At 72.1% G+C, this 54,640-nt stretch carries 58 protein-coding genes (2 of these 58 running past the window's edge); 26 read left to right on the forward strand and 32 right to left on the reverse strand.

The annotated features are described in order from the left end of the window. Nucleotides 1–27: the 5' end (the start) of a hypothetical protein gene (locus ACZ7OH_RS40915; RefSeq protein WP_470285809.1), read on the reverse strand. It extends 441 nt beyond the left edge of the window; only the first 27 of its 468 coding nucleotides appear in the window; it begins with the start codon at nucleotides 25–27; its stop codon lies beyond the left edge, outside the window. A 141-nt stretch (nucleotides 28–168) separates the two neighbouring features. Between ACZ7OH_RS40915 and manB the strand changes: the two genes are divergently transcribed. Continuing rightward, nucleotides 169–1,248: a mannose-1-phosphate guanylyltransferase gene (manB, locus tag ACZ7OH_RS40920; RefSeq protein WP_470285810.1), complete on the forward strand. Its 1,080-nt coding sequence runs from the start codon at nucleotides 169–171 to the stop codon at nucleotides 1,246–1,248. A 2-nt stretch (nucleotides 1,249–1,250) separates the two neighbouring features. Further along, complete coding sequence (locus ACZ7OH_RS40925) at nucleotides 1,251–2,147, forward strand: DNA-3-methyladenine glycosylase family protein (protein WP_470285811.1); 897 nt, start codon at nucleotides 1,251–1,253, stop codon at nucleotides 2,145–2,147. A 321-nt stretch (nucleotides 2,148–2,468) separates the two neighbouring features. Here the strand turns inward: ACZ7OH_RS40925 and ACZ7OH_RS40930 are convergent, their stop codons facing one another. Genes ACZ7OH_RS40930 through ACZ7OH_RS40955 form a run of 6 tightly spaced genes read right to left on the reverse strand, consistent with a single transcriptional unit; the run spans nucleotide 2,469 to nucleotide 6,882 of the window. Further along, the gene (locus tag ACZ7OH_RS40930; protein WP_470285812.1) at nucleotides 2,469–2,834 is read right to left on the reverse strand and encodes a GntR family transcriptional regulator; all 366 of its coding nucleotides are present in this window, start codon (nucleotides 2,832–2,834) and stop codon (nucleotides 2,469–2,471) included. Further along, nucleotides 2,831–3,244, reverse strand: a complete 414-nt coding sequence (locus ACZ7OH_RS40935; protein WP_470285813.1) for a hypothetical protein — start codon at nucleotides 3,242–3,244, stop codon at nucleotides 2,831–2,833. The genes ACZ7OH_RS40930 and ACZ7OH_RS40935 overlap by 4 nt, the downstream gene beginning before the upstream one ends. Nucleotides 3,245–3,271: 27 nt before the next feature. Further along, a complete protein-coding gene (locus ACZ7OH_RS40940) occupies nucleotides 3,272–3,817 on the reverse strand; it encodes an NUDIX hydrolase (RefSeq protein ID WP_470285814.1) in 546 nt (181 codons plus the stop codon). Beyond that, nucleotides 3,814–5,208: a coenzyme F420-0:L-glutamate ligase gene (locus tag ACZ7OH_RS40945; RefSeq protein WP_470285815.1), complete on the reverse strand. Its 1,395-nt coding sequence runs from the start codon at nucleotides 5,206–5,208 to the stop codon at nucleotides 3,814–3,816. Before ACZ7OH_RS40945 ends, ACZ7OH_RS40940 begins: the two co-directional genes overlap by 4 nt. Then, nucleotides 5,144–6,133: a 2-phospho-L-lactate transferase gene (cofD, locus tag ACZ7OH_RS40950; RefSeq protein ID WP_470285816.1), complete on the reverse strand. Its 990-nt coding sequence runs from the start codon at nucleotides 6,131–6,133 to the stop codon at nucleotides 5,144–5,146. The genes ACZ7OH_RS40945 and cofD overlap by 65 nt, the downstream gene beginning before the upstream one ends. Beyond that, nucleotides 6,130–6,882, reverse strand: a complete 753-nt coding sequence (locus ACZ7OH_RS40955; RefSeq protein WP_470285817.1) for a GNAT family N-acetyltransferase — start codon at nucleotides 6,880–6,882, stop codon at nucleotides 6,130–6,132. The genes cofD and ACZ7OH_RS40955 overlap by 4 nt, the downstream gene beginning before the upstream one ends. Nucleotides 6,883–6,944: 62 nt before the next feature. On the opposite strand from ACZ7OH_RS40955, the gene ACZ7OH_RS40960 reads away from it, so the two are divergent. The 3 genes from ACZ7OH_RS40960 (at nucleotide 6,945) to dapC (ending at nucleotide 8,636) form a co-directional block, all read left to right on the forward strand. After that, nucleotides 6,945–7,118, forward strand: a complete 174-nt coding sequence (locus ACZ7OH_RS40960) for a hypothetical protein (protein ID WP_400900158.1) — start codon at nucleotides 6,945–6,947, stop codon at nucleotides 7,116–7,118. A gap of 109 nt (nucleotides 7,119–7,227) precedes the next feature. Then, nucleotides 7,228–7,548, forward strand: a complete 321-nt coding sequence (fdxA, locus tag ACZ7OH_RS40965; protein WP_003083029.1) for a ferredoxin — start codon at nucleotides 7,228–7,230, stop codon at nucleotides 7,546–7,548. After that, the gene (gene dapC, locus ACZ7OH_RS40970) at nucleotides 7,545–8,636 is read left to right on the forward strand and encodes a succinyldiaminopimelate transaminase (protein WP_470285818.1); all 1,092 of its coding nucleotides are present in this window, start codon (nucleotides 7,545–7,547) and stop codon (nucleotides 8,634–8,636) included. The genes fdxA and dapC overlap by 4 nt, the downstream gene beginning before the upstream one ends. 4 nt (nucleotides 8,637–8,640) lie before the next feature. Here dapC and ACZ7OH_RS40975 read toward each other — a convergent pair whose 3' ends face one another. Both ACZ7OH_RS40975 and ACZ7OH_RS40980 read right to left on the reverse strand, forming a co-directional pair. Continuing rightward, nucleotides 8,641–9,807 carry an LLM class flavin-dependent oxidoreductase gene (locus tag ACZ7OH_RS40975; RefSeq protein WP_470285819.1) on the reverse strand — a complete coding sequence of 389 codons (1,167 nt, stop codon included), beginning with the start codon at nucleotides 9,805–9,807 and terminating at the stop codon, nucleotides 8,641–8,643. Nucleotides 9,808–9,899: 92 nt separating this feature from the next. Then, nucleotides 9,900–10,547 carry a TetR/AcrR family transcriptional regulator gene (locus ACZ7OH_RS40980; RefSeq protein WP_470285820.1) on the reverse strand — a complete coding sequence of 216 codons (648 nt, stop codon included), beginning with the start codon at nucleotides 10,545–10,547 and terminating at the stop codon, nucleotides 9,900–9,902. Between the two features lie 44 nt (nucleotides 10,548–10,591). On the opposite strand from ACZ7OH_RS40980, the gene ACZ7OH_RS40985 reads away from it, so the two are divergent. Next, complete coding sequence (locus tag ACZ7OH_RS40985; RefSeq protein WP_470285821.1) at nucleotides 10,592–12,001, forward strand: FAD-dependent monooxygenase; 1,410 nt, start codon at nucleotides 10,592–10,594, stop codon at nucleotides 11,999–12,001. Nucleotides 12,002–12,114: 113 nt separating this feature from the next. Here ACZ7OH_RS40985 and ACZ7OH_RS40990 read toward each other — a convergent pair whose 3' ends face one another. From ACZ7OH_RS40990 to ACZ7OH_RS41000, 3 genes are read right to left on the reverse strand one after another with little or no spacing between them, the layout of a single operon-like run. After that, nucleotides 12,115–13,044, reverse strand: a complete 930-nt coding sequence (locus ACZ7OH_RS40990; protein ID WP_470285822.1) for a CHAD domain-containing protein — start codon at nucleotides 13,042–13,044, stop codon at nucleotides 12,115–12,117. 28 nt (nucleotides 13,045–13,072) lie between these two features. Further along, entirely contained in the window at nucleotides 13,073–14,056 is a 984-nt protein-coding gene (gene dapD, locus ACZ7OH_RS40995; RefSeq protein WP_470285823.1) for a 2,3,4,5-tetrahydropyridine-2,6-dicarboxylate N-succinyltransferase, read from the reverse strand. Between the two features lie 28 nt (nucleotides 14,057–14,084). After that, nucleotides 14,085–14,492, reverse strand: a complete 408-nt coding sequence (locus ACZ7OH_RS41000; RefSeq protein WP_470285929.1) for a hypothetical protein — start codon at nucleotides 14,490–14,492, stop codon at nucleotides 14,085–14,087. 44 nt (nucleotides 14,493–14,536) lie between these two features. Here ACZ7OH_RS41000 and dapE point away from each other — a divergent pair, with 44 nt between their 5' ends. From dapE to ACZ7OH_RS41015, 3 genes are all read left to right on the forward strand, one after another. Further along, nucleotides 14,537–15,607, forward strand: a complete 1,071-nt coding sequence (dapE, locus tag ACZ7OH_RS41005) for a succinyl-diaminopimelate desuccinylase (protein ID WP_470285824.1) — start codon at nucleotides 14,537–14,539, stop codon at nucleotides 15,605–15,607. A gap of 125 nt (nucleotides 15,608–15,732) precedes the next feature. Then, nucleotides 15,733–16,530 (forward strand): DUF3152 domain-containing protein, encoded by a 798-nt coding sequence (locus ACZ7OH_RS41010; RefSeq protein ID WP_470285825.1) that lies wholly within the window; start codon nucleotides 15,733–15,735, stop codon nucleotides 16,528–16,530. A gap of 9 nt (nucleotides 16,531–16,539) precedes the next feature. Continuing rightward, nucleotides 16,540–17,643 (forward strand): NADAR family protein, encoded by a 1,104-nt coding sequence (locus ACZ7OH_RS41015; RefSeq protein ID WP_470285826.1) that lies wholly within the window; start codon nucleotides 16,540–16,542, stop codon nucleotides 17,641–17,643. 51 nt (nucleotides 17,644–17,694) lie between these two features. Here ACZ7OH_RS41015 and ACZ7OH_RS41020 read toward each other — a convergent pair whose 3' ends face one another. The 6 genes from ACZ7OH_RS41020 to ACZ7OH_RS41045 all read right to left on the reverse strand — a co-directional run bounded on the left by ACZ7OH_RS41020 (nucleotide 17,695) and on the right by ACZ7OH_RS41045 (nucleotide 28,035). After that, nucleotides 17,695–18,747 carry a chitinase gene (locus ACZ7OH_RS41020; RefSeq protein ID WP_470285827.1) on the reverse strand — a complete coding sequence of 351 codons (1,053 nt, stop codon included), beginning with the start codon at nucleotides 18,745–18,747 and terminating at the stop codon, nucleotides 17,695–17,697. 134 nt (nucleotides 18,748–18,881) lie between these two features. Then, nucleotides 18,882–20,486, reverse strand: coding sequence for a M28 family peptidase (locus ACZ7OH_RS41025; RefSeq protein ID WP_470285828.1), 1,605 nt, complete (start codon nucleotides 20,484–20,486; stop codon nucleotides 18,882–18,884). 85 nt (nucleotides 20,487–20,571) lie between these two features. Beyond that, the gene (locus ACZ7OH_RS41030; protein ID WP_470285829.1) at nucleotides 20,572–22,836 is read right to left on the reverse strand and encodes a M4 family metallopeptidase; all 2,265 of its coding nucleotides are present in this window, start codon (nucleotides 22,834–22,836) and stop codon (nucleotides 20,572–20,574) included. Nucleotides 22,837–23,139: 303 nt separating this feature from the next. Further along, on the reverse strand, nucleotides 23,140–24,405 hold the full coding sequence (locus ACZ7OH_RS41035) for a helix-turn-helix domain-containing protein (RefSeq protein WP_470285830.1): 1,266 nt from the start codon (nucleotides 24,403–24,405) through the stop codon (nucleotides 23,140–23,142). A 74-nt stretch (nucleotides 24,406–24,479) separates the two neighbouring features. Next, nucleotides 24,480–26,504, reverse strand: coding sequence for a M4 family metallopeptidase (locus tag ACZ7OH_RS41040; RefSeq protein ID WP_470285831.1), 2,025 nt, complete (start codon nucleotides 26,502–26,504; stop codon nucleotides 24,480–24,482). Between the two features lie 256 nt (nucleotides 26,505–26,760). After that, nucleotides 26,761–28,035, reverse strand: a complete 1,275-nt coding sequence (locus tag ACZ7OH_RS41045; RefSeq protein WP_470285832.1) for a helix-turn-helix domain-containing protein — start codon at nucleotides 28,033–28,035, stop codon at nucleotides 26,761–26,763. Nucleotides 28,036–28,310: 275 nt separating this feature from the next. Between ACZ7OH_RS41045 and ACZ7OH_RS41050 the strand changes: the two genes are divergently transcribed. Next, nucleotides 28,311–29,096 (forward strand): LOG family protein, encoded by a 786-nt coding sequence (locus ACZ7OH_RS41050; RefSeq protein ID WP_470285833.1) that lies wholly within the window; start codon nucleotides 28,311–28,313, stop codon nucleotides 29,094–29,096. Next, nucleotides 29,096–29,680, forward strand: coding sequence for an LOG family protein (locus tag ACZ7OH_RS41055; protein WP_470285834.1), 585 nt, complete (start codon nucleotides 29,096–29,098; stop codon nucleotides 29,678–29,680). The genes ACZ7OH_RS41050 and ACZ7OH_RS41055 overlap by 1 nt, the downstream gene beginning before the upstream one ends. Here ACZ7OH_RS41055 and ACZ7OH_RS41060 read toward each other — a convergent pair. Further along, complete coding sequence (locus tag ACZ7OH_RS41060; RefSeq protein WP_470285835.1) at nucleotides 29,658–30,491, reverse strand: LysR family transcriptional regulator; 834 nt, start codon at nucleotides 30,489–30,491, stop codon at nucleotides 29,658–29,660. The genes ACZ7OH_RS41055 and ACZ7OH_RS41060 overlap by 23 nt on opposite strands. Before the next feature lie 70 nt (nucleotides 30,492–30,561). On the opposite strand from ACZ7OH_RS41060, the gene ACZ7OH_RS41065 reads away from it, so the two are divergent. Continuing rightward, nucleotides 30,562–31,278, forward strand: a complete 717-nt coding sequence (locus ACZ7OH_RS41065) for an SDR family oxidoreductase (protein ID WP_470285836.1) — start codon at nucleotides 30,562–30,564, stop codon at nucleotides 31,276–31,278. Between the two features lies 1 nt (nucleotide 31,279). On the opposite strand, the gene ACZ7OH_RS41070 is transcribed toward ACZ7OH_RS41065, so the two are convergent. Further along, on the reverse strand, nucleotides 31,280–31,954 hold the full coding sequence (locus ACZ7OH_RS41070; protein WP_470285837.1) for a lysophospholipid acyltransferase family protein: 675 nt from the start codon (nucleotides 31,952–31,954) through the stop codon (nucleotides 31,280–31,282). A 51-nt stretch (nucleotides 31,955–32,005) separates the two neighbouring features. Here ACZ7OH_RS41070 and ACZ7OH_RS41075 point away from each other — a divergent pair, with 51 nt between their 5' ends. After that, nucleotides 32,006–32,908: a glucosyl-3-phosphoglycerate synthase gene (locus tag ACZ7OH_RS41075; RefSeq protein ID WP_470285838.1), complete on the forward strand. Its 903-nt coding sequence runs from the start codon at nucleotides 32,006–32,008 to the stop codon at nucleotides 32,906–32,908. On the opposite strand, the gene cydC is transcribed toward ACZ7OH_RS41075, so the two are convergent. From cydC to ACZ7OH_RS41095, 4 genes are read right to left on the reverse strand one after another with little or no spacing between them, the layout of a single operon-like run. Beyond that, nucleotides 32,844–34,436: a thiol reductant ABC exporter subunit CydC gene (gene cydC, locus ACZ7OH_RS41080; protein ID WP_470285839.1), complete on the reverse strand. Its 1,593-nt coding sequence runs from the start codon at nucleotides 34,434–34,436 to the stop codon at nucleotides 32,844–32,846. The genes ACZ7OH_RS41075 and cydC overlap by 65 nt on opposite strands. Beyond that, entirely contained in the window at nucleotides 34,433–35,992 is a 1,560-nt protein-coding gene (cydD, locus tag ACZ7OH_RS41085) for a thiol reductant ABC exporter subunit CydD (RefSeq protein ID WP_470285840.1), read from the reverse strand. Before cydD ends, cydC begins: the two co-directional genes overlap by 4 nt. Nucleotides 35,993–36,000: 8 nt before the next feature. Continuing rightward, nucleotides 36,001–36,969: a cytochrome d ubiquinol oxidase subunit II gene (locus ACZ7OH_RS41090; RefSeq protein WP_470285841.1), complete on the reverse strand. Its 969-nt coding sequence runs from the start codon at nucleotides 36,967–36,969 to the stop codon at nucleotides 36,001–36,003. A gap of 3 nt (nucleotides 36,970–36,972) precedes the next feature. Beyond that, nucleotides 36,973–38,133: a cytochrome ubiquinol oxidase subunit I gene (locus ACZ7OH_RS41095; RefSeq protein WP_470285842.1), complete on the reverse strand. Its 1,161-nt coding sequence runs from the start codon at nucleotides 38,131–38,133 to the stop codon at nucleotides 36,973–36,975. 60 nt (nucleotides 38,134–38,193) lie between these two features. Between ACZ7OH_RS41095 and ACZ7OH_RS41100 the strand changes: the two genes are divergently transcribed. From ACZ7OH_RS41100 to ACZ7OH_RS41120, 5 genes are read left to right on the forward strand one after another with little or no spacing between them, the layout of a single operon-like run. After that, complete coding sequence (locus ACZ7OH_RS41100; RefSeq protein WP_155549185.1) at nucleotides 38,194–38,511, forward strand: helix-turn-helix transcriptional regulator; 318 nt, start codon at nucleotides 38,194–38,196, stop codon at nucleotides 38,509–38,511. Beyond that, nucleotides 38,508–39,176: a permease prefix domain 1-containing protein gene (locus tag ACZ7OH_RS41105; RefSeq protein WP_470285843.1), complete on the forward strand. Its 669-nt coding sequence runs from the start codon at nucleotides 38,508–38,510 to the stop codon at nucleotides 39,174–39,176. Before ACZ7OH_RS41100 ends, ACZ7OH_RS41105 begins: the two co-directional genes overlap by 4 nt. Continuing rightward, complete coding sequence (locus ACZ7OH_RS41110; RefSeq protein ID WP_086681665.1) at nucleotides 39,173–39,496, forward strand: DivIVA domain-containing protein; 324 nt, start codon at nucleotides 39,173–39,175, stop codon at nucleotides 39,494–39,496. Before ACZ7OH_RS41105 ends, ACZ7OH_RS41110 begins: the two co-directional genes overlap by 4 nt. Further along, a complete protein-coding gene (locus ACZ7OH_RS41115; protein WP_470285844.1) occupies nucleotides 39,493–39,951 on the forward strand; it encodes an SRPBCC family protein in 459 nt (152 codons plus the stop codon). Before ACZ7OH_RS41110 ends, ACZ7OH_RS41115 begins: the two co-directional genes overlap by 4 nt. Next, nucleotides 39,944–40,507, forward strand: coding sequence for a DNA-3-methyladenine glycosylase I (locus tag ACZ7OH_RS41120; RefSeq protein WP_470285845.1), 564 nt, complete (start codon nucleotides 39,944–39,946; stop codon nucleotides 40,505–40,507). The genes ACZ7OH_RS41115 and ACZ7OH_RS41120 overlap by 8 nt, the downstream gene beginning before the upstream one ends. 21 nt (nucleotides 40,508–40,528) lie before the next feature. Here the strand turns inward: ACZ7OH_RS41120 and ACZ7OH_RS41125 are convergent, their stop codons facing one another. After that, nucleotides 40,529–41,323, reverse strand: a complete 795-nt coding sequence (locus ACZ7OH_RS41125; RefSeq protein ID WP_470285846.1) for an enoyl-CoA hydratase-related protein — start codon at nucleotides 41,321–41,323, stop codon at nucleotides 40,529–40,531. Between the two features lie 197 nt (nucleotides 41,324–41,520). Between ACZ7OH_RS41125 and ACZ7OH_RS41130 the strand changes: the two genes are divergently transcribed. Beyond that, nucleotides 41,521–41,688 (forward strand): DUF3117 domain-containing protein, encoded by a 168-nt coding sequence (locus ACZ7OH_RS41130; RefSeq protein ID WP_013222969.1) that lies wholly within the window; start codon nucleotides 41,521–41,523, stop codon nucleotides 41,686–41,688. Nucleotides 41,689–41,777: 89 nt separating this feature from the next. Further along, a complete protein-coding gene (locus tag ACZ7OH_RS41135) occupies nucleotides 41,778–43,232 on the forward strand; it encodes a leucyl aminopeptidase family protein (RefSeq protein ID WP_470285847.1) in 1,455 nt (484 codons plus the stop codon). Here the strand turns inward: ACZ7OH_RS41135 and ACZ7OH_RS41140 are convergent. Further along, the gene (locus tag ACZ7OH_RS41140; protein WP_470285848.1) at nucleotides 43,157–44,137 is read right to left on the reverse strand and encodes a LysR family transcriptional regulator; all 981 of its coding nucleotides are present in this window, start codon (nucleotides 44,135–44,137) and stop codon (nucleotides 43,157–43,159) included. The genes ACZ7OH_RS41135 and ACZ7OH_RS41140 overlap by 76 nt on opposite strands. A 62-nt stretch (nucleotides 44,138–44,199) precedes the next feature. On the opposite strand from ACZ7OH_RS41140, the gene ACZ7OH_RS41145 reads away from it, so the two are divergent. Further along, nucleotides 44,200–45,387, forward strand: coding sequence for an MFS transporter (locus ACZ7OH_RS41145; RefSeq protein WP_470285849.1), 1,188 nt, complete (start codon nucleotides 44,200–44,202; stop codon nucleotides 45,385–45,387). A 2-nt stretch (nucleotides 45,388–45,389) separates the two neighbouring features. Here the strand turns inward: ACZ7OH_RS41145 and ACZ7OH_RS41150 are convergent, their stop codons facing one another. After that, the gene (locus tag ACZ7OH_RS41150; RefSeq protein WP_400900088.1) at nucleotides 45,390–46,034 is read right to left on the reverse strand and encodes an O-methyltransferase; all 645 of its coding nucleotides are present in this window, start codon (nucleotides 46,032–46,034) and stop codon (nucleotides 45,390–45,392) included. Between the two features lie 209 nt (nucleotides 46,035–46,243). Between ACZ7OH_RS41150 and sigE the strand changes: the two genes are divergently transcribed. The 4 genes from sigE to tatB all read left to right on the forward strand — a co-directional run bounded on the left by sigE (nucleotide 46,244) and on the right by tatB (nucleotide 49,682). Then, nucleotides 46,244–46,843, forward strand: coding sequence for an RNA polymerase sigma factor SigE (gene sigE / locus ACZ7OH_RS41155; protein WP_372672293.1), 600 nt, complete (start codon nucleotides 46,244–46,246; stop codon nucleotides 46,841–46,843). Further along, the gene (locus ACZ7OH_RS41160; protein WP_470285850.1) at nucleotides 46,840–47,487 is read left to right on the forward strand and encodes an anti-sigma factor family protein; all 648 of its coding nucleotides are present in this window, start codon (nucleotides 46,840–46,842) and stop codon (nucleotides 47,485–47,487) included. The genes sigE and ACZ7OH_RS41160 overlap by 4 nt, the downstream gene beginning before the upstream one ends. A gap of 174 nt (nucleotides 47,488–47,661) precedes the next feature. Continuing rightward, nucleotides 47,662–49,179 (forward strand): S1C family serine protease, encoded by a 1,518-nt coding sequence (locus ACZ7OH_RS41165; RefSeq protein WP_470285851.1) that lies wholly within the window; start codon nucleotides 47,662–47,664, stop codon nucleotides 49,177–49,179. Between the two features lie 77 nt (nucleotides 49,180–49,256). Beyond that, nucleotides 49,257–49,682, forward strand: coding sequence for a Sec-independent protein translocase protein TatB (gene tatB / locus ACZ7OH_RS41170; protein WP_470285852.1), 426 nt, complete (start codon nucleotides 49,257–49,259; stop codon nucleotides 49,680–49,682). Nucleotides 49,683–49,737: 55 nt separating this feature from the next. On the opposite strand, the gene ACZ7OH_RS41175 is transcribed toward tatB, so the two are convergent. The 4 genes from ACZ7OH_RS41175 to ACZ7OH_RS41190 are packed head-to-tail and all read right to left on the reverse strand — an operon-like array spanning nucleotide 49,738 to nucleotide 53,574. Next, a complete protein-coding gene (locus ACZ7OH_RS41175) occupies nucleotides 49,738–50,883 on the reverse strand; it encodes an Mrp/NBP35 family ATP-binding protein (RefSeq protein WP_470285853.1) in 1,146 nt (381 codons plus the stop codon). 10 nt (nucleotides 50,884–50,893) lie between these two features. Continuing rightward, nucleotides 50,894–51,394: a DUF1003 domain-containing protein gene (locus ACZ7OH_RS41180; protein WP_400900078.1), complete on the reverse strand. Its 501-nt coding sequence runs from the start codon at nucleotides 51,392–51,394 to the stop codon at nucleotides 50,894–50,896. Then, entirely contained in the window at nucleotides 51,387–52,664 is a 1,278-nt protein-coding gene (locus ACZ7OH_RS41185; RefSeq protein ID WP_470285854.1) for a magnesium transporter MgtE N-terminal domain-containing protein, read from the reverse strand. The genes ACZ7OH_RS41180 and ACZ7OH_RS41185 overlap by 8 nt, the downstream gene beginning before the upstream one ends. 10 nt (nucleotides 52,665–52,674) lie before the next feature. Beyond that, nucleotides 52,675–53,574 carry an aminoglycoside phosphotransferase family protein gene (locus tag ACZ7OH_RS41190; RefSeq protein ID WP_470285855.1) on the reverse strand — a complete coding sequence of 300 codons (900 nt, stop codon included), beginning with the start codon at nucleotides 53,572–53,574 and terminating at the stop codon, nucleotides 52,675–52,677. A gap of 92 nt (nucleotides 53,575–53,666) precedes the next feature. Between ACZ7OH_RS41190 and ACZ7OH_RS41195 the strand changes: the two genes are divergently transcribed. Continuing rightward, a complete protein-coding gene (locus tag ACZ7OH_RS41195; RefSeq protein WP_470285856.1) occupies nucleotides 53,667–54,551 on the forward strand; it encodes a slipin family protein in 885 nt (294 codons plus the stop codon). On the opposite strand, the gene ACZ7OH_RS41200 is transcribed toward ACZ7OH_RS41195, so the two are convergent. Continuing rightward, nucleotides 54,548–54,640 carry the final stretch of a DUF4190 domain-containing protein gene (locus tag ACZ7OH_RS41200; RefSeq protein WP_470285857.1) on the reverse strand. Its footprint extends 468 nt past the window's final position, so only the last 93 of its 561 coding nucleotides appear in the window; its start codon lies off the right edge, out of view; the stop codon is at nucleotides 54,548–54,550. The genes ACZ7OH_RS41195 and ACZ7OH_RS41200 overlap by 4 nt on opposite strands.

Consider the following 54,640-nt stretch of genomic DNA (forward strand, 5'->3'; position numbering starts at 1 on the left):
GGCGTCCGCCCGATCGCGGGGGTCCATCCCCTCGGCCTCCCGACTGACCCGGGGCCCTCTGGGGAAAGGCCCGCCTGTTTCCTGTCTAGGGTAGGCCCTCCGGGCGACCTCCGTCAGGGTTTCCCGCGGCTTGTCGCTCAGCGGTGCGTGATACAGGAGGAGATTTCCGTGACGTCCGAGGTCGAGATCGACGCCGTCGTGCTGGTCGGGGGCAAGGGCACGCGCCTGCGGCCACTGACCCTTTCGGCACCGAAGCCGATGCTCCCGACGGCCGGGACGCCGTACCTGAGCCACCTGTTCTCCCGCATCCGCGAGGCCGGGATCCGGCACGTCGTGCTGGGCACGAGCTACCGTGCGGAGGTGTTCGAGGAGTACTTCGGCGACGGCAAGTCGATCGGTCTGAACCTCGAGTACGTCGTCGAGGAGGAGCCGCTCGACACGGCGGGCGCGATCCGGAACGTCTACGACAAGCTGCGCGCCGAGCACGTGATCGTCTTCAACGGCGACATCATCTCCGGCTCCGACCTCGGCGAGCAGCTGCGCGTGCACCGCGAGTCCGAGGCCGACGTCACGCTGCACCTGCAGCGCGTGCCCGACCCGAGCCGGTTCGGTTCGGTGCCGACCGACGAAACCGGCCGCGTCCAGGCGTTCCTCGAGAAGACGCCGAACCCGCCGACCGACCAGATCAACGCCGGCTGCTACGTCTTCCGCCGCCCGGTGATCGAGGCGATCCCCACCGGGCGCCGGGTTTCGGTCGAGCGCGAGACGTTCCCGCAGCTGCTGGAGCAGGGCGCGCACATCCACGGCTTCGTCGACGCGTCCTACTGGCTGGACGTCGGCACGCCGGAAGCGTTCGTGCGCGGGTCGGCCGACCTGGTGCGGGGCGTGGCGCCGACGTCGGCGCTGCCCGGCCGGCCCGGCGACTTCCTGGTGCTCGACGGCGCTTCCGTCGCCGAAGACGCCCACCTGTGCGGTGGTTCGACCATCGGCGGCGGCGCGGTCGTCGGCTCCGGCGCGAAGATCGACGGCTCGGTGCTGTTCGACGGCGCGGCCGTCTCCGAGGGCGCGATCGTCGAGCGTTCCGTGCTCGGGCACGGCGCGCGCGTCGGCGCCGGCGCGGTGCTGCGCGGGGTCGTGCTGGGCGACGGCGTGTCCGTCGGCGCCGGTTGCGAGCTCCTCGACGGGGCCCGGGTCTGGCCGGACACCGTGCTGCCCGACGGTTCCGTCCGCTTCTCCAGCGACGCGTAGCGATGTTCTGGCGTCCCGCGTTCGAGGTCGACTTGGGCAGCGTCCTGAGTCCGCTGAAGCGCGGGCGCGGGTCGCTCAACATCCTGACCGACGAGCGCGGGATCACGTGGCTGGCGTCGAACACGCCGGACGGCCCGGGCACGCTGGCGCTGCGCCGCCTCTCCGACGGCCGGATCGAGGCGGCGGCCTGGGGCGACGGCGCGGACCGGCTGCTCACCGGCGTCCCGGCGCTGCTGGGCGCGGACGACGACGATTCGGAGTTCGTCGCGCACCACGACGTCGTCGCGCGCGCCCGGCGGGAGAACCCGGGGCTGCGGCTGGGCGCGACGGGCGTGGTGTGGGACTGGCTGGTGCTGGCGGTGCTGGAGCAGAAGGTGACCGGCAAGGAGGCGATCCGGTCGTGGGCCGAGCTGTGCCGCCGGTTCGGCACGCCGGCGCCCGGGCCGGGCCCGGAGCGGCTGCGCGTGCCGCCGACGCCGGTGGCGCTGCGGTCGTTGCCGGACTGGCACTGGCACCGCGCGGGCGTCGACATCAAGCGCCGCACGGCGTTGCTGAACGCGGCGCGGGTGGCACACCACTTGGAGCGCGCGGTCGAGCTGCGCGGGCTGGCGGGCCGGCACCTGCTTCGGAACGTCCCGGGCATCGGGGTGTGGACGGCGGCGGAGGTGGCGCAGCGCGCGTGGGGCGACCCGGACGCGGTCAGCTTCGGCGACTACAACATCCCGTCGATGGTGGGCAACGCGGTGCTGGGCGCGAAACTCGACGACCCGGGGATGGCGGAGGTGCTGGCACCGTATGCGCCGCAGCGGCAGCGAGCGGTGCGGTACCTGGAGGCGGCGGGTCATCGGCGGCCACGGTTCGGGCCGAGGATCGAGCTGCGCGACTACCGCGCGATGTGAAGCCGAAGTTACTCTTGCGCGGGCGGGAGGCTTACTGCTGCGGGGAATAGCCGCTCTGCTGGGGCGGGAGGCTTGCCGCGGGCGGGAGGTTTTGCTGCTGCGGGGGATAGCCGCTCTGCTGGGGCGGGAGGCTTGCCGCGCGCGGAAGGTTTACTGCTGCGGGGGACAGCCGCCCTGCTGGGGCGGGAAGCCTTACTGGGGCGGGTAATCCGGCTGCTGGCCCGGGTAGCCCTGCTGCGGCGGATACCCCGGCGGGAGCTGCTGCCCCGGATAACCCTGCCGCGGCGGGTAACCCGGGTACTGCTGCGGCGGCTGCTTCGTTCAGCCCCTTCCTTCGTCGAGCGCCGCGCGGATGATCGCCAGCGCCTCGGCGTCGTCCAGGCCGAGCTTGCGGGTGAGGTCCGCGTAGCCGGCCGCCGCCTGCTGGGCTCGGCGGCGGCTCTGGTCGCCCGCCGCCGCGACGAAGCTGCCCGCGCGGCCGCGCGTCTCGATCAGGCCCGCCTCCTCCAGCTCGCGGTACGCGCGGGCCACCGTGTTCGGCGCGATGCCCAGCTCGGCCGCCAGGGCGCGGACCGTGGGCAGCTTCGTGCCGACCGGCAGGCTCCGGTCGTTGATCCGCGTCGCGAGCCCGGACCGCACCTGTTCGAACGGCGGGACCGGCGAAGCGCTGTCGAAGGGGATGATCACCAGCTCTGCGGACCCGCTCCCGGACCCGGCGGGCGCTGCCCGTACTGCCCCTGCGGAACCGGCTGCGACGGCGGGAAGCCCGGCTGCTGCGGCGCGAACCCGGCCTGCGGCGCGGGGAACCCAGCCGACCCCGGCTGCGGCGGGAACCCGGCGGTCCCCTGCGGCGGCGGCGCGAACCCACCCGGCGGCGGGGCGAACCCCTGCTGCGGCGGGAAGTTCTGCTGCGACGGGAACTGCCCGCCCTGCTTCATCGCCTCTTCGCGGCGCATCTTCGACACCCGCACCACCACGACGATCACGAACACGATGATCGCCAGGATCAGCAGGCCGACGACGATGTAACCGAACACCCCGCTGCCGCCACCCCCGCCCGAGTGGAAGTGCACGCGCTGCGGAAACTGCGTAGCCATGTGGTCCCTCCCTGTCCACACCCCAGGCTAGTGCCCGGCACCGACAGGAACGGCCGCTTTCACCAGATCGGCGAGATCCTCCGACCCCGCCGGCAGCGCGTCCACCGGCCACCACCGCAGGTCGTCGGACTCGTCGCTTCGCACCGGCGAAGCCCCCGCCGGGGCGTGCACCGCGAACCGGACGTCGAAGTGCCGCGTCGGCACGCCCAGCGAGCACGTGATCGGGTGGACGTCCAGGTGCACCGGCTCCGGCGCGATCCGCAGCCCCTCGATGCCGGACTCCTCGGTGGCTTCACGCAGCGCCGCATCGGCCAGCGAAGCGTCCGCGGGCTCGCAGTGCCCGCCGAGCTGTAGCCACCGGCCGACCCGGGGGTGCAGCGTCAGCAGCACCTGCGTCCCCGTGTGGTCCAGGACCACGGCCGACGCCGTGAGGTGCCCGGCCGCGCACGACCGCCGGCAAGAGTCCTCGCGCGCCGCCAGGAACCCCAGGAACGCCTGGCGCAGGGACTCCTGGGAGGCGAGAGCAGGCCGCCACGAACCCAGCGTCGCGACGGCTTCCGCGTGCAGGCTCACAGCTCCAGCAGCCCCTCTCCGGGCGTGATCGGCCCGCGCGGGCCGGGATCCGACGCCGGGACGCCGATCGCGACCGAACCCAGCGGCTGCCAGCGCTCGTCGAGGCCCAGGACGTCCCGGACGATGTCGGCGGCGAAGATCGTCGACCCGATCCAGCACGAGCCGAGCCCTTCGGCCGCCAGCGACACCAGCAGGCCCTGCACCGCGGCGCCGCCGGCGACGGTGAACATCGTCTTCTCGCAGTCGTTGCGGCGCCCGTCGCGGTAGGTGTGCGCGCCGTCCGGGACCAGGAATGGGATGACGACTTCCGGGGCCCGGTAAAGGATGTCGCCGCGGCTGAGCCGCTTCGCGATCTGCTCCGGCGTGAACTCGTCGCGTTCCAGGTCGGCCCGCCACGACTCGCGCATCGCGTCGAGCAGCTTGTGCCGCAGGCCGGGATCGCGCAGCCAGACGAACCGCACCGGGTGCGTGTGGTGCGGCGCGGGCGCGGTCAGCGCGGACGCCACCGCCCGGCGCATCGCGGCCGGGTCGACCGGCTCGTCCGCGAACTGCCGCACCGACCGCCGCGACGGGACGGCCGCCCGCCGCCCCTGTTCGAGGGCCTCGTTCGTGCCCAGCCGGAAGAGGTCCTCCTCCAGCGGGCGGACCAGGTCGCGGGCGGTCGAGCCGTCGTCCTCCAGGAAGAGCCCGCGGACGACGGCGACCGGCGTCCCGCCGAGCTTGCCCTTGACCAGGTCGGCGGCCGCGGCCAGCTCGTCGGCGATCGCGACCTCGGTGACGGCCAGCTCGTTGCCCTGCCCGTCGACCTCGCCGCGGTAGGCGTGCAGCACGCGCAGCCCGGACGAGCCGATCGCGGCGTCGGTCTGCCCGACCCGCCACGCGCGGCCCATCGTGTCCGTGACGACCACCGCGACCTCGACGCCCAGCCGCTCGCGCAGCCCGTTGCGCAGTGCCAGCGCCGACGCGTCCGGGTCGGCCGGCAGCAGCGCGACCTCGTCGCCTTCGACGTTCGACGCGTCGATGCCCGACGCCGCCTGCACGATCCCCAGGTGGTTCTGGGTGATCACCGTGCGCGCGATCCGCGCGACCACCCGGATGGCTTCGCGCTCGACGAGCTTCCGGCGCTCGGCGTCGCGGACCTCGGGGTCGGCGGGCACCTTGACGAGCCTGCCCTCGGCCTTCGAGACGATCTTGCTGGTCACGACCAGGACGTCCCCCGACCGCAGCCACGGCGCGGCCTTGACGATCGCGCCGGTCAGGTCGTCGCCGGGGCGGAACTCCGGCAGCCCGGTGACGGGCAGGATCTCCAGCTTGGCGGAAGCGTGGTCAGTCAACGGGGGCTCCCGCCAGTTCCAGGGCGGCCCGGGCCATCGCCGCGGTCGCGTCCACATCGGACATCAGCAGCGGGACGTCGCGGACGGTCACGCCCGGCACGTCCGCCGTCTCGCCTTCGGCGATCAGCCAGCCGTCGAGCACGCCACCGTCCTTGCGCGAGCCGTAGTGCCGGCCAACCGCCTCCGCCGACGTCTCGACGCCGATCGCGGTCAGGCACGCGTCGGCCATGCCGCGCAGCGCCTTCCCGCCGATGATCGGCGACACCCCGACGACTCCGGCGGACGTCTTGCGCAGCGCGTCCCGGACCCCCGGCACGCCCAGTACGGTCCCGACCGAGACCACCGGGTTCGACGGCGCGAACAGCACGGCGTCGGCCCCGGAGATGGCGTCGAGCACGCCCGGCGCCGGCTTGGCCTCCTCGGCCCCGACCGCGACGATCGAGTGGGCCTTCGGCTCGGCGCGGTAGCGCACCCACCACTCCTGGAAGTGCACGGCCTTCTGCTGGCCGTCCTGCTCCGGGTCGTCGATCACGACGTGCGTCTCGACGCGGTCGTCGGACATCGGCAGCAGCCGGACGCCGGGCTGCCAGCGGTCGCACAGGGCCTCGGTCACCGCCGAGAGCGGGTAGCCCGCGCGCAGCATCCGCGACCGGATGAGGTGGGTGGCGATGTCCTTGTCGCCGAGGCCGAACCACGTCGGCTCGGCGCCGTAGGCCGCCAGCTCCTCCTTGACGACCCAGGTCTCGCCCGAGTGCCCCCAGCCGCGCTCGGAGTCGATCCCGCCGCCCAGGGTGTACATGCAGGTGTCCAGGTCGGGGCAGATCCGCAACCCGTGCATCCAGACGTCGTCGCCGGTGTTGACCAGCGCCGTCACCTCGTGCTCGGACTCCGAAGCACCTTCCGGTGCCATGCCCAGCGCTGCCTTGACACCCAGCAGGAAGCGGGCCCCGCCCACTCCGCCGACCACTACCACGATCTTCACGACGTCGAATCCTCGCACGAGCCGGGTGCGGGCACCCAGTACCGGTATCTGTGGTGCGGGGCGTAGCCGAGCCCCGCGTAGAGCGCGAGCGCACCCGCGTTCCCCTCCGCCACCTGCAACACCGCCTGGTCCGCCCCGTGTTCCGCACCCCACGTGTGCAGGGCGCCCATCAGCGCTTTCGCGAGCCCGCGGCGGCGGAAAGCCGGGTCGACCTCGAGGCGGCCGACGTGCAGCCAGCCGTCGACCAGGGCGCCGCGCACGACGCCGGCCGTGGCGCCGTCGAGCGTCGCGACGCCGTAGCCGACCTTCCCGCCGGTCAGGACGCTCCGGGCGGCCGGGTTGTCCTCGCCGGGCCCGAGCGTCAGCGCCCACCACTCCGGCGTCGGCTCGTCGTGCACCTCGACGCCGTGGGCCGGGGACGTGCCGGTCAGCGGGGTCGTGAGCACGACGACCTCGTGGCCGCGGTGGTGGCGCGTCGCCTGGAACCAGCCCTCGGCGACGACCGCGCGCTCGTTCGGGCTGTCGCGGATCACCTGCACCATCGGCTGGATCGCCCGATCGTGGGCGAAGTCACACACCGCGCGCAGGGCGTCCGGGACCGGCCGGCCGGGGTCGCCGACCGCGAGCGCGCTGTTCGCGCGGCCCGTGAAGCCCCCTGCCCAGCGCAATCGCCAGTCCTTGAGGGGTTCCTCGACCAGCGGCGGCCATGCTCTGCTGCAGACGATTTCCAGCGCCTCGGGTGCGTTCACGACTAGATTGTGACCGAGGCAGTGACCGGCGCGGAGCGGATTTCCCCGAGGAGGAGGTGGCCGTGGGCATCCAGCGCAAGGACGAGCGGCACAACGAGAAGCTCGTCGACGAGATCTCCGAGGGGTTCAACCGGGCCGTGGGGGAGAAGGAGACGGAGGACGAGGCTCCGAAACCCCGCTTCGTCATCACCGGCGACGCCCGGGCCACCCCGCCCCCGCGCCGTCGGCAGAGGTGAGCGCCATACCCCGGGTATGGCTAAGGCTTGCCTCACCAACCGAACGGGTGGCCGAACCGCGTAGTGTCGGCCACGACTGGCTGTTTGCAGAGAAAAGCAGGAGTGCGCAGTGACCTACGTGATCGCCGAGCCCTGCGTCGACGTGCTCGACAAGGCGTGTATCGACGAGTGCCCCGTGGACTGCATCTACGAGGGCGAGCGGATGCTGTACATCCACCCGGACGAGTGCGTCGACTGCGGCGCCTGCGAGCCGGTCTGCCCGGTCGAGGCGATCTACTACGAGGACGACGTCCCGGACAACTGGTCGGACTACACCAAGGCCAACGTCGACTTCTTCGACGAGCTGGGCTCGCCCGGCGGCGCGTCCAAGGTGGGCAAGACCGCGCACGACCCGGCGTTCATCAAGGCGCTGCCCCCGCAGGGCGAATGAGCCCGGTCGCGCTGCCCGACTTCCCCTGGGATTCGCTCGCCGAGGTCAAGGCCACGGCGAGCGCGCACCCCGGCGGGGTGGTCGACCTCTCCATCGGCACGCCGGTCGACCCGGTCCCGGCCGGCATCCGCGACGCGCTCGCGTCGGTCTCGGAGATCCCGGGCTACCCGACCACGCACGGCATCCCGGCTCTGCGCGCGGCGGCCATCGCCGCCCTCGGCCGCCGGCACGGCGTCACCGGCATCGAGCCGGACGCCGTGCTGCCGACGATCGGGTCGAAGGAGGCCGTGGCCTGGCTGCCGCGCCTGCTCGGCTTCGGTCCCGGCGACCTGGTGGTCATCCCGGAGCTGGCCTACCCGACGTACGAGGTCGGGGCGCTCCTGGCGGGCGCGTCGATCCTGCGCGCCGACAGCACGGTCGCCCTCGGCCCGCAGAAGCCGGCCATGATCTGGCTGAACTCGCCGTCCAACCCGACCGGTCGCGTGCTCCCGGTGGAGCACCTGCGCAAGGTGGTCGAGTGGGCGCGCGAGCGGGACGTCGTGGTGGTGTCCGACGAGTGCTACCTGGCGCTCGGCTGGGAGACCGAACCGCTGTCGATCCTGCACCCGGACGTCTGCGACGGCCGCACCGACGGCCTGATCTCGGTGCACTCGCTCTCGAAGTCGGCGAACCTGGCCAGCTACCGGGCCGGTTTCCTGACCGGTGACCCGCGGCTGGTCAAGCAGCTGCTCGACGTCCGCAAGCACGCGGGCATGATCGTGCCGCGCCCGGTCCAGGAGGCGATGGTCGCCGCCCTGACCGACGATGAGGCGTTGGCCGCCCAGCGCGAGCGGTACGCCCGGCGCCGGCTGTCGCTGCGGAAAGCGTTGCAGGACAACGGCTTCCGCATCGACCACTCCGAGGCGGGCCTGTACCTGTGGGCGACGCGCGACGAGGACGCCTCGGCGACGGTCGAATGGCTGGCCGACCGCGGGATCCTGGTGGCGCCGGGGACGTTCTACGGCCCGAAGGGCGGCAAGCACGTCCGGGTCGCCTTGACCGCGACCGACGAGCGCGTCGACGCGGCTGTGGAGCGCCTGTCCGCCTGAGCGGTCAGCCGGCCAGCCGGAGCGGCTTCTTCGTCGCGGCGAAGAGGCCGGGCGCGACGTCCTGGGCCATCGCGGCCGCGGACTCCCAGGCCAGCTCGTGCGCCGTGCCGACGCCGCCGCAGAAGAGCATGAACCGCGAAAGCCCGGCCGCGCGCAGGGCGGTCAGCTTGTCCCGGACCGTCTCGACCGACCCCACGAGGGCGAACGGGTTCTCGAGGTAGGCCCCGGCCGGGGCTTCGAGGACCGCGCGCAGCCCCGTTTCCTCCCGGTCGGCCAGTGCTTCCAGCGACGTTTCCCCGGGTGCGCCGCCGGCTACGCGGGAAAGGTGTCCGGCCGAGGCTTCGATGTGCCGGACAAAGCCGTCGCGGACCATTCCGGCCGCTTTCCGGTCGGTCTCGGCGATCACCGTGAAGCAGCTCACCGCGATGTTCGCCATCGTCAGGTCGTGGCCGTTTTCGCCGCCGATTTCCAGGTAGCGGTGCAACCGCGGCAGCATTTTCGCGATGCTCATCGGCGCCATGCCGCCGGCCGTGGGCGTGATGTTCAAGCCGGTGAACACGCCCCAGCCGCGCCGGGCCGCGGCGGCCAGGGAGCCGTCGCTGGTCGCCGCCACCCAGAGCGGCACGCGGGGCTGCGCCGGCCGCGGCCAGGCGGTGACCTTCGCGGTCTCGACGCCGGGGGTGAACGCGGCGGTGGCCGGGGTGAGGTCGGCCCGGGCGACGGGGTGGTCGTAGCCGTTGAGCACGCCGTCGATGAGGTCGACCGCGTGCTCGTGGGCGGCGCGGTCGCCGTGCCGGCCGAGGCCCACTTCGAGCCGTCCGCCGGAGATGACGTCGATCATGGCGAACTGCTCGGCGAGCTGGACCGGGTGGTGCAGCAGCGGGAGGTTGACGCCGGAGAGGATCCGCGCGCGGCTGGTCCGGGCGGCGATCGCGGCCATCAGGATGTTCGGGTGCGGGCACGGCGAAGACGGCCCGAAGTGCTCCGGCAGGCTGACGGCGGCGTAGCCCAGCCGTTCCGCTTCTTCGCAGTGCGAGAGGTAGTTTTCATACAGCCGGACACCGAGCGCGGGGTCCCATTCTTCGGGCGCGCGTGATCCCGGCGGGCTGTAGGTCAGGTTGTCCCAGTAGACGAACTTGACGATTTCCGGGTTTTCGCTGAACGCGCTCATACGACGGTTTCCCCTCGATTTCCGGAATGGGACGTCCTCCCATTGTCCCGGCCGCGCGGGATCGGTCATCCTCCGTCGTGCCCCGAACGCGGTCAGTAGTCCCGGCCCGTGAAGCCCCGGTAGACGAACCGGGTGAGCGCCTCGACCGCCTCTTCGTCGGTCGGCGGGGTCCACCCGGCCGGCGGCGGGTCGAGCAGCCACATCTGCGCGAAGCTGTCGACCAGCTGGTACATCATCGCGATCGAGAGTTCCGTGCTCGCCGGCAGCCGCAGCCCGGCGGCCGTCACGTGCGCGAGGTGGCCGTCCAGGTCCGCGCCCTGGTTCGCGCCGAAGCTCGCCAGCGTGCGGGCGAACGCCTCGTTCACCATCGCCGCCTGGCGCAGCGCCTGCATCGTCGCCGCGTGTTCCTTGTAGAAGTCCCAGTACTGGGCCACGTGCCAGCGCACGGCCGCCGGGTCGCTGAAGTCCGAGAGGTGGTCTTCGGAGGTCGCGCTCTCGTCGCCGGACGCCGCGATGTCGGCCAGGAGCGCCTCGAGCAGCTCCTCCTTGCCCGCGAAGTGGTTGTAGAACGACCCCGCGGCCCGGCCCGCCTCGGCGGTGATGTCCGTGATCTTGGTGTTCAGGTAGCCCTTGCGCGCGAACACGCGCCGGGCGGCCGCCTTCAGCGCGGCCTCGGTCTCCGCGGCCTTCTCCTTGCGGTTCACCGGCACCTCCTTGACGCGGGACGCTAGCAGTGTCATTCTGAATCCAGATTCACTGAATCACAATTCACTGGGAGGGTGACATGGACACACGGGTGCTGATCGCGGGGGCCGGACCGACCGGGCTGACGCTGGCCATCGAGCTGGCGCGGCGGGACGTCGCCGTCCGGATCATCGACAAGGCCGAGACGTTCTTCGCCGGCTCGCGCGGCGACGGGCTCCAGCCGCGGACCCTGGAGGTATTCGAAGACCTCGGCGTGCTGGACGCGGTGCTGGCGCAGGGGGCCGCGCCGGTGCCGATGCGGATCCACGTCGGCGGCGAGGTCGTCGGCGAGCGGATGGTGTTCGACGTGGTCGACCCGACGCCGGACCGGCCGTACCCCACCGGCTGGTTCCTCGGCCAGTCGCAGACCGAGAGCGTCCTGCGCGACCGGCTGGCCGAGTTGGGCGTCCACGTCGAGCTGGCGACCGCGCTGACCGGCTTCGAGCAGGACGCCGACGGCGTCACGGCCACGCTGAGCACGGGGGAGACCGTCCGGGCCGAGTACCTCGTCGGCGCCGACGGCGGCAAGAGCTTCGTGCGCAAGGCGCTGGGGATCGCGTTCGAGGGCAGCACCGACGAGTCGATCCGGATGCTGCTCGGCGACGTCCACGCCGAAGGCCTCGACCGCGGCTACGGGCACTGGTTCGGCGCACCGGACGACCCCATGCGCGGCATGATGTTCAGCCCGCTGCCGGGCACGCCGTGGTTCCAGTTCGGCTCGCCGCTGGGCGACGGCGACCTCGACACCGAGACGGCGCTGCCGGCGATCCAGGCACGTCTCGACGCGCTGAGCGGCGGCGGGATCACGCTGTCGGACCTGGCGTGGTCGACGGTGTGGCGGCCGAACGTCCGGCTGGCGGCTCGGTTCCGCGACGGGCGCGTCTTCCTGGCCGGCGACTCCGCGCACGTCCACCCGCCGACCGGCGGCCAGGGCCTGAACACGGGCGTCCAGGACGCCTACAACCTGGGCTGGAAGCTCGCGGACGGCTCGCCCGAGCTGCTCGACAGCTACGAGGCCGAGCGCCGGACGGTGGCGGCGCGGGTGCTCGGGGTCTCGACCGGACTGATGCAGAAGTACGTCGACGGCGACGAGGACGCCCACCACCGCGGCGAAGAGACGCAGCAGCTGGACATCGGCTACCGCGGCGGCCCGCTGGCCCCGGCCGGCACGGGGATCCTCCAGCCCGGCGACCGCGCGCCGGACTCACCGCTGATCGACGCGAACGGCAAGCGAGTCCGGCTGTTCAAGCTGTTCGCCGGCCCGCACGCGACGCGCCTCGTCTTCGGCGACTGCCCGGCGGAGGGGTACCGGATCCTGCCGGCGGGGAGCGTGGCGACGGGCACGGATTTGGTCGACGACGGCGGCCACGCGTACGCGGCCTACGACGTGAAGCCGGGTGCCGAGGTGCTGGTCCGCCCGGACGGTTACGTCTGGTCGATCACGGCCTGAGGTGCCTCGCCCTCTCGGCTGGGCAGGTGAGCTTGGGCGGCCGGGCGGCGTCGATCGCGGCCCCGGGCGGTGCGGCAGGTCGTGCGGGCCTCGGCGCGGCGGATCGGCTCGGGTCAGGCGTGCAGGGCCTTCGCGGCCGCGTCGACCTCGGCCCACGCGTCTCGCCAAGCCGCGCGGGCCTCGGCGCGGCGGGCCAGCTCGCGCTCGGCGATGCGGCCGGCGACGAACCCCATCTCGCCGTCCGCCGTGGCCAGGACCGTGCGCATCCGCTCGGCCGCGATCACCGCGTCCTGGTGGTCGCCCAGCACCGTCTGGAAGTCCTTCGTCGCCTTGATCAGCGCCTTGATCCGCTTCGCGCGCTTCTTCTTCGCCGACGTCTGGGCGAGCTCCGCCGCGTACCGCAGCTTCTTGCCGTGGATGCGCAGCGCGTGCAGGTCGTCGTCCGGCGGGTCCGCCGGCAGCGCGCGGACCGCCTTGGCCAGCTTGCGGTGCGGTTTCGCCAGCCCCGTCACCAGGTCGTGCGGCTCGCCCGGCGCCTCGCCGGACGCCCGGGTCAGCAGGCTGACCTCCTGCAGCAACGTCGAATACCGCGCGCTCGACAGCGCCCGCGTCAGCCGCCGCTTGGCTGCCGCGCGCTCGGTGACGAACCGGGACACCAGCCGACGGCCGGCCGGCTGGTCGCGGACCTCGAAGTCGGCGATGACCTCGCGCAGGTGCCCGATCAGGACGTCGTGGTCGCGCACCTCGCCGAGCGACTGCCCGAGCCAGCCCAGCTCCGCGCGCACCGGCTCGGCGCCGTCCCCGACCAGCTCGCCCGACAGCTTCAGCACGCTGCGCATCCGCCGCAGCGCGACGCGCATCTGGTGCAGGTCCTCGGGGTCGGCGCCGGAGCGCGTCCCGGCTTCGTGCGCGAGCAGGGCGCGGATCTCCCGGTCGAGCTTCGCGCGCACGTGGTGGACCGCCGGATCGGCCGGGCCCACCTCGACCGGGAGCTCCGGCAGGCCCAGCTCCGCCGGGGTTCGAGGCAACGATTCGGTGGTCACCTCATGAATACTAAGTGAACGAACAGCCTCAGTCGTTCGCGTGCAGCATCGAGTTCAGCTCGACGCCGGAGCCGGTCCGCGGCACGACCTCGACCGCGCCGGTCGCCGAGTTGCGGCGGAAGACCGCGCCCGTGATGCCGTTCAGCTCGCGGGCCTTGACGACCTTGCCCTCGACGACGACCTTCGTCCCCGCCGTGACGTACAGGCCCGCCTCGACGACCGTGTCGTCGCCCAGCGAGATCCCGACGCCGCCGTTCGCGCCGATCAGGCAGCGCTCGCCCAGCGAGATCGTCTCCTTGCCGCCGCCCGAGAGCGTGCCCATGATCGACGCGCCGCCGCCGACGTCCGAGCCGTCGCCGACGACCACGCCGGCCGAGATCCGGCCCTCGACCATCGACGCGCCGAGCGTGCCGGCGTTGAAGTTCACGAAGCCCTCGTGCATCACGGTCGTGCCGGACGCCAGGTGCGCGCCGAGCCGGACGCGGTCCGCGTCGCCGATCCGGACGCCGGACGGCAGGACGTAGTCGACCATCCGCGGGAACTTGTCGACGCTGTAAACGGTCACCGCGCCGCGCGAGCGCAGCCGCAGCCGGGTCGTCTCGAAGCCTTCGACCGGGCACGGGCCGTGGTTGGTCCACACGACGTTGGCCAGCAGGCCGAACATGCCGTCGAGGTTCTGGCCGTGCGGGCGGACCAGCCGGTGCGAGAGCAGGTGCAGCCGCAGGTACATGTCGTGGGTGTCCGCGGGCGCGTCGGCGAGCTTGCCGATCGTGGTGCGGACGGCGACGACCTCGACCCCGCGGTCGGTGTCCGGGCCGAGCAGCGCCGAGGCGGCTTCGCCGAGCAGCTCGGTGGCCTCTTCCGCGCTCAGGCGCTCGGTGCCGGGCGTGCCGCCTTCGGTCAGCTTCGGGTGCGGGTACCAGGTGTCGAGGACCGTCCCGTCGGTCGCGACGGTGGCCAGCCCGACGCCGCTGGCGCCGGTCGTTTCGGGGTTCGGGCTCTGCTCGCTCACGCCCGACACGGTAGTCGAGTGACGCGGATCAACCACTCGTGGGCCGCGCGTCTACCTGCTTCTTCAGGTCCCCGAGCGCGCCGGCGATGTCGACGAGCGCCTGGGTGCAGGGGCCACCCGGGTCGGGGACGGTCGTGCAGCCCGCGCTCCGGAAGGCCTTCACGGCGGTGTCGAGCTTGGCCGCTTCGGCGACCAGTTGCGGGTCGCGGTCGTTCGCGCGCTTGCGGGCCGTGCCGGGGACGTTGCCGACCTCCGTGACGTACTTCTCACAGCCCTTCGGCAGCTGGGTGCGCGGGCTCGCGTAGCACTGGTCGACGGTCAGCGCGTCGAGCTTCGTCGGGAGCGCGTCCGGGCCCGGCTCGCCGCCCTGCTTGGGCGTCGGACCTGCTTCGCCGCCGCAGCCGGACAGGACCAGGACCAGCACCGCGCCGCCCACGGCGACTCCGAACCTACGCACACCCTCACGGTAGCGTGCCGGGCATGAGCCTCGACCTGCACGCCGACCCCGTCGACCTGACCGCCGCGCTCGTGGACACCTTCAGCGTGTCGGGTTCAGAGGCCGAAATCGCGGCGGCGGTGCAGAAAGCGCTTCAGGAGCAGGCATCCCACCTCGAGGTGGTCCGCAACGGCGACGCCGTGCTCGCGCGCACGAACCTCGGCCGCGCGTCGCGGGTCGTGCTCGCCGGGCACCTGGACACCGTGCCGGAAAACGGCAACCTGCCTTCGCGGCGCGAAGGCAGTGGCGACGACGAGGTCCTGCACGGCCTCGGCACGGTCGACATGAAGGGCGGCGACGCGGTCTTCCTGCACCTCGCGGCGACGCTGGCCGAGCCCAAGCACGACGTCACGTTCATCTTCTACGACAACGAAGAGGTCGAAGCGGTCAAGAACGGCCTCGGCCGGATCGAGCGCGAGCTGCGGGAGTGGCTGGCGGGCGACCTGGCGATCGTCGGCGAGCCGTCGAACGGCGTGATCGAGGCCGGCTGCCAGGGCACGATGCGCGTCGAGCTGCGGCTGTCCGGCAAGCGCGCGCACACGGCGCGGGCGTGGATGGGGGAGAACGCGATCCACGCGCTGGCCGAGCCCCTGCGGCGGCTGGCGGAGTACGCGCCGCGGATCGTCGACATCGACGGGCTGACCTACCGCGAAGGCCTCCAGGCGACGTCGATCGCCGGCGGGGTGGCGGGCAACGTGGTCCCGGACGCGGCGGTGCTGACGGTCAACTTCCGCTTCGCTCCCGACCGTTCGCCAGAAGCGGCCGAGCGGCACCTGCGCGAGGTGTTCGACGGGTACGAACTGTCCGTTGTGGACCTTTCCCCGGGAGCGCTGCCGGGATTGTCGGCCCCGGCGGCGGCCGAGCTGGTGACGGCGGCGGGCGGCCGCGCGGCGGCCAAGCTGGGCTGGACGGACGTGGCGCGCTTCGCGGCGTTGGGCATGCCGGCGGTGAACTTCGGCCCGGGCAACCCGACCTTGGCGCACACGAAGCAGGAGAACGTGCGGACCGCGGAGATCCGGCAGGTGGCCGAGGTCCTGCGCAAGTTCCTCAGCTGACGCTGTGGCCGTCGTCACACCCGGGTGCCCTGAACTGCGGTGACGCTGCGCCACCGGGTGTCACCGCAACTTTTCGGGGCGCCGGGCCGTACTCCCCGGTGAAAGCCGCGCACCCGGGAGGACCCATGCCGAAAACCGCCAGACGGGCCGCCGCCGTCGGCGCGCTCGTGCTGGCCGTGGCCGGGGTGCTCACCGCCTGTGAACAGCAGCCCGTCGCCGCGCCCGCGGCCGGGCCCGTTCTCACCGACATCGGGGACGCCACCGCGCTCCCGCCGCCGCCCGCCGAAAAGCCGCAGCAGCCGGTGGCGCAGGCCGCGCAGCAGATCACCTTCCCGCGCACCGGCTCGGGCCAGTGGATGTTCACCCCCGGCAGCACCGAAGTGGCCGGCACTCAGGGCACGCTCATGCGCTACCGGATCGCGCTTGAAACCGACATCGACGGCGTCGGGCCCGCCGCGTTCGCCAAGGCCATCCGCGGCATCCTCGGCGACCCGCGCGGCTGGACCGGCGGCGGCGAGTGGCGGCTGCAGCAGGTCGGCCCGGACGACGACGCCGACTTCACCATCTACCTGGCCACCCCCGCCAGCCGTGACAAGCTGTGCGGCGGCTCCCCGGACGGCTACACCTCCTGCCGCAACGGCAGCAACGTCGTGCTCAACGTCGCCCGCTGGGCCAACGCCGTCCCTGACTACGGGGCCCCGCTCGACGTCTACCGCCAGTACATGGTCACCCACGAGACCGGGCACCGGCTCGGCCACGGCCACGAGCTGTGCCCGGGCGCGGGCCGGCCGGCGCCGGTGATGGAGCAGCAGACGCTCGGGCTGCACGGCTGCGTCCCGAACCCGTGGCCGTTCCCGAACGGCCGCGAGTACGCCGGCCCGTCAGGCGAGTACAACGACCCGATCCCGGCCGGCGACTCCTAGGCTTGCCGCATGCCGGACACCACTCCGACCTGGCGCCCCGTCGAGGGCGACGTCGTTCAGGGGCGGCAACGCCTGATCTTCGTCCGCGAACACGACAAGTGCATCCTGACCACTCTCGCCGTCTACGCCGACGGCGTCGTCGCCTGGCCGTGGGAGACGACCGACTTCGACGGCCTTCGCACCGCATTCGCCGACGGCACCCTGACCCTGACCCCACCCGAGGACGCGAGGGTCATCGTGAACGGCACCGCCGCCGGCACCGCGCGGCTGGAGTCCTGGTTGACGCCCGAACTCCTCATCGCGGACCTCTCCGACGAGGTGGATCGGCTCAACGACCGGCCGGATTCCTCCGGGCGCTGCCGGGACGCACTGGTCGCGTACGCCGCCGAGCCGAGCGCCGCCAACCTGGAGATCGTCCGCGAGCGGTACCACGCGGTGCCCGAACACCGGCGGATCTACCTGCTCGGTGACATGGACCAGAACGACGTGCCGGTGCGGATCCTGCTTGCCGGAGTGGGCGAGACGATCCCCGCCCGGGACCCGGACCGCACCATCACCGTGACGCCGGAGATGCAGGAGTGGGCGCTGGAGTACTTCCGCCGCGGCGAGCGCGGTGTCGCCGAGTCGCGGCAGCGGAACGCGGCGGACGGGCCGGAGACAGCGGGCGCGATCCCGCTGCGGATCGACGTCGGGGTCTACCCGACCGGCTGGCCGGAGCCACCGGGCCCCGAGGTGTTGCAGATCGACTACCCGGCACCGGTGGTGCACGACGGCCGGGAGTACCGGACGGTCATGCACGCTTACTGGGCGCTGTCCACCGACGACGCCGCCTGGCACGATCGGATCGCCGCCGTCGAACTCGGCCGCGAAGCCCGGATCCTCGCCGAGCGGGCACCCCGCCGGGGCGGCTGGTCCGCGGTGCGGCTCGGGGTGATGGCCGCGCTCCTGCGGGACAAGTTCGACCGGCATCCGGCGATGGCACGGTGCCTGACGGAAACCGGCGACGCCCGGCTGCTCTACGGCGATTGGGGTTCGCGGTACTGGAGCTCCAGCGGCGCCAACTGGGTGGGGCGCCTGCTGGAGCTGGTGCGGTCGGAACTCGCGGGACGCTGATCGGGACCACCGGCCCGGAACGAGTCCGGGCCGGTGCTCGGGTGGTGCGGGTCAGCGGCCCTGCAACGACTTGACGTTGTTGCCGAACGTCCAGCCCTTCGAGCCGTCCCAGTTGATCGACCAGTCCATCAGGCCCTTCAGCCCCGGAACCGACCGCCACGCCTGGGAAACCAGGCTCGGCGCCATGTACCCGCCACCCGCGCCGGGCTGCGCCGGCAGGCCCGGGACCTGCTTGTCGTACGGTACGCGGATCGTCGTGCCCTGCACGACCAGGCCGTTGTTCAGGCACTGCGTCTGGACGGTGAAGCCCTGCACGGTCCCGGCCTGGTACGAATCGCCGGAGCAGCCGTACATCGAGCCGTTGTAGTACTGCATGTTCAGCCACCACAGGCGGCCGTTGTCCGCGTACTTCTTGATGATCGGCAGGTACGCGCCCCAGATCGAGCCGTACGTGATGCTGCCGCCGGTTACGTACGCGGTCTCCGGCGCCATCGTCAGCCCGAAGCCCGCCGGCATCTGCGCGAGCACGCCGTCGATGATCCGGATCAGGTTCGACTGCGACGCCGACAGCGTCTTGATGTTGCCGCTTCCGGTCAGCCCGGTCTCGATGTCGATGTCGATCCCGTCGAAGTTGTACTGCTTCAGGATCGGCACGACCGTGGCGACGAACTTGTCGGCCACCGCCGACGACGACAGGTCGATACCAGCGGCCGCGCCGCCGATCGACAGCAGGATCGTGGCGCCCGCGGCCTTCGCCGCGCACATCTCGGCCGGCGTCGACACCTTGACCCCGGCGTCCATCCCGTTCTCCCACAACACGGTCCCGTCGGACCGGATCACCGGGAACGCGGCGTTGAGGACGTTGTAGCCGTGCTGGGCCATGCGGCTGTCGGTGATCGGCACCCACCCCATGCCGGGGTGGACGCCGTTCGCGGCGCCGTCCCAGTTCTCCCAGTACCCCTGGAGAACTTTGCCGGCGGGCCGCGGTTTCACCGCGCACGTGTCGGCCGGCACCGCCCCCTGCGCGGGGGCCGACACGAGCAGCGGGACGGCCAAAGCCGCTGCCAGAAGGGTTCCGAACAGGCGGTTTCTGCGACCGGACATACCGATTCCCATCGTCGTTGAGGGCGAACGCGGCGTGTCCGATCACGATATGGGCCGCGGGGAACCGGTGACTACCTACGAACGGGTGGTCTAGACAACCTGGGGCGCCCGGCGAAGGGCGCCCCAGGCCGGGGTCAGACGGTCAGCGTCCAGGAGGACAGGTATCCGGTGTCGGCCGGGCCGACGTCGCGGATCCGCAGCTGCCAGGCGCCGTTCGCGGCCTCTGAAGAGGCGTTGACGGTGTAGGTGGTGTCGAGGTTCGGCGTCGAGTCGCTGCTCGAGTTCTTCAGCCGGTACGCCGTGCCGTCCGGGGCGACGAGGTCGATGACCAGGTCACCGCGGTAGGTGTGGGTGATGTGCACCTCGACCTTGGTGGTGCTGGACGCGTTTCGCGTGCAGCCGCCGACGGTCGCGGTGCTGTTCACGGCGGCGCCCGGGTGGTCCGGGATGTCGAGGCGCGTCGAGTTGGTCACCGGCGCGCACGACGACGTCCCGACGCCGAGCGAGAACGACGCCGTGTGGTCGACGTTCGCGCCGTCCCCGGTCACGGTGATCGGGAACATGCCGGCTGGCGTCGAAGCCGACGTCGAGATGGTCAGCGTCGAGGAGCCGCCGGAGGAGATCGTCGCCGGGCTGAACGACGCCGTCGCGCCCGCGGGCAGGCCCGAGGCCGACAGCGAGACGGACTGCGCGCTGCCGGACGTCGTCGTGGTGTTCACCGCGACCTGCAGCGACTGTCCCGGTTGGACGGTCCCGGCGGTGGGGTTGAGCGCGACGGAGAAGTCGTTGCCCTGCGTGGTGGCGACGGCCAGCTTCCAGAGCGCGTACCCGATCGCGTCCGAGTTCTTCTCCAGCGGGGTGTCCGGGATGTTGGCCGTCGTGTCGCACGCGCGGTGGTAGCAGTTGTCGAACGGCGAACCCGCGGTGCCGCCCCACTTCTGCGCCTGCGCCGAGCTCTTGATGTCGCCGGCGCCGGTCGCGAGGCCGCCGACCGGGATGCCCGCGCTCTTGAAGGACGCGTGGTCGGAACGCCCGTCGCCTTCGCTGTCGCCCTCGGTCTGGATGCCGATGGAGGAGAAGTACTCGTCGAAGATCGCCTTGACCGAAGCGACGTCGTCGTAGACGAAGTAGCCCCAGTTCTTCGAGCCGATCATGTCGAAGTTGAGGTAGGTCTTGATCTTCGTGCGCTCGCTGCTCGGCAGGTTGTTGACGTAGTACTTGGAGCCGACCAGTCCGGACTCCTCGTCGGCCCACCAGGCGAACCGGACGCGCTTGGCCATCGCCGGGTTGGTGCGCGCCAGCGTCAGCGCGGTCTCGAGGATCGACGCGCTGCCGGAGCCGTTGTCGTTGATGCCGGGACCGGCGCTGACGCTGTCGAGGTGCGCGCCGAGCATGATGACCTGGCTCGCGTCACCCTGCGGCCACTCGGCGATCAGGTTCTGCGACTGGCCGATGCAGCTCGTGCACGTCTGGCGGGTCGTGGTGAAACCCGCGTTCTTGAGCAGGTTCTCCACATAGGACACCGATGCCGCGTAACCCGCGCCGCGCGGCGAGCGCGTGCCGCCGTTGTTGTCGGCGATGGTCTGCAGCTGGTTGAGGTGGGTCTTGATGTTGGCCAGGGAGATGTCCGGCGCGGCGAGCGCCGTGGCGGGAGCGGCGGTGGCCGCTGGCGCGCTGACAACGCCCAACACGGCCGCCAGGGCGGTGACCCCGGCGCCGATCTTGCTCTTCCACTTCATGGCGGTGAATTCCTTCGGTGGGGGTTGGGGAGAACGACCGTGAAGGCCGCACCGGGCTGGTGCGGCCTTCACGGGGTCGGGAGTGCTACACGGTCAACGTCCAGGAGGACAGGTAACCGGTGTCGGCGGGGCCGACGTCTCGGATGCGGAGCTGCCACGCGCCGTTCGCGGCTTCCGAAGAAGCGTTCACGGTGTAGGTGGTGTCGATGTTCGGGGTGGAGTCGCTGCTCGAGTTCTTCAGCCGGTAGGCGGTGCCGTCCGGCGCGACCAGGTCGAGGACCAGGTCACCGCGGTAGGTGTGGGTGATGTGCACCTCGACCTTGGTGGTGCCCGACGCGTTGCGCGCGCAGCCGCTGACGGTGCTGGTGCTGTTGACAGCGCTCGCCGGGTAGTCCGGGATGTTCAGCCGCGTCGAGTTGGTCGCCGGGGCGCACGACGAGGTGGTCCCGACGGTCAGCGTGTACTGCGCCGTGTGGTCGGTGGTGGCCCCGTCGGCGGTGATCGTGATCGGATAGCTGCCGGTCGGGGTCGACGACGTCGTCGCGATGGTCAGCGTCGAGGAACCGCCGGACTGGATGGTCGCCGGGCTGAACGTCGCCGTCGCGCCGGCCGGGAGACCGGACGCGGACAGCGTGATCGACTGCGCCGCGCCGGAGGTGATCGCGGTGCTGACCGTGGTGGTGGCCGAGGCGCCCGGCTGCACCGAGCCCGAAGCCGGGTTCAGCGCCACCGAGTAGTCCGCGCCGCCGCCGCTGCACGACGCCGGCTCACCGGTCGCCGCCGTGACGGAGACGGCGTCCCACGCGGCCTTGGTCGCGTTGTACTCGGTGCAGCTGCCCGGGAAGAGCGCGATCGCGGCTTCGAGGGTCGCCTTGCGGGCGGCCTTGTGGTTCCACGACGAGGTCTTCTTCAGCAGGCCGTTGTAGAAGATCTTGCCGGCCTTCTGGATGCCGACGCCGGTGACGCTGGAGTTGTTGCAGGTCGGGCTGGCGGGCTTGCCGCCACCCGGGTTCGAGCCCTCGGCCAGCAGGTAGAACCAGTGGTTCTGCGGGCCGGCGGCCGCGTGCACCTCGGTGCTCGGGATCGACGACGAGTAGCAGTTCGGGTCGCCGACCTTCGACGGCTGGTACATGTAGCGGATCGGGCCCTGGCCGACCAGGTTGACGCCCTCGCCGACCTCGTAGTCCGGGGTGTCCTTGGCGTTGTTCGCGTACGCCTCGGTCAGCGCGCCGAAGATGTCACCGGTCGACTCGTTCATGCCGCCGTTCTCGTTGCCGGAACCGGCACCGCCCGGGGTGAACTGGAAGATGCCGTGGCCGAACTCGTGGCCGACGACGTCCATCGAGGTGGCCTGGCGCTGGTTGTCCTGCGAATGCCCGAAGTGCGTCGACGAGCCGTTCCAGTAGGCGTTGACGTCGGCCAGGCCGACGGACGCCGGGTAGCCGGTGCCGCTGCCGTTGATGCCGTTGCGGCCGAGCCAGTCGGCGAGCATCTTCCACTCGGTCTGGACGCTGTAGAGGACGTCGACGCAGCCGGTCTCCAGGTCCGTGCCGGAGCCGTTGCCCCAGTTGTTGTCCGGTCCACTGTAGACGGAACCGCCCTCGCGGCCGCAGCTGATGCCGGTGCGGCCCGGGTCGCGCAGCGTGTACGTGCTGCCCGACTGCGTGGTGTCGATGGAGACGTTGCCGACGTAGTAGCTGTTGCCGGTGCCGGCCACGTTCACCGTCGCGGGCTGGGCCTGGGTGCGGGCACCCGAGGCGAACGTCTTGACGTCGTCGCGCTTGTCGAGCACGGCGCCGGTCGCCGCGTCGACGAACACGTGCAGGTTGCTCGGTGCCGTGGCGGTGCGCCCGGCGACGACGACCTCGTACGCGAGCTTCGGGCTCGCCCCGGCCAGCACGACCCTCTCCGGCGTGCTCACACTGTCCACAGTGGGCAGTTGAGCGCGCGCGGTGGCCGCGGCCTTCGCGGCGTCGAGCGCGGCCTGCGTCCCGACGGTGATCGGGGCGGTCTCGGCGGCGCTGGTCCCGCGGACGCGCCCGGCCCCGTCGGCGACGACGACCGCGTCCCCGCCCACGACCCGCAGGCCCTGGTAGGTGCGCTGGTAGGCGCCGTAGAAGAGGCCACCGCCGCCGGCCGTGAGGCCGACGCGCTGGAAGGCTTCGGCGGGACCGCGCTTGAGCGCGTCCAGGCCCGAAGCGGCCGCTTGGTCGGCGGCGCGGGCGGCGGCGACGTCCGGGGCGGCGGGCTGGGCCGCCGGGGACGCGCTCGCCGGGGCCACCGGCAGCGCGAGCGACAAGGCGAGCCCGGCGGCGGCCGCCAAGCCCGTTCTGAACCCACGATGGGTCATCGAGGTCTTCCTTCCACGAAGGATGGTTGTGGTGAAGGAAAAGGGGGACGTGTCCCGGGGATCAACAGCAGGTATGCGTCCGGACGAATCCGAGTAAAGGATCAGCGGTTCCGGGCGTCAATGCGCCGAACGGACCAACGCCGCGTTCAGGATTAGCCGGGCAATTCGTACAAACCCCGCCGGTGCTGGGGATTCGCCCCGCGTTCCGCGCCGGAACGACTTTCGTAGGGACTGTCCCGGACACCATCCGAACGCCGGACGATCTCGATCATCGGGAATCGTCAGCGCTGCTTAGAAAACGATTCAGTCGGCTTCGGCGCCCAGCGCGATCAGCCCGTTCCGCAGCACGTTCGCGGCCTCTTCCTGCTTTCCGGTCTCGCCCAGCAGCTCGCTCAACGGTCGCAAAGCCCGCACCAGCACGCCGCGCGCGCCGAGCCCGGTGGCGAGCTCGACCGCCGCCCGCAGGTACTCCGCCGCGCCGCGGGCGTCGCCGCGCGCCCGGGCCAGCGACCCCAGCTGCAGCCGCAGTTCCGCCGCCAGCGGCGTGCCCGCGACGACGGCCGGGCGCACCTGGTCGAGCAACGCCGACGCCATCTGCAGCCGGCCCGCCGCCAGGTACTCCGCCGCCAGTTCGACGGTGATCGCCGGGACGTCGTCCGGCCACGCCGTCTCCCGCGCGGCGCCGAGGTCGGCCAGCGCGCCCTCGATGTCGCCCGCGCGGCCGCGGACCCGGGCCCGGGCCAGCAGGCAGTGCGCCATCGCCGGGTGCAGCGCCCGTTCCTGCATCAGGTCGTAGGCCGCGGAGATCGACGCGGTCGCGTCGGCGAACCGGTCGGCCGCCAGGTGGCTGCGGCACACCTCGAGGTGGCTGCGGGTCAGCTCGGCCAGCACCGCCGGGCCGCCCCGGGCGAGCCGCAGCGCCGACTCGGCGTACTCCGCGGACCGTTCCAGGTCGCCCTGGCGCAGGTGTCGCTCGGCCAGGCACGCCCGCAGCGTCAGCAGCATCGACGGCTGCGGGTACCCGTCGCGCAGCAGCTCCGCGTGGCAGGTTTCCAGCAGGTGCAAGGAATACTGCGCCTCACCCCAGCCCGACAGCACCGCCGCGCGCAGCGGCACGACCATCGCCCGCACCGGCGGCGGCTCGCCCGACAGGGTCGTCTCGGCCTCCGCGACGTACTTCGTGCGGGCGTCGCCGGTCGAGTACCCGGCCAGCCACAGCAGCGCGATCCCCGCTTGCCGCGGCCGGTCGAGGCGTTCGGCTTGGCGGCGGATCCGCTGCATCCGCGGGAGCGCGCGGCGGGCGTCGCCGGCCAGGAACCGTTCCGCCGTCTCGATCAGCTCGAGGTCGAGCTCGATCAGCTCGCGTGGGGAGCTGCCGCCGAGCAGCTCGTCCGGGTCGATGCCCAGCTGCTGGGCGAAGAACCGCAGCGCGTCGCCCGACGGCGTCCGCGCGCCGGTCTCGACCGACGACACGTACGCCGCCGAGTACTGCGGTCCGGCCAGTTCGCGCTGCGTGAGCCCGCGCTCGGTGCGCAGCTCACGCAGGCGTTCGCCGACGCTCTCGCTCACTCGGGCCGCCCTTCCACCGGTTCAGGGTAGGCCGCGCGGCGGCGGGGGAGTCGCCCGCCGCCGCGCGGCCGGGATCAGCAGGCGCCGCTGTCGCTCCACACGGCCCACGAGCCGGGCGCGCCAGGCTCGGCGCCGGTCGAGTACCACAGCGACGTCCACTTGTGACCGTTGTGGCCGACGACGTCGTTGGGCACGTACGCCTTCGCGGAGTCCCACTCGGCGAGGCCGGCGCAGCCGGTCGGCGGGGTGCCGGTGCCGACGGTGAGCGAGAACTGCGCGGTGTGGTCGGCGTCGGTGCCGTCGCCGGTGACCGTCACCTGGCTGGTGCCGTTCGGCGTGGTCGCCGAGGTGGTGATGGTCAGCGTCGCGGTGCCGCCGGACTGGACGCTTGCCGGGTTGAAGGTCGCCTTCGCGCCTTCGGGCAAGCCGGTCGCCAGCAGCGACACGGTCTGGGCGTTGCCCGAGGTGACCCGGGTGGTCACCGTGGTGGTCGCGGTCTGTCCGGGTTGGACGGACGCGGACGTCGGCGACAGCGTCAGCGAGAAGTCGTTGCCCGCAGGCGGCTGGCCGCTGCAGGTCGGCTCACCGCCGGCGGCCGTGACGCTCACGGCGTCCCACGCGGCCTTGGTGGCGTTGAACTCGGTGCAGCTGCCCGGGAAGAGCGCGATCGCGGCTTCCAGGGTGGCCTTGCGGGCGGCCTTGTGGTTCCAGGAGGACGTCTTCTTCAGCAGTCCGTTGTAGAAGATCTTGCCCGCCTTCTGGATGCCGATGCCGGTGACGCTGGAGCCGTTGCACGTCGGGCTGGCGGGGGAGGCGTTGCTGCCCTCGGCGAGCAGGTAGAACCAGTGGTTCTGCGGGCCCGCGGCGGCGTGCACCTCGGTGCTCGGGATCGAGGACGAGTAGCAGTTCGGGTCGCCCTCCTGCGACGGGTTGTACATGTACCGGATCGGGCCGGTCCCGGTCAGGTTGACACCTTCGCCGACGGTGTAGTCCGGCGTGTCGACGGGGTTGTTGGCGTAGTGCTCGGTGAGCGCGCCGAAGATGTCGCCGGTGGACTCGTTGAGCCCGCCGTTCTCGTTGCCGGAACCCGCGCCGCCCGGCGTCGTCTGGAAGATCGCGTGCCCGAACTCGTGGCCGACGACGTCCATCGGCGTCGCCTGGCGCTGGTTGTCCTGCGAGTGCCCGAAGTGCGTCGACGAGCCGTCCCAGTAGGCGTTGACGTCGTTGAGGCCGACGCTCGCGCGGAAGCCGCCGCCGGCGCCGTCGATGCCGTCGCGGCCGAGCCAGTCGCCGAGCATCTTCCACTCGGTCTGGACGCTGTAGAGCGCGTCGACGCAGCCGGTTTCGAGGTCGGTGCCGGACCGGTTGCCCCAGGTGTTGGTGCTCTTGGTGAAGATCGCGCCGCCCTCGCGGCCGCAGGCGATGCCGCGGCGGGCCGGGTCGGTCATCGAGTAGGAGCTGCCCGAGCCCGATGTGTCGAGCGAGACGGTGCCGGCGTAGTAGGAGTTGCCGGTGCCGGCTTCGCGGACGTCGTCGCGGGTGTCGAGGACCTGGCCGGTCGCGCTGTCGACGAAGACGTGCAGCTTGGTCGGGCGGGCTTGGTTGTGCCCGGAGACGACGACCTCGTAGGCGAGCTTCGGGGCGTCCCCGGCGAGCACGACGAGCTTCGGCGCGGTCGTGCTGTCTACTGTGGACACCTTGGTCTCGGCGATCTTCGTCGCTTGATCGGCGTTCAGCGTTGCCTGGGTTTTCACGGTGATCGGGGAGGTGTGGGCGGCTTCGGTACCGCGGACCCGGCCGGCGCCATCGGCGACGACGACCGCGTCCCCGCCGACGACCGGCAGGCCGTGGTAGGTGCGCTGGTAGGAGGCGTAGTAGAGGCCGCCGCCACCGGGGGTGACGCCGGTGCGGACGAAGGCTTCACCGGCACCCTTGGCGAGCCGGTCGACGCCGCTGAGCGCGGCCTGGTCGGCGGCCCGCGCGGCGAGCGCTTCGGGCGGGGCGGCGGGTGCGGGTGCGGCGGCGGCCGGGATCGCCGGCACCGCCGCGAAGGTCAGGGCCAGGCCGGCGATCGCCGCCAGCCCTCGTGGGGATCTCATGGGGCACCTTTCCGGGGAACGCGGGGAGTGTGACCGGCGGAATAACTACTGTTATTGCGCCGGACGCGTCCGAGTAAAGGTTCCGGTCGTGCGCCGGTCAATGGGCCGAACGGCCTAGCGGGGGCGCGTGAAGATCACGGCGTTGTGGACGAAACCGCAGGAAACGGCGGGGTTGGCGACTGGTCTGAACCAATTCACCAACTTTGGTAGGGAGTTTGGTTTTGGTCCGGACCACTGAGCCCAGTGGTCCGGCGGATCAGCCCTCGGTGCCCGCCGCCGAGTCGAGGCCGCGCCGGTAGGCCTCGATGGCTTCGTCCACATGACCACGTTGTCGGAGCACGTCACCCAGCCGCAGTGCCGTCGAAAGCGCGGCCCCGTGCAGCGACGCCCCCGTCTGGACCTCCGCCGCCTCGCGCAACAGCCGGGTCGCCGTCTCCAGATCGCCCTGGGCCTGTGCGATCTGCCCGCGCAACCCCGTCGCTTCCGCCAGTCCCTCCACATCGCGCGTCAGCAGTGGCCACACCTCCGCGACCAGCGAAGCAGCTTCAGCAGGCGCGCCCTGGCGGAGCCGGACCTCGGCCAGCTCGAGCGTCGCCCCCGCGACGCCCTCGTCCGACCCGATCGCCGCCAGCTGGTCGCGCGCCGCCGTCAGCTCCGAACGCGCTTCCTCCAGACGTCCCAGCCGGCGCAACAGGTACCCGCGCGCCCACCGGCAGCGGGCCGCGTCGCGGTCGAACCCCACCGACGCGAACAGCCGGCACGCCTCGATCAAGTCCTGCTCGGCCCGCTCCGGCTGCCCGATCGCCTGCCACACCTGCGACGCCTGCCGGTGGAACCGCGCGACGAAGTCCGGCCGCGAAGCCACCCGCGTCAGCCGGACACCGTCGAGTGCCGCACGCTCGGCCCGGTGCAGCCCGCCCATCTCCATCAACGGGTGGATCAACGCGCTGAGCAGGCACAGCTCGGCGTCCGGGTCGAGGTTCGGAGCCTGCAGGGCCTCTTCGACGCGCGCGATCGCCGTGCCCGCGTCGCCGCTCAGGTACCGGCAGCCCGACCAGCGGTGCACGATCATCGCCCGCAGCCACGGCGGCGCGGCCTCCGCCAGCTCCTCCGCGTGCTCCAGGTCCTTCTGCGCACCCGAGACGTCGAACAGCTGCCACTTCACCTCGGCCCGGCAGAACCGCGCGTAGCACTCGACGTCGTCGAGGCGGTAGCCCGCGGCCCGTCGCGCCACCGAGGCGAACCGCTCTTCCGCGACGGCGATCCGGCCTTGTTCGAGGTCGCGGTACCCCTCGTCGAGCGCCGCGCGCAGCTCGTCGGCGATACCGCGTGGCCGGCCGAACCGCAGCTCGTCGACGGTCAGCCCGAGCCGGCGCGCCAGGTAGGCGAGCATCTCCTCCGACGGCGGACGGCTGCCCGTCTCGACCTTCGCGAGGAAACCCCGGTCATAGCCCGGCTCGGCCAGCTCGCGCTGGGTCCACCCCCGGTCGGTGCGCAGCCGCCGGATCCGCGCGCCGAGCGGTTCGGTCATCTCCCCACGGTAGGTCATCGCGGCGAAGTCGCGGAAACGAACATATCGCCGTGGCGGCGCGCCCGGCGCCCGCCTTGCGCGGAGGTGTCCGGCGTGGATCTGTCCACTCTGGACCACCCGGGCACCAGTCACGCGACGGCCGCCGTGTTCGCCCAGGCCAAGGAAGTCGCTACGCCGACGACCTCAGTTCACGGCCCGGCAACGAGCCGGCCATCGACTTCACCTCCGCGGCGCTGCTCTCATTTTCGCTGGCGGCGAGGCCGTAGCATGGCGTAGTGAGCGAACAGTCTGAATGGCCGGACGGCCAGTACCCCGAACGCCCGGTGGAGCGGCACAAGGGCCCGGTCGTGCTGCGCCGCGACCGCCGCGACCAGGGCAGCACCACCGACCAGCGGCTCCTGGACGCGCGCGGCCCGAGCGACTGGGTGCACACCGACCCGTGGCGCGTCCTGCGGATCCAGGCCGAGTTCGTCGAGGGGTTCGGCGCGCTCGCCGAGGTCCCGCGCGCGGTCACGGTGTTCGGCTCGGCGCGCACCAAGCGCGACAACCCGGAGTACGAGCTCGGCCGCAAGATCGGCGGCGCGCTGGCCAACGCCGGCTTCGCGGTGATGACCGGCGGCGGCCCGGGCGCGATGGAGGCGGTCAACCGCGGCGCGGCCGAGGCCGGCGGCTTCTCCGTCGGGCTCGGCATCGAGCTGCCGTTCGAGCAGGGCCTGAACCCGTGGGTCGACCTCGGCGTCAACTTCCGGTACTTCTTCGCCCGGAAGACGATGTTCATCAAGTATTCGCAGGCTTTCATCTGCCTCCCCGGCGGCTTCGGCACGCTCGACGAGCTGTTCGAGGCGCTGACGCTGGTGCAGACCAAGAAGGTCACGAAGTTCCCGGTGGTGCTGTTCGGCAGCGCCTACTGGGGCGGGCTCTACGAATGGATCAAGAACTCGGTCCTGGCCGAGGGCAAGATCAGCCCGCACGACCTCGACCTGCTGCACGTCACCGACGACATCGACGACGCCGTCCGCGTGGTCCAGGAGTCCTACCAGGCCTGGGAGGACACCCACTGATGAGCCGGATCTGCGTGTTCTGCGGCTCGTCGATGGGGTTCTCCCCGCGCTACGCCGAGCAGGCGGCGGCGCTGGGCAAGCTCCTGGCCCAGCGCGGCATCGGCCTGGTGTACGGCGGCGCGAGCGTCGGCACGATGGGCGTCGTCGCGGACGCCGCCCTGGCCGCGGGCGGCGAGGTGATCGGCGTGATCCCCGAAGCGCTCTCGAGCGTCGAGATCTCGCACGCCGGACTGTCCGAACTGCACGTCGTGAAGGACATGCACGAGCGCAAGGCCAAGATGGCGGCGTTGTCCGACGGCTTCCTGGCCCTGCCGGGCGGCGCGGGGACCTTGGAGGAGCTGTTCGAGGTCTGGACGTGGGCCCAGCTGGGACTGCACGGCAAGCCGATCGGCCTGGTCGACGTCGACGGCTACTACGGGCCGCTGCTCGCGTTCGCCGACCACATGGTGACGGAGGGCTTCGTCAAGGAGGACTACCGGAAGCTCCTGATGGCGGACGCCGACCCGGCGGCGCTGCTGGACGCGTTCAAGACGTACGAGCCGCCGGCGCCGCCGAAGTGGGCTAAGGAACCGCCGGGGATCTGACGTCGGTGGCGGCCCGGACGAACGCCGCCACCGCGCGCGAGCACGTCCGGTCGGGCCAGGCCAGCAGCACCGACGTCCGGGGCGCGTCGAGCACCGGCAAGCACACGATGTCCGACCGCACGTGGCGCCGGGCCGACTCCGGGACCACCGCGACGACCTGGCCCAGCGCCACGAGCTGGAGCAGCTGCCCCGCGTCCCGCACCTCCGGCCCGCGCACGTCGCTGCCGGGCCACCGGGGGAACGGCTCGCCGTCCAGATCGGCCATTACCAGCGCCGCGCGGCCGGCCAGCCGGTGCCCGCGCGCGAGCATCGCCACCTGGTCCTGCTCCAGCAGCAGCTCGGTGTCGAACCCGTCGCAGTCGTCGTGCGGGCCGTGCAGGAACGCCAGGTCGACGCGGCCGTCGCGCAGCATGCGGGACTGCTCGCCGATCCCGCCCACGACGACCTCGACCTCGATCGCGTCCGGGTCGGCCCGGTAGCCGGGGAGGATCCGCTCGAGCAGCCCGGCGTCGCCGTCGGGCTTCATCGCCACGAGCAGCTTCGGCGCCTCCTGCCCCGCACGCTGCGCCCGGCGCACCGCGGCGTCCACCGCGTCGAGCGCTTTGCGGCTCTCCGCAAGGAAAACCGCGCCCGCGGGTGTCAGGCTCACGCCGCGGCTCGTGCGGTTCAGCAGCGGCACGCCCATGCGGCGTTCGAGCTGCTGGATGGCGCGCGACAGCGGGGGCTGCGCCATGCCGAGGCGCTGCGCCGCGCGGCCGAAGTGCAGCTCCTCGGCGACGGCGACGAAATACGCGAGCTCCCGCGTCTCCATACCACCAGAGTATCGGCCGATGCGGCATCGGTGTTGGCTCGCACGGGCGGCTCGCTGGTGTGCTGGAGCCATGAACGAAATCACTCTGGTCACCGGCGCGAACAAGGGCATCGGCCGCGAGATCGCCGCCCAGCTCGCCGCCCTCGGCCACACCGTCGTCATCGGCGCGCGCAGCGCGGAACTGGGCGAGAAGGCGGCCGCGGAGCTGGGCGCGGACTCGGTGGTCCTCGACGTCACCGACCCCGCTTCGGTCCCCGCGGCGGCTTCCGCTCTCGAAGAGCGCTACGGCCGTCTCGACGTGCTGGTCAACAACGCCGCCATCGCCCGCCCACCGGGCACCGACCTCGCCCATCAGAACCCCAGCACGGCCGACCTGGGCACGTTGCGCACGATCTTCGAGACGAACTTCTTCGGCGTCATCACGGTCACGAACGCGCTGCTGCCGCTGCTGCGCCGGTCGGCCGCGCCGCGCATCGTCAACGTCTCCAGCAGCGCCGCGTCCCTGACCCGCAACGCCGATCCGGCCGTCGAGCTGCCGATCTCGGCGGGCTACACCCCGTCGAAGACGGCGTTGACGTCGCTGACCCTGCAGTACGCGAGAGAGCTGCGCGGCGACGGCATCCTGGTCAACGCGGTCTGCCCGGGCTACTGCGCGACGGACCTGAACGGCCACTCGGGGTTCCGGACACCGGCGCAAGGCGCGGTCGCGGCGGTCCGGATGGCGACGATCGGAACAGACGGCCCAACGGGCACTTTTGTCGACGACGAGGGCCCGGTGCCCTGGTGAGTCAGGCGACGCCCTCGCTCGGCCGCTTGTGATACGTGTCCACGTACTCCTGCCCCGAGATCTCCAGGATCTGGTACATCACCTCGTCGGTGACCGAGCGGCGGATCGCCGGGGAGTAGTCCTGGCCCTCGTACCGCGAAAAGTCCAGCGGCTTGCCGAAGGTGATGGCGATCTTCGCCCGGCGGGGGATCTTCGCCCCGCCCGGCTGGAGGCCCTCCGTGCCGGTCAGCGCGACCGGCACCACCTTCGCGCCCGTCGCCAGCGCCAGGGCCGCCACGCCCGTGTGGCCCCGGTGCAGGCGGCCGTCCAACGAACGCGTGCCCTCCGGGTAGATCGCGAACACGCCGCCCGCGTCGAGGACCTTGCGGGCCGCCTCCAACGCCGCCAGCCCGGCCTGGGCGTTGCCACGCTCGACCGGGATGTAGCCGAGGCCGCCGACGAAGCCCGCCATCAGCTTGCCCTTGAGGCCCTTGCCGGTGAAGTACTCCGCCTTGCCGAGGAACTTGACCTGCCGCGGGGTCGCGAACGTGATCACGCCGGTGTCGAGCGCGGCGCGGTGGTTGGCCGCCAGCAGCACCGGGCCGGTGAGCGGGACGTTCTCCACGCCGTGGACCTCGGGCCGGTACACCGCCCTGGCCAGCGGGCCCAGCACGAACCGGACAAGCAGCGCGATCAAGTGGTCCTCCTCCTCGGATGCGGTGCCACCAGCATGGCACGATCGTTACTCGTGAGTTGGTTCGAGCGGCGTACGTGGCAGGAGCCCGGGTGGACGCCCGGAGACATCGTGACCGCGAAGGGTGACCGGACGGTTTCGGTCGTGCTACCGGCGCTGGACGAAGAGGGGACCGTGGGAGACGTCGTCGCGTCGGTGCGGCCCCTGGTCGGCTCGGTCGTCGACGAGCTGATCGTCATGGACTCCGGTTCCACGGACGCCACCGCCGAAACGGCCGAAGCCGCCGGCGCGCGCGTGGTGCGCCGCGAGGACGTCCTGCCGGACCTGCCGCCGGTGCCCGGCAAGGGCGAGGTGCTGTGGCGCTCGCTGGCCGCGACCAGCGGCGACATCGTCGTGTTCCTCGACTCCGACCTGGTCGACCCGGACCCGGCGTTCGTGCCGTCGCTGCTCGGGCCGCTGGTCACCGGAAGCGGCGTCCACCTGGTCAAGGGCTTCTACCGCCGTCCCCTGCGGCTGGAGAGCTCCGGCGGCGGCCGCGTGACGGAGCTGCTGGCCCGGCCGGTGCTCTCGGCGCTGCGCCCGGCGCTCGGCGGGCTGGTCCAGCCCCTCGGCGGCGAGTACGCGGGCACGCGCGAGTTCCTCGAGTCGGTGCCGTTCGCGGCCGGCTACGGCGTCGAGATCGGACTGCTGCTCGACGCCGAGGCGCGCTACGGCCTCGACGGGCTCGCGCAGGTCAACCTGGGCGTCCGCAAGCACCGGAACCGGTCGCTGCGGCAGCTGGGCGCGATGTCCCGGCAGATCCTGGGCACCGCGCTGGCGCGCTGCGGCGTCCCGGCCGCCGATGCGCCCTTCACGCAGTTCGTGCAGGTCGACGAGGAGTGGCTGCCGGACATCACGGACGTGAGGGTCGCCGACCGGCCGCCGATGCGGGAAGTGCTCGCCCGTCCTCGAGGGTGACGACCTCGTCGAAACCGGCCAGGTGCTCGGGCCGGTGGGTGACGAGGACGACGCTGCCGCGCGCCTTCGCCAGCACCTTCGCGAGGACGGCGTCGCCGTGGGCGGGGTCGAGGCCTTCGACCGGCTCGTCGAGGACCAGGACCTCCGGCGCCGCGAGGACGGCCCGGGCCAGGATCAGCCGCTGGCGCTGACCGCCGGAGAGCGCGTCGCCGTCCGGGCCGGTATCGCGGTCCAAGCCGAGGTCGAAATCGGCGGTCGCGCAGGCTTCGGCCAGCTCGTCGTCGGTCGCGTCCGGCTTGGCGAGCAGCAGGTTCTCCCGGACGGTCGTGTGGAAGACGTGCGCGTCGGCTTCGGCGCCCGAGATGATCCGCGGCAGGTCGGTGTACTCGCCGAGCGGGCGACCGTCGAGGAGGACTTGACCGTCCGTGGGCGTCTCGCTGCCGAGCAGGAGCCGCAGGAGGGTCGTCTTGCCGGCGCCGCTGGGGCCGAGGATCCCGACGCGCTTGCCGGGCGGCAAGTCCAGGTCGAGGTGCTGCAACGCGGGCGCGCGACCGGGATACCGGACGCCGGCGTCCCGGAGCGTGAAGTGTCCTGTTTGGACTAAACGAGTGCCTTCCGGCCTGGCGGGTGCGGTGAGGACGGCCTTCACGCGGGCGGCCGACACGCGGATCTCAGGGACGCGCCGGGCGGCGCCGATCAGCGGGAGAACGACCTCGAACGTCGTCAACGCGCCGAGGGTGAGGGCCGCGGTCCACGGCACGGAGGCGTGGCAGAGCAGCGCGACTGCGACGGTGGTGACCAGCTGGACGAGCACCCCGGCGGCGGTCGACGCGGCGGTTTTGAACGAAACGGTCCGTTCGTTGCGGGCGATTTCATCGACGACAACGGCCGCCCGCGCGAGGTGTTCGTCGAGGGCCCCGGCGGCCACGAGTTCCCGGTGCCCGGTGACGAGCTCGACCGCGCGTTCGGCGAGTTCGGCCCGTTTCGGAGCGTCGTCCTGAGCGGCCCGCCGGGTGACCCGGACGACCAGCCACGGCAGCAGCACCCCGGCGACGGCCAGCCCGCCCGCGAGCGCGACGGCGGCGGACACGGACGCGGTCAGCGTGACCGCGACGGCGGCGGTCCCGACGAGCGCGGCCACTCCGGCGGGCAGCAGCCACCGCAGGACGGCGTCCTGCAGAGCGTCCACATCGGACACGAGCCGCGTGACGAGGTCGCCGCCGGAGAACCGCGAGCCGGGCACGAGTGCCTGGTAGACGCGGGTCCGGAGGGCGCCGAGCCAGCGCAGGACGACTTCGTGCCCGGCGAGCCGTTCGGCGTACCGGAGACCGCCGCGGAGCAGGGCGAGCGTCCGGACGCCGACGATGGCGACGGTCAGGGCGCCGAGCGGCGGCTGTTCGGCGGCCCGCAGGAGCAGCCACGCGGCGGTGGCCATCAGCGCGAGGGCGGCGAGTTCGGCGCCGGCGCCGAGCAGGGCGGCGCGAAGCAGGCGAAGGACGTCCCTTGTGGACAGAGCCCAGACGCTCACGCCGCCACCTCCGCGCCCACGCGCCCGTCGCGCAGTTCGATCACCCGGTCCGCCAGCGAAACCATCGCCGGCCGGTGCGCGACCAGCACCGCCGTGCGGCCCGGCAGCAACCGCCGCGTCGCCGACAGCACCGCGGACTCCGTGCGGGAATCCAGCCGGGCCGTCGGCTCGTCCAGCAGCACCAGCCCGGCCGAAGTCCGCGCCAGCGCCCGGGCCAGCCCGACGCGCTGACGCTGACCCGCCGACAGGACCTCACCCAGCTCGCCGATCGGCGTGTCGAACCCGGCGGGCAGCCCCGCGGCCACCGAGTCCAGCGCGGCCGCCCGGGCCGCCGCGGGCACGTCGGCCGGCGAGCCCAGGGAGATGTTCGACGCCAACGATCCCCGGAACAGCGTCGGCCGCTGCGGGACCCAGGCCACGTCGGCCAGCCAGTCCGAAGGGGACAAGGAGCGCAGGTCCACGCCGTCCACGAGCACCCGCCCCGAAGACGGCGTTACGAACCCCAGCAAGACAGCCAGCACGGTGCTCTTCCCCGACCCGCTGGGCCCGACCAGAGCCACCCGCGAACCGGCGGGCACCGAGAAGTCCACTTCGGACAGAGCGGGAACGCCGCCGTAGGAAACGGACACCCGATCGAAGGCGACCGAAGGCGCACCTCTCCGTCGAGTGACGACAGCCGAGCGCGACGAGACCACCGGCACCGCGAGCGCCTCCCGCAACGCCGTCAACCCTTCCGCCGCCGCGTGGAACTTCGCGCCCGCCGCTCGCAGCGGCAGGTACGCCTCCGGCGCCAGCACCAACACCAGCAACGCCGTCCGGGCGTCGAGAGAACCGGACAGCAGCCGGAACCCGATCGGCACGGCGACCAGGGCGACCGACAGCGTCGCGACCAGCTCCAGCACCAGCGACGACAGGAACGCCACCCGCAGCGTTTTCAGCGTCGCGTCGGCGTGGGCGGCCGCCATCGACCGGACCGTCGCCGCCTGCGCCAACGCCCGCCCGAACACCTTCAGCGTGCCGAGCCCGCGCACGACGTCGAGGAAGTGCCCGCCCAGCTTCAGGAGCAGCGACCACTGCCGCGAAGTCCGCGCGGCCGTGTGCTTCCCGACGAGGATCGCGAACACCGGGATCAGCGGTAGCGTCGCCGCCACCACCAGCGCCGACACGAGGTCCGTCGTGAACAGGCGTACGACCACCGCGATCGGCACCACCACCGAGACGACCAGGGACGGCAGGTACCCGCTCAGGTAGCTGTCCGTCGCGTCGACGCCCCGCGTGACCTGCGTCGCGACGACGCCGGCGCGCTCCGGCGACGAGCCGAGCAGCCGCCGCCGGAGCCCGCGGCGCACGGACGCCGCGAACCGTCCACTGAGGACACCGTGGCCCCAGGTGAGCGCGACCCGGCCGAGCACGGCCGTGACGAGGAAGAGGGACACCCCGCCGCCGGTGAGCAGCGTGGCGAGCCCTTCGGCTTGGAGCAGCACCGCGACCGCGGCGAGCACGCCGAGCGCGGCCAGTACGGCCAAGTACCGCCGGAGTCCGGGCAAAGCAGGCACGAGAACTCCTAGAAGTGCAGCAGCGAGTGCTGGTCGACGGGATGCCGGTGTGCGCGCCACGTCAGCCACTGCACCGCCAGGAGCACCAGCAGCGCCGGGGCGGCGAACCAGCCCAGGACCGCGAAGGTCCCGGACGCCGTGGCCGCGTCGCCGACGGTCAGCGCGGAGCCCGAAGACACCAGCACCGTCGGGAACCGCAGCGTCCCGGCCAGCAGCGCCGGGCAGGCCGACAGCACCATCGACCCGACGAGCGCCACCCGGTACCGCCGGATCCGCAAGCCGAGCCAGGACACGGCGAGAGCGGCGAAAGCCAACGCGACGACGCCCACGCCGAGCGCCGTGACGCCGTGCACCGCGAAGAACCCCCAGCCCGTCGCGATCACCAGGAACGCGAACACCGGCGGCAGGAACGCGCGTGCCAGCCGCACCGCGCGGCCGGTCAGCTCCGCCGGTGCCCGGACCGCGAGGAACGCCGCGCCCTGCAGGCAGAACAGCGCGACGAACCCGAGTCCCCACAGCGCCGCGTAGGGGTTGAAGAAGGCGAGCACGTCGGCGACCGGCGGCAGCCCGAGTACCAGGTTGCCGAGGAAGAGGCCCCACGACAGCGCCGTCACCAGCGCGCCGCCGACGATGCCCACCGTCCAGGCGCCGCGCGGCGCGTCCGGGCGGCGGCTGCGCAGCTGCAGCGACGCCGTGAACGTGACCAGGCCGAGCAGCAGCGTCACGACCAGGACGTACGCCCCGGCGAACACCTTGCCCTCCAGGTGCGGGAACGCGCCGAAGAGCAGGCCCACCGCGGCCACCAGCCACACCTCGTTGGCCAGGAAGAACGGCCCGAGCGCGCCGAGCGTCCGCCGCCGCTTCCGCTCGTCGCCCTCGAACGCCGGCAGCAGCATGCCGACGCCGTAGTCGTAGCCCGCCAGCGCGAAGTACCCGCAGGTCAGCAGGCCGAGCACGCACCACCAGAAAGTCGCCATCGGTCAGACTCCGCTCAGGACGGGCAGCTCGGCGGGCTCGTCGACCGGGTCCGGGCCGCGCTTGGCGACGCGCGCCATGAGCACCCAGTCGGCGACCGCGAGCGCGGCGAACAGCAGGGAAAAGGCGATGAAGGAGAACAGGATCTGGCCGGCGGGGACGCCCGCGATCGCGTCCGCGGTGCGCAGCTTCCCCCAGACCAGCCACGGCTGACGTCCGAGTTCGCGCACCAGCCAGCCCATGATCGCGGCGAGGAACGGCAACGGGATCGCCGCGACCATCAGGTAGTGCAGGAACCGCGCCTTCGTGAGCCGGTTCCGGACGAGCAGCAGCGTGCCGAGGATCGCGCAGAGGAACATCAGGAACCCGAGCCCGATCATGGCGCCCAGTGGCATGCCGACGACGTTCTCGTCGAGCTTGTCCGGCTGGTACATCTTCAGCTGGCCGAACTGCGCGAAGCCCTGGTTCACGACGAAGATCGAGCCGACGAGCGCCGCGACGACGCCGATCCGCATCGAGCGGCGGAAGAACTCGACTTCGGTGGTGCGCTTGAGGAAGTGCCAGGCGCTGACGCCGACGACGAAGAACCCGCCGGTCACCACAGCGGCGCTGAGCACGTGCGGCAGCGACGCGATCAGCGCGGGGTTCGAGAACAGCGCGCCGAAGTCGTCGAGGTGCAGCGTGCCGCCTTCGAGCCGGCTGCCGACCGGGTTCTGCAGGAACGAGTTGGCCACCATGACGAACAGCGCCGACGCGTACGCGGTCAGCGTCACCAGCCACAGCAGCGCCAGGTGCAGCCACTTGTTCAGGCGCCCGAAGCCGAAGATCCACAGGCCGAGGAACGTCGACTCGAGGAAGAACGCGACGAGCGTCTCGATGGCCAGCGGTGCGCCGAAGACGTCGCCGGCGAAGGCGGACAGCCCGGTCCAGGTGAGCCCGAACTGGAACTCCATCACGATGCCGGTGACGATCCCGAGCGCGTAGTTGATGACGTAGAGGCGTCCCCAGAAGCGCGTCATCCGCAGCAGTTCGGGCTTGCCGCCGAGCGTCCAGCGCGTCTGCATCACGGCCACCAGCGTGACCAACCCCAGTGTGAGCAGCACGAACAGGAAGTGGAACGAAGTCGTCGTCGCGAACTGGAGTCTCGCGACCGGGAGAGCGTTCATGTAGACAGGCTACACATAGCCTGGCTACATGTAGCAAGGCGACGTGTAGACTGCGTACTCATGAAGGCGGACACCCTGCGCGGCCACCTCGACGCGCTGCTGCTGGCCGTGCTCGACGGCCGCAAGCTGCACGGCTACGCGATCATCGAGGCGCTCCAGCTGCGCAGCGACGGCGCGCTCGACCTGCCCACCGGCACCGTCTACCCGGCGCTGCGCCGGCTGGAGCGGGCCGGCTGGCTGAGCAGCGAATGGGACGTCGTCTCCGGCCGCAAGCGCCGCACCTACCGCCTCACCCGCTCCGGCGAGCAGGCCCTGGCCGCCGAACGCACCGAGTGGCGGGAGTTCACCACGGTCATCGGGGGAGTGCTGGGCGCATGATCGACGAGTACCTGGGCGACCTCGACCGGCGGCTGCACGGCTGCGGCAAGTTCAAGGCCGACCTCCTCGAAGAGGCCCGCGACGGGCTGCACGACGCCGCCGACGCCTACCGCGCGGGCGGCTGGGACGACGAGGACGCCGAACGCCGCGCGGTCGCCGACTTCGGCCCCGCGGCCGTCGTCGCCCGCGACTACCAGGCCGAGCTCGGCATGCTCAGCGGCGTCCGGACGCTGTGGAAGCTCGTCATCGGCGTCCCGCTGATGCAGGCGTCCTGGGACTACGCCCGGATCCTCACCTTCGGCGAGTGGACGAAGCTGTCGACGCCCACGCCGGAGTGGTACAAGGTGATCGCCCACGCCACCCACGGCGCGGTCTTCGTGGTGCCGGTGATCGGCCTGATCGCCCTGCTCGGCACCCGCTGGCTCAGCCGCCGCCTCGACGCCGTCCGGCTCGCCCGGTTCTGCGGCGTCCTGATCGCGCTGGCCGTCGGCATCAACCTCGCGTCGGTCGGGCTGGTCATCGGCTCGACCGGCTTCGTCGACGTCTCGAGGCTGTTCTTGAGCGTCCCGTGCGTCCTGTTGATGGTCGCCTGGGTGCTGCTTTCACTGCGGCTCGTCGTGCTCGCGAGACGATCCTGGGGCGGGTATGCCACGATCGTCGCGTGACGACCGCGCTGATCTACCTCGTAGTCATGCTGCTGGTGGCCGCCGTGGTGTTCCTGCTCGCCGCGGTGGTCTTCGGCCGGGGTGAGGAGCTCGCCCCGCTGCCGCCGGGCAGCTCGCCGACGCGGCTGCCCGCCGAGGACATCACCGGCGAGGACCTGACCGAGGTCCGGTTCCAGCTGGTGCTGCGCGGTTACAAGATGTCCGAAGTGGACTGGGTGATGCGCCGCCTCGGCGTCGAGCTCGACGAGCTGCGCACCCGGGTCGCGGAGCTGGAGCAGCGCGAACGCGAGCGGGAGAGCTCGCCCGAAGGCGCCCAGTGACCGATTTGATCCTGTCGGTCGACGTCCGCGCGCCGGCCGGGACGACCTGGCTCGCGCTGACCGACTGGACCCGCCAGGGCGAGTGGATGCTCGGCACCGAGGTCGAGGTCGTCGAGGGCAACGGCCGCAGCGTCGGCTCGCGGCTCGCGGCGTTCACCGGGGTGGCCGGCATCGGGTTCACGGACACGATGGAGATCACCAGCTGGGAACCGCCGGTGCGGTGCGGCGTCCGCCACCTCGGCAGCGTCGTCCAGGGCACGGGTGTGTTCCAGGTGGTGCCGAAGGGCGCGACGCGTTCGACGTTCGTCTGGGCCGAGCACCTGCGGCTGCCGTTCGGGCCGCTGGGCCGGCTCGGCTGGCCGGTCGTGCGGCCGGCGTTCGCGCTGGGGGTGCGCCAGTCGCTGCGGCGGTTCGCGCGGTTCGCGGAGGACTATTCGGTGGGTGGGGATGAGTGAGCTTCTCGGCGCCGACGGCGTCGCGCGGTGCAGCTGGGGCAATTCGACGCCGGACTACGCGTCGTACCACGACGAAGAGTGGGGCACGCCGCTGCACGGGCAGGACGAGCTGTACGAGCGGCTGTGCCTCGAGTCGTTCCAGTCGGGGCTCTCGTGGATCACGATCCTGCGCAAGCGGGAAGGCTTCCGGAAGGCGTTCAAGCAGTTCAAGCCGGCGAAGGTGGCGAAGTTCGGCGACGCCGACGTCGAGCGGCTGATGCAGGACGCGTCGATCGTGCGGAACCGGGCGAAGATCCTGGCCGCCATCAACAACGCCAAGGCGATCGCTTCGCTGGACACGCCGCTGGACGACCTGCTGTGGTCGTTCGCGCCTTCGTCCCATCGGCGTCCTCGCACCATGGCGGACGTCCCGGCGATCACCGACGAGTCCAAGGCGATGGCCAAGGAACTGAAGAAGCGCGGGTTCGTCTTCCTCGGCCCGACGACGTGCTACGCGCTGATGCAGGCGACCGGCATGGTCGACGACCACGTCAAGGGCTGCTTCCGGGCGGGTTGAGCCCGGAAGCGCCCTCGACGGCTACTTGCCCTGGAAGTTCGGCTTGCGCTTGCCGACGAAGGCCTCGACGGCCTCGCTGTGGTCGGCGGTCGCGCCGAGCGCGGTCTGGGCCGCGTCCTCGGCGTCGAGGGCTTCCTCGAACGTCGACTGCGCGGCCAGGTTGAGCACGGCCTTGATCTTCGCGTAGGCGACCGTCGGCCCGTTGGCCAGCTTGGCCGCGATCTTCTGGGCGCGGGCCGGCAGTTCCTCGTCCGGCACGACCTCGCCGACCAGGCCGAGGCGCAGCGCCTCCGCGGCGTCCACGGTCCGGGCGAGCAGCATCAGCTCGGCGGCGCGGCCGTAGCCGACCAGCCGCTGCAGCGTCCAGGACGCGCCCGAGTCCGGGCCCAGCCCGACGTTGGCGAAGGCCATCAGGAACGACGACGATTCGGCGGCGATCCGCAGGTCGCTGGCGTAGGCGAACGCGGCCCCGGCGCCGGCGGCGGTGCCGTTGATCGCCGCGATGACCGGCTTCTCCATCGACACGATCGCCTTGACGATCGGGTTGTAGTGCTCTTTCACCGTGTGTAGTGGCGCGGGGTCACCCGCCTGGAGCAGCCCCACGTGCTCCTTCAGATCCTGGCCGGCGCAGAACGCCTTGCCGGATCCGGTCAGCACGACCGCGCGGACGGTTTCGTCGCCGGACGCCTCGCGCAGCGCCGCGAGCAGTGCTTCTTTCAGCTCGACGGTCAGCGAGTTGTACGCCTGCGGCCGGTTGAGGGTCAGGGTGCGCACCCCGTCGGCGTCGGCGGTCAACAGGACGTCGGATGTGGTCACGTCTTCTCCTTGCGCGGAAACATCGGTCGTCCGACAGTCTTTCATCCGGTGCGAGCCGCATACCAGCACCGATACGGCGGCAAAAGATCGGTCCGCTGATGCGCCCGGCCGCTGATGAGGGACAATGGCCACCAGACCCGGCTGGCTTTCACGCGAGCGCGACCCGGGCGCGCCGGTTGAGACGGAGGGAGCACGCTATGGCGGCCATGAAGCCCCGGACCGGAGATGGTCCCCTCGAAGTGACTAAGGAGGGGCGGGGCCTCGTGATGCGCGTACCGCTCGAGGGTGGTGGGCGACTCGTCGTCGAACTTTCCGCGGAAGAAGCGAAGGACCTCGGCGCCGCACTGGCGGAGGTCACCGGCTAGCCGATCCCCCCGAACCGTCCTTCCGTCGCACCCCGGTCTCCCTTCGGAGGCCGGGGTCGCGGTTCCTCTGCGCCCGAAGGTTGCTCACTGTGCGTAATCCGCTACCCCCCGTTCCGACCAACCTGCTCGAGATCGAGGTCGCGGGCGACCTCCGCCGCGGCGCCCCGACGGCCCGGCTGGTGACCGCACCGGCCGACGACGTCGAGTCCGAGCCGCTGGAGATCGGCGGTGTCCGGATCACCGGCAAGGCGGGCGACGTGCAGACGGTCCCGGCCGACGGTCCCCGCTGGGTCGCGGGCCTCGGCGACGGCGAGCCGAAGCAGTATCGGAAGGCGGGCGCGGCCCTGGTTCGCGCGGTCAACGCGGCGCTGGCGGACGACGTCGACCACGGCGGCAAGGCGTTCCGCGCGGTGCAGCTGGAGCTGCCGGAGGAGGCGTCCGGCGAGCACGTCACCGAGCTGGCGCTGGGCCTGCTGCTGGGTGGCTACAAGTTCAAGGTGACGGGTGCCGATCCCTCTCCGTCCGTGCGGACGGTCCGGCTGGTGACGTCCGATTCGGGTCTTGGCGAGCTGGTGTCCCGCGCGTCGGTGCTCGCCGCGGCGACGGCGCTGACCCGCGACCTGGCGAACACGCCGTCCAACGTGAAGACGCCGGCGTGGCTGGCGGACACGGCCGCCCGGGTGGCCGGCCCCCGCGTCGAGGTGGCGGTCCACGACGAGAAGTGGCTGGCGGCCCAGGGTTTCGGCGGCGTCCTGGCGGTCGGCGGCGGTTCGGCGCGGCCGCCGCGGCTGATCGAGATGGCGTACAAGCCGGCGGGGGCGGCCCGGCACCTGCTGCTGGTCGGCAAGGGCATCACGTTCGACACGGGCGGCCTGTCGATCAAGCCGGCCGACGGGATGCACTTGATGCGCACGGACATGGCGGGCGGCGCGGCGGTGATCGCGGCGACGCGGGCGATCGCCGCGCTCGGGCTCCCGATCCGGGTGACGGCTTTGGTCCCGTGCGCGGAAAACCACGTGTCGGGGTCGTCGTACCGGCCGGGCGACATCGTCCGCCACTACGGCGGCAAGACGACGGAGGTCGGCAACACGGACGCGGAGGGCCGCATGGTCCTGGCCGACGCGCTGGCGTACGGAATCCGCCGGTTCAGCCCGGACCTGGTGGTGGACGCGGCGACGCTGACCGGAGCGATGAAGGTGTCGCTGGGGCTGCGAACGGGCGGACTCTTCGCTTCGGACTCAGCGCTGGCCGCCGCGGTGGTCGCGGCGGGCGCGCGGGTGGGCGAGGCGTGGTGGCGAATGCCGCTCGTGGAGGACTACGCGGAGAACGTCCGAGGCGAGTTCGGCGACGTGCGCCAGACGCCTGCTGGGCCGGGCAGCATCACGGCGGCGTTGTTCTTGAGGGAGTTCACGGAGGGGCTGCCGTGGGCGCACTTGGACATCGCGGGCCCGGCGAGGTCCGAGAAGAACTACGACGACGTCGTGCCGGGGGCGACGGGTTTCGCGGCCCGGACTTTGGTGGAGCTGGCGGCTTCGCTGGGCTGAGCCGGACCTTGGCCCGCCGTGGCCAGGACGTGGTCGCGGAACCCCGCCACCGCCGGGGTCATCGGCTCCTCCGCCCGCCACACCAGCCCGATCGTCCGGTACGGCCGTGGTTCCAGCGGCACCTCCGCGACCCCCGCCGGCGTCCCCGGGCCGAACCTCGGCAGCAGCGCCACCCCCAGCCCCGCCGCCACCAGCCCGCGCACCGTGTCCGACTCCTGTCCTTCGAACGCGATCCGCGGCGTGAAGCCCGCCGCCGCGCACAGCTCGTCCGTCAGCGTCCGGACTCCGTACCCCTGCTCCAGCAGCACGAACTCCTCCGACGCCAGCTCCGCCACCCGCACCGAGTGGCGCCCCGCCAGGCGGTGGCCCGCCGGGACCGACAGCAGGATCTCCTCGTCCACCAGACCCGCCGAGGCCAGCGACGGCACCGAGGGCAGCGGCGCCACCAGCGCCAGGTCCAGCTCGCCGTCCGCCAGCCGGTCGACCATGTCCTGCCGCGAACCCTGGACCAGCGTGAACCGCACCCCCGGGAACCGCGCCCGGTAGCCGCGCAGCAGCGACGGCACCAGCGACCGCCCGAGCAGGTGCAGGAACCCCAGCACCACGTGCCCCGACTCCGGTGCCACCTCCTCGCGCGCCAGCCGGACGCCGCTCTCGACCGCCGCGAGACCGCGCTCGGCCGCCTCGGCCAGCAGTTCCGCCGCGCGCGTGAGCCGGATGCCGCGGCCGTCCGGGACCGTCAGCGGCGCTCCCAGCGCGTCCGCCAGCGCCGCGAGCCGCCGGCTCACCGTCGGCTGCGGTACGCCCAGCAGCTCGGCCGCGCGTGTGACGTTCCTCGTCTCCCGCAGCGCGGCCAGCAACGGCAGGTGCGGCGCCACCTGCGCCGACAGCAAGTCATACGTCATTGCATCGATCATGCCAGTTCAACGCATTGGACGTATTGGTTAGGCCTGCTTACTTTCAGGTGGTGACCTCCACGCGCCGAGTCAAGACCGCCGTCGCCGCGGCCGGGATCTCCTCCTTCGCCCTGCTCTACGCGCCGCAGCCGGTGCTGCCCCAGCTCGCCGCGCAGTACCACCTCGACCCCGGCGGCGCGGCGCTCGCGGTCAGCGTCGCGACCGGTGCGCTCGCCATTGCCGTCCTGCCGATCGCCGCGCTGTCCGAGGTCGTCGGCCGGCGGCCGGTGATCCTGACGTCGGTGATCGCGTCCGTCGTCTTCGGGCTGCTGCTGCCGCTGATGCCGACGTACCCGGCGCTGCTCGTCCTGCGCGCGCTGCAGGGCGTCGCCATCGCGGGCTTCCCCGGCGTCGCGGCGGCGTACCTGGCCGAACGGCTCGGCCGCGCGGGCGTCGCGGCGGCCGTCGGCGCGATGATCGCGGGCAACACGATCGGCGGCATGCTCGGCCGGCTGGCCAGCGGGTTCACCGCCGGACCGCTCGGCTGGCGCGGCGCGCTGTTCGTCGTCGCGGGCGTCGGCGCGATCTGCTCGGCCATCACGGTCGTGACGCTGCCGCCGGGCACCCGGCCCCGCGGGGACGCCCAGCTCCGCGGCGTCGCGAAAGGCCTGGTCACGGCGTTGAGCAAGCCGGTGCTCCTGGCCCAGTACGCGGTCGCGCTGCTGGCGATGGGCTCGTTCGTCGCGCTCTACAACGCGGCCGGGTTCCGGCTGACCGGCGCTCCGCTGGACCTGTCGCCGGCGATCGCGTCCCTGGTGTTCCTGGCGTACGCGACGGGCTCGGTGTCCTCGGCGGCGGCCGGACGCCTGGTGGCCCGCGTCGGCCGCCGCCGGGCGCTGATCGGCGCGCTGCTGCTGACGGCCGTCGGCGCGGCGCTGACGCTGCCGGACGCATTGCCGCTGGTCATCGCGGGTTTCTTGGTCCTGACGTGCGCGTTCTTCGCGGCGCACGCGGTGGCGAACGGCTGGGCGGCGGCGGACGCCCCGGAGAACGCGCGCGGCCAGGTGGGCGGCATGTACACGGCGACGTACTACCTGGGGAGCAGCGTCGGAGGGGCCGCGGGGGCGTGGGTGTACGGGCACGCGGGCTGGCCGTGGCTGATCGCGGTGGTGACGGTGTGGCTGCTGTTGGCGGTGGCCGCGGTGAGCGTGGGCACGCGGGTCCGCGAAGAGCGGCGCGAGCTGGTCAACGCCGCCTGACCTCAGATCGCCGCCGCGACCAGCAGGCCGCCGCCCACCGGCAGCAGTGCCGGGACCAGCCGTTCGTCCTCCCGGAAAGCCCGCGCCACCTCGCGCAGCGCCAGCGTCTCCGGGTCCCGGTGCGACGGGTCGATCACTCGCCCACCCGCCAGCACGTTGTGGAACGCGATGATGCCGCCCCGCCGCAGCAGCGACACCCCCAGCTCGTAGCACCCGGGGTACTCGATGTGCGCGGAGTCGACGAACACCAGGTCGTACCCGCCCGGCGTGAGCCGCTGCAGGACGTCCAGCGCCCTTCCGATGATCAGCCGCGTGCGGCCCGGGGCGTAGCCGGCCTCGCGGAACGTCGCGCGTGCCGCGCGCTGGTACTCCGGCTCCACGTCGATCGAGGTCAGGATGCCATCCGGGGCCATGCCGCGCAGCAGGCTCAGCCCGCTCACCCCGGCCCCCGTGCCGACCTCGACGACCGCCTTCGCGCACAGCGTCGCCGCCAGGAACCGCAGGGTCGCGCCCGCACCCGCGCTGAGCGGGGTGCAGCCCAGGTCTTCGGCCCGCGCCCGGGCCGCGGACAGCACCTCGTCGTCGGGCAGGTACCCGTCGACGAACCCGGAATCGGCCGGTGCGGCCGCAGGGGTGGGCGTGTTCACGCACGGAGGTTAGCGTTGGTTGTCGATAAATCCGCGCAGGCTCCCTGGTAAGCACCCGGGGAGAAGTTCTCAGCCTGCTCTCAGTCCAGTCTCACTAGAACCATAAGGAGTCCGGACAGACTCGGTCAGGAACACGGGAACACCGTGCCGACGACCCGCGTTGGGTGGAGCAGACAGGAGAAACACAGATGGAGGTGCCTGCTCCCGCGATGCAGAACGCCGTTGCCGAAAACGACGCCGACGCGGCTCAGCCCGTGTCCCTGGACGAGGCGGTCTGGACGCCGCCGTCCTGGGACGAGGTCGTCCGCGAGCACAGCGACCGGGTCTACCGGCTCGCCTACCGCTTGACCGGCAACACGCACGACGCCGAGGACCTCACCCAGGAGACCTTCATCCGGGTCTTCCGGTCGCTGGCGTCCTACAAGCCCGGCACGTTCGAGGGCTGGCTGCACCGGATCACCACCAACCTGTTCCTCGACATGGCCCGCCGCCGCTCGCGCGTGCGGATGGAAGGCCTGCCGGAGGACACCGACCGCATCGTGGGCGACGACCCGAGCCCCGAGCAGGTCTTCTCCGACACCCACCTGGACCCGGACCTGCAGGCGGCGCTCGACGAGCTGCCCCCGGAGTTCCGCGCCGCCGTGGTGCTGTGTGACGTCGAAGGCCTGTCCTACGAGGAGATCGGCGCGACGCTCGGCGTCAAGCTGGGCACCGTCCGCAGCCGGATCCACCGCGGGCGCCAGGCGCTGCGGGCGTCGCTCGAGCGCCGGCGCGCTTACGCCCCGGAGTCTGCGAAGGTGACGGTATGACCGCACCGCGAGGCTGGGGACTCCCCGAGTCGCACCTGATGCCGGACGCCGTGGTGGCGTTCGTGGACGGAGAGCTTTCGCACGGCGCCCGCGACCGCGCGGCGTCGCACATCACGCGCTGCGCGGCGTGCGCCGCCGAAGTGCGCGCCCAGCGCCAGACGGTGGAGGCCATCCGCCGCGCGTCGGCGCCGCCGATGTCGGCGGGGTTCCTGGCGAGCCTGCAGTCCATCCCGCAGCACACCGAGCTCCCGAGCACGCCGGACAACCTGGCGATCACGGCCGACGGCCAGCTGGTCGCGGTCCAGCGCCCGGACCGGGTGGCGGGGCTGCGCGACACGGGCGTGTTGGGTGGTGTCGCGCCGTTGGGATCAGCGGCGCCGCTGGGCCAGTCCCCGAACGTCGTGGGCGGGTTCAAGCGCCGCGCCGCGCAGGGGGCCGGCGTGGTGGTCTCGGGTCTGGTGCTGAGCGCGCTCGCCCTGGTCGGGACGACAGCCGACAGCGGTGACGGCACGCCGGAGACCGGCGGCGGGGCGCCGCAGCAGGCGAACCTGCTGCCGGCCCAGATGGCGGTGCCGCAGCAGCCGGCGCGGACGTCGACCCCGGTGAGCACGACGCCGGCCGCGGTGCCGGCGGGGATTCGCTGAGACTTGGTTCCGGGAGGGCCGTCATGAGGAAAATTCCTCGTGGCGGCCTTCGGCATGTCCGCCCCGAAGTGGGCAACCACCCAAGCAACAGCCATTTCACCGACGGACCGGCAGACTCGGAGCACTGGGCTTGGGTATCGTCACGCCCAGCCACCTGATCTTCTGCACCGGGGAATGATGACCGAGCCGAACGTGAATCCCGAGCAGCCCGGCGCGCGCGATGGCGAGCGGCTGGGGCCGCGGCCGCTCGCGCGCCCGGCCGTCGATCCCGCTCAGGCCGCCGTCTTCGGCAGGCCGTCCGGTGTAGACGGCGCGTTCGACAAGCTCTACACCCCGCAGCGGCCCAACGGCGTCAGTCTCGCCCCGCCCGCTCCCGAGTCGCTGGCCGAGGCCTTCCGGCGGCCGCCCGGGGCCGAAGGCGTGCTGCTCGAACGGCCGCGGGAAGCGACCGGGGAACCGAAGGAATCGGACCCGCCCCTGTGGAACAGCACCAGCGACCCCTGGCGTGATCCCGGTGCCGGGGCCGTCCTCGCCGGGCCCGCGGTGCCCGCCGAAGACGAGGAAAAGCCCGCGAAACGCCCACCCGGCGCGTTGCTCAGCCTGCCCGAGGTGCTCTTCGGCCGCCGCGTGCAGCCGAAGGCGCTCGCGCTGCTGGGGGTCGTCGCGCTGCTCGTCGGGGCCGTCGGAGGGCTCGTCGGGTGGTGGGTCGCCGACACCGGCAACGGGCTCACCGGCTCCGCCACCATCTCCGAAGCCGAGGCGGCCAAGGAACGGCCCGCCGGTTCGGTCGCCGAGATCGCCAAGCGCGTCGCGCCCGCCGTCGTCTCGCTGGAGGTCTACAAACCCGGCGCCGACTCCGGTGAGCAGGGCTCCGGCGTCATGATCGACCCGCAGGGCTACATCCTCACCAACGAGCACGTCATCTCGTCCGCGAGCGCCGACCCGGGCGTCAAGGTCACCGCCATCTTCATCGACGGCACCCGCACCGACGCGAAGCTCGTCGGCTCCGACCAGAAGACGGACCTCGCCGTCGTCAAGGTCAACGTCACGAACCCGACCGTCCTGCAGATCGGCAAGTCTTCCGACCTGCAGGTCGGCGACACGGTGATGGCCATCGGCTCGCCGCTCGCGCTGCAGAACTCCGTGACCGCCGGCATCGTCAGCGCGCTCAACCGCCCGATCACCGCGGGCGGCGACAACGGCGCCCCGCCGGTCACCTACGAAGCCATCCAGACCGACGCCGCCATCAACCACGGCAACTCGGGCGGCGCGCTCGTCGACGCCACCGGCGCGCTCGTCGGGATCAACTCCTCGATCCGGTCGTCCGGCGCCGACGGCGGCAGCATCGGCATCGGCTTCGCCATCCCCAGCGACTACGCGATCAAGATCGCGAAGGCGCTGATCAAGGACGGCAAGGTCCAGCACGCCGACATCGGCATCAACGCGTCGTCGACGGTCGCCGGCTCGTCCACCATGGGCGCGCAGGTCAAGAACGTCGCGCCCGGCGGGCCGGCCGCGAACGCCGGCATCAAGGAGGGCGACGTCATCACGAAGATCGGCGGCCGCCTGGTGCGCGACTCGGCCGAGATGACGGTCGCGGTGCGCTCGCACGACGTCGGTCAGGTCGTGCCGGTGCAGCTGGTCCGCGACGGCGCGAGCTTCGTCGTCGACGTAACCCTGGCTTCCGACTGAGTTCCCGCATTCGGCCTGCCGTCGCGCGGGCCGGGGCGGGTAGCCTGGGCAGGTAGGTTCCGAGCGGAGGTAGACGGGTGTTCGACAGTGTCGGATGGGGGGAGATCCTCGTCCTCATCATCGCCGGTCTCTTCATCCTCGGCCCGGAACGGCTTCCCGAGGCGGCGTCCTGGATGGCGAAGAGCGTGAAGAAGGTCCGCGACTTCGCGAACGGTGCGCGAGAGCAGCTCCGCGAGGAGATGGGCCCGGAGTTCGACCAGCTCCGCAAGCCGCTCGAAGACCTGCGTGGGCTGCGCAACTTCGACCCGAAGAGGGTGGTGACGCAGCACCTCTTCGACGGCGACGCGGACCCGCTCGGCCTGAAGGGCATCACGAACGGCAGCCCGAACCTGGGCGGCAGCAACGGCTCCAACGGGACGAACGGCTACCCAGCGGGCCAGGCCAAGCAGCCGGAGCCGCTGAAGCCGGGGGAGCGCCCACCCATCGACCCGGACGCCACCTGAGACACCGAAGGCCACCTCCGCTCGGAGGTGGCCTTCAGCTTTTGAAAGACCTGGATCAGCGGCCCGCGGGGGTCACGTTCAGCATCATCCCCGCCAAGCCGCGCGCCTTGACCGTCAGCTTCTTCGCCGCGTCCTTCAGCACCACCGACGCCGGCGCCTCCGGCTCGACCAGGACCAGCGGCTCGCCCGCGTCGCCCTGGGCGACCATGCGCGGGTCCATCGGGACCTGGCCCAGCAACGGCACCTCGGAGCCGATCGACTTCGTCAGCGACTCGGCCACCGCCTGGCCGCCGCCCGAGCCGAAGATCTCCATGCGCTCGCCGGACGGCGTCTCCAGCCAAGACATGTTCTCGATGACCCCGGCCACGCGCTGACGCGTCTGCAGCGCGATCGCCCCCGCGCGCTCGGCCACCTCGGCCGCCGCCTGCTGGGGGGTGGTCACGACCAGGATCTCCGCGTTCGGGATCAGCTGGGCCACCGAGATCGCGATGTCGCCCGTGCCCGGGGGGAGGTCCAGCAGCAGGATGTCCAGGTCGCCCCAGAAGACGTCCGCCAGGAACTGCTGCAACGCGCGGTGCAGCATCGGGCCGCGCCAGACCACCGGGGTGTTGCCCGGGGTGAACATGCCGATCGAGATCACCTTCACGCCGTGCGCCTGCGGCGGCATGATCATCGTGTCGACCTTGGTCGGCTTCTCGCGCGCGCCCAGCATGCGGGGGATCGAGTGGCCGTAGATGTCCGCGTCCACGACGCCCACCGACAGCCCGCGCGCGGCCATCGCCGCCGCCAGGTTCACCGTCACCGACGACTTGCCCACGCCGCCCTTGCCCGACGCCACGCAGTACACCCGCGTCATCGAGCCCGGCTGCGCGAACGGGATCACCGGCTCGGCCGCGTCGCCGCGGAGGGACTTCCGCAGCTCGGAACGCTGCTCGTCGCTCATCACGTCCAGCTCGACCCGCACGTCCACCACGCCCGGCAGCTTCGAGACCGCCTCGCGGGTGTCGTTGGTGAGCGTCGCCTTGAGCGGGCAGCCGGCCACCGTCAGGTAGATCCCGACGGTCACGACACCGTCGGAAGCCACCGAAACGTCCTTGACCATCCCCAGGTCCGTGATGGGTTTCCGGATCTCGGGGTCTTGCACGCTCTTCAGCGCGCTGCGGACGTCGTCGACGCTGGGGAGCTGCTGGGTGCTGGTCACCCCATCCATGTTACGTACCGGTAGGCGTACGGGACTTCTTGGGCTTTACGTCCAGGTCCTCCCGCAGCCGGTCGAGCTCGCTGCGCAGGTAGTCGCGCGTCGCGACCTCGCCCACCGCCAGCCGCAGCGCCGCCAGCTCCCGGGCCAGGTACTCCGTGTCCGCCTTCGTCTGGGCCGCCCGGTTGCGGTCTTCCTCCAGGGAGACGCGGTCGCGGTCGTCCTGGCGGTTCTGCGCCAGCAGGATCAGCGGCGCCGCGTACGCCGCCTGCGTCGAAAAAGCCAGGTTGAGCAGGATGAACGGGTACGGGTCCCACTGCAGCGACAGCGCAGTGAGGTTCAGCACGATCCAGATGATGACGATCAGCGTCTGCCAGAACAGGTACTTCCCGGTGCCCAGGAACCGGGCGATCCGCTCGGTGAACCGGCCGAACGTGTCCGGGTCGATGTTCAGCCTGAACCGGTTCTGGCTGCGGGGCTGGTCGAGCCGCCGTCCCGAAGTCGGTTCAGGCACGGTCTTCCTCCAAGGTGTCGTGCAGCCCGGTCTCGCGCCAGTCCTCCGGCAGCAGGTGGTCGAGGACGTCGTCGACGGTCACCGCGCCGATCAGGTGGTCCTCGGTGTCGACGACCGGCCCGCAGGTCAGGTTGTAGGCCGCGAAGTACCGCGTGACCTCGGCCAGCGACGCGCCCGGTTTCAGCGGCGGCAGCCCGGTGTCCACGGCGCTGGCCACCAGCTCGGCGGGCGGCTCGCGCAGGAGCCGCTGGAAGTGGACGACGCCGACGTAGCGCCCGGTCGGCGTCGCGGTCGGCGGGCGGCAGACGAACACCATGCTGGCCAGCGCGGGCGGCAGCTCGGCGTTGCGGATGTGGGCCAGCGCCTCGGCGATCGTCGTGTCCGGCGTCAGCACCACCGGCTCCGGCGTCATCAGGCCGCCCGCGGTGTCCGACGAGTACTCCAGCAGCCGCCTGACCGGCGCGGACTCCTCCGGCTCCATCAGCTCCAGCAGCCGGCTCTGCTCGGCCGGGGCCAGCTCGGCCAGCAGGTCGGCGGCGTCGTCGGGGTTCATCGCCTCGAGGACGTCGGCCGCGCGCTCCTCGGCCAGGTAGGCCAGCAGCTCCTTCTGGTCGTCGTCCGGCAGCTCCTCGATGACGTCGGCGAGGCGCTCGTCGTCCATCGCGTCCGCGACCTCGTGCCGGCGCTTGAGCGGCAGGTCGCGCACGGTCGCGGCGATGTCGGCCGGGCGCATCGTGTCGAACAGCATGAGCAGCTGGCCGGCGCCCTGCGGCTGGGCGCCGAGGTCGGCCAGGCCCAGCCCGGCCACCTCCGACCAGGGCAGCACCTGCATCGCCGCCCGGCGGCGGCCCAGCCCGACCCGCCGTTCGCGGATGGCGAGCTTGGCGAGCACCCAGTCGCGGGTGCGGGTCGGTTCCATCCCGGCGTCGACGACGGTGATCCGCGTGTCCGACCCGGCCAGCGTCGCGTGCGCGTCGAGCAGCTGCCCGAGCACCAGGACCTCGTTGGGGCGCTGGTTGAACTGGCGCATGTTGACCGAGCCGGTCGCGAGCGTCACGGCGCCCGGCTCGATCGCCGTGACGCGCAGCATCGGCACGAAGACCCGCCGCCGGGTGGCCAGCTCGACGACCAGGCCGAGGATCCGCGGCGGCTGGGCGTCGAGGCGCAGACCGGCGACCAGGTCGCGAACCCGGCCGATGGACTCGCCGTCCGGCCCGAACACGGGCAACCCGGACAGCTGAGCTGCGAAAACCCTGTTGACCGCGGCCATGCCGCTGACACTATCGGCTGGCCGCCCACGGAGCGATTTCCCCCACGGTCAGAAAGGCCGGGTCGTCGCTCTCGCCGGGTTCTTCCAGCATCCAGATCCAGTTCTGCACGGCTCGCACGAGCGTCCACGCGCGCGCCTTCGCGGCGTCCAGCTCGCGCGAAGCGACGATCATCGCGAACCGTTCGTCCAGTGTGGACTCGGTGAAGCGGTTCCAGAACAACGGGATGACGCCCCACTCGAGGTCTCCCACCAGCGGCTTCGGGTCGATGACCAGCCACGGCTCGCGCGTGCCCGCCAAGACGTTCTGGAAGTGCAGGTCCTCGTTCACCAGCAGTTCGCCCGCCGACGGCCCCAGCTCGCGGCAGACCGCGACGGCGTCGTCGACCAGCCGCTTTTCGAACGGCCCGCCGAGCTCGGCCCAGCGGCGGGGGAGCTCCTCGGCCAGCTCCGCGGCTTCGGCCCGCAGCCGCCGCCGCATCGACGCCGGCGCGGGGACGGCCAAGCGCCGCGCCAAGCCGCCGATGAGCGGGATCGCCGAGCGCAGCGGGAGGTCGTCGAGCGTGCGGCCGGCGTCGAGCCGTTCGAGCAGCAGGACACCGTCATCCGGCGCGGACTCCAGCAGCCGCACCGCGCCCCGGCCGGCCCATGTGGACAGTGCGAGCGGCTCGTCGGCCGATTCTTCGTCGCGCCAGCCGAGTTTCAGCACCACCGGCGTGCCGTCGGGCAGCCGCGCGGGCTGCACCACGCCGACGTAGCCGTGCATCGCCTCGCCCTCGAACACCAGGCCCCACTTCCGCGCGTACCCGGCGGCGAGGTCCGGCAGGGCGGCCAGCCACGGGACGGCGCCCGGGCCGAGCACCCGGGGCGCCCGGGCGGCGAACAGGGGCGGGACGCGGAGATCGTTCACCACCCCAGCCTGGCAGTCGCGTCCAGTGCGTTTCGTCGGCTCCCCAGCGGGCGTACGCTGGGTTTTCAGGGGAAAACGCAACCCCGGGAGCAGCCATGGTGGTGGAGATCCTCAGCGCCGTCGTCCTCGCGGGCGGGGTGTGGCTCGCGTCGAGCGTGCGCGTGGTGAAGCAGTACGAGCGCGGACTGGTCTACCGGTTCGGCCGGGTGCGGTCGCGGGTCGCGGAGCCCGGGCTGATGGTGCTGGTGCCGTTCGCGGACCGCATGCAGAAGGTCAACATGCAGATCGTGACCATGCCGGTGCCCGCCCAGGACGGCATCACCCGCGACAACGTCACGGTCCGGGTCGACGCGGTCGTCTACTTCAAGGTGATCGACCCGGTCGTCGCGGCGGTCAACGTCCAGGACTACCGGTCGGCGGTCGGCCAGGTCGCGCAGACGTCGCTGCGCTCGATCATCGGCAAGAGCGACCTCGACGACCTGCTCTCCAACCGCGAGCGCCTCAACGAGGGCCTGGAGCTGATGATCGACAGCCCGGCGCTGGACTGGGGCATCCACATCGACCGCGTCGAGATCAAGGACGTCGCACTGCCGGAGGCGATGAAGCGCTCGATGTCGCGGCAGGCCGAGGCGGAGCGGGAACGGCGCGCGCGCGTCATCTCCGCCGACGGTGAGCTGCAGGCGTCGTACAAGCTCTCGCAGGCGGCCGCGCAGATGGCCGACACCCCGGCGGCGCTGCAGCTGCGCCTGCTGGAGACGGTCGTGCAGGTGTCGTCCGAGAAGAACTCGACGCTGGTGCTGCCGTTCCCGGTGGAGCTGCTGCGCTTCCTGGACGCCCAGACGCCCAAGCCGGCGGCCCCCGCGGCCCGGCCGGAACCCGCAGCGCCGGAACCCGAGGCGGTGGAGGCCAAACCGGAGGCGAACGGCCACGCGACGCCGGCACCGCGCACCCCCGGCGACGCGGTGCTGCCCGCCGACTAGTCCAGCTGGCCGTTCGCGGCCAGGATGATCAGCGTGGTGAAGAAGCTGAACCACAGCGCGATCACGACGTAGCCGATGATCACGGCGGC

Source organism: Amycolatopsis sp. NPDC114478, from assembly GCF_055633805.1.

Bases quoted from the DNA above. Each gene is read 5' to 3' on its own strand.
- ACZ7OH_RS41015 (WP_470285826.1), top strand. From the start codon at position 16,540: ATGCCGGACACCACTCCGACCTGGCGCCCCGTCGAGGGCGACGTCGTT.
- ACZ7OH_RS41020 (WP_470285827.1), bottom strand. From the start codon at position 18,747: ATGTCCGGTCGCAGAAACCGCCTGTTCGGAACCCTTCTGGCAGCGGCT.
- ACZ7OH_RS41040 (WP_470285831.1), bottom strand. From the start codon at position 26,504: ATGAGATCCCCACGAGGGCTGGCGGCGATCGCCGGCCTGGCCCTGACC.
- ACZ7OH_RS41045 (WP_470285832.1), bottom strand. From the start codon at position 28,035: ATGACCGAACCGCTCGGCGCGCGGATCCGGCGGCTGCGCACCGACCGG.
- ACZ7OH_RS41105 (WP_470285843.1), top strand. From the start codon at position 38,508: ATGATCGACGAGTACCTGGGCGACCTCGACCGGCGGCTGCACGGCTGC.
- ACZ7OH_RS40945 (WP_470285815.1), bottom strand. From the start codon at position 5,208: ATGTGGACGCGACCGCGGCGATGGCCCGGGCCGCCCTGGAACTGGCGG.
- ACZ7OH_RS41010 (WP_470285825.1), top strand. From the start codon at position 15,733: ATGCCGAAAACCGCCAGACGGGCCGCCGCCGTCGGCGCGCTCGTGCTG.
- dapC (WP_470285818.1), top strand. From the start codon at position 7,545: ATGAGCCCGGTCGCGCTGCCCGACTTCCCCTGGGATTCGCTCGCCGAG.
- ACZ7OH_RS41030 (WP_470285829.1), bottom strand. From the start codon at position 22,836: ATGACCCATCGTGGGTTCAGAACGGGCTTGGCGGCCGCCGCCGGGCTC.
- ACZ7OH_RS41060 (WP_470285835.1), bottom strand. From the start codon at position 30,491: ATGGAGACGCGGGAGCTCGCGTATTTCGTCGCCGTCGCCGAGGAGCTG.
- ACZ7OH_RS40985 (WP_470285821.1), top strand. From the start codon at position 10,592: ATGGACACACGGGTGCTGATCGCGGGGGCCGGACCGACCGGGCTGACG.
- ACZ7OH_RS41165 (WP_470285851.1), top strand. From the start codon at position 47,662: ATGATGACCGAGCCGAACGTGAATCCCGAGCAGCCCGGCGCGCGCGAT.
- dapE (WP_470285824.1), top strand. From the start codon at position 14,537: ATGAGCCTCGACCTGCACGCCGACCCCGTCGACCTGACCGCCGCGCTC.
- sigE (WP_372672293.1), top strand. From the start codon at position 46,244: ATGCAGAACGCCGTTGCCGAAAACGACGCCGACGCGGCTCAGCCCGTG.
- ACZ7OH_RS40975 (WP_470285819.1), bottom strand. From the start codon at position 9,807: ATGAGCGCGTTCAGCGAAAACCCGGAAATCGTCAAGTTCGTCTACTGG.
- ACZ7OH_RS41090 (WP_470285841.1), bottom strand. From the start codon at position 36,969: ATGGCGACTTTCTGGTGGTGCGTGCTCGGCCTGCTGACCTGCGGGTAC.
- ACZ7OH_RS40980 (WP_470285820.1), bottom strand. From the start codon at position 10,547: ATGACACTGCTAGCGTCCCGCGTCAAGGAGGTGCCGGTGAACCGCAAG.
- ACZ7OH_RS41055 (WP_470285834.1), top strand. From the start codon at position 29,096: ATGAGCCGGATCTGCGTGTTCTGCGGCTCGTCGATGGGGTTCTCCCCG.
- ACZ7OH_RS41195 (WP_470285856.1), top strand. From the start codon at position 53,667: ATGGTGGTGGAGATCCTCAGCGCCGTCGTCCTCGCGGGCGGGGTGTGG.
- ACZ7OH_RS41140 (WP_470285848.1), bottom strand. From the start codon at position 44,137: ATGACGTATGACTTGCTGTCGGCGCAGGTGGCGCCGCACCTGCCGTTG.
- ACZ7OH_RS41130 (WP_013222969.1), top strand. From the start codon at position 41,521: ATGGCGGCCATGAAGCCCCGGACCGGAGATGGTCCCCTCGAAGTGACT.
- ACZ7OH_RS41025 (WP_470285828.1), bottom strand. From the start codon at position 20,486: ATGAAGTGGAAGAGCAAGATCGGCGCCGGGGTCACCGCCCTGGCGGCC.
- ACZ7OH_RS41065 (WP_470285836.1), top strand. From the start codon at position 30,562: ATGAACGAAATCACTCTGGTCACCGGCGCGAACAAGGGCATCGGCCGC.
- ACZ7OH_RS40935 (WP_470285813.1), bottom strand. From the start codon at position 3,244: ATGGCTACGCAGTTTCCGCAGCGCGTGCACTTCCACTCGGGCGGGGGT.
- ACZ7OH_RS41160 (WP_470285850.1), top strand. From the start codon at position 46,840: ATGACCGCACCGCGAGGCTGGGGACTCCCCGAGTCGCACCTGATGCCG.
- ACZ7OH_RS41185 (WP_470285854.1), bottom strand. From the start codon at position 52,664: ATGGCCGCGGTCAACAGGGTTTTCGCAGCTCAGCTGTCCGGGTTGCCC.
- ACZ7OH_RS40925 (WP_470285811.1), top strand. From the start codon at position 1,251: ATGTTCTGGCGTCCCGCGTTCGAGGTCGACTTGGGCAGCGTCCTGAGT.
- ACZ7OH_RS41100 (WP_155549185.1), top strand. From the start codon at position 38,194: ATGAAGGCGGACACCCTGCGCGGCCACCTCGACGCGCTGCTGCTGGCC.
- ACZ7OH_RS41120 (WP_470285845.1), top strand. From the start codon at position 39,944: ATGAGTGAGCTTCTCGGCGCCGACGGCGTCGCGCGGTGCAGCTGGGGC.
- ACZ7OH_RS41095 (WP_470285842.1), bottom strand. From the start codon at position 38,133: ATGAACGCTCTCCCGGTCGCGAGACTCCAGTTCGCGACGACGACTTCG.